Origin of the sequence: Pseudomonas sp. TAA207 (assembly GCF_001529285.1) — a bacterium.
GTDB lineage: Bacteria > Pseudomonadota > Gammaproteobacteria > Pseudomonadales > Pseudomonadaceae > Aquipseudomonas > Aquipseudomonas weihenstephanensis.
In genome coordinates this window covers 1-57671 of sequence record NZ_LLWJ01000060.1, presented here as the reverse complement: position 1 = coordinate 57671, position 57671 = coordinate 1, and the positions used below count along the sequence as shown (strand labels likewise).

At 56.2% G+C, this 57671-nt stretch carries 49 protein-coding genes and 2 tRNA genes (1 of these 51 running past the window's edge); 32 read left to right on the top strand and 19 right to left on the bottom strand.

Annotation, left to right across the window (positions count from 1 at the left end; all coding sequences use genetic code 11):
- Both carB and greA read left to right on the top strand, forming a co-directional pair.
- Nucleotides 1-2645 carry the 3' portion of a carbamoyl-phosphate synthase large subunit gene (gene carB, locus AP059_RS07230; protein ID WP_048366043.1) on the top strand. Its footprint begins 577 nt before the window's first position, so the window shows 2645 of its 3222 coding nt (coding positions 578-3222); its start codon lies off the left edge, out of view; it ends in the stop codon at nt 2643-2645.
- The gene (gene greA / locus AP059_RS07225) at nt 2642-3118 is read left to right on the top strand and encodes a transcription elongation factor GreA (RefSeq protein ID WP_048365997.1); all 477 of its coding nucleotides are present in this window, start codon (nt 2642-2644) and stop codon (nt 3116-3118) included. Before carB ends, greA begins: the two co-directional genes overlap by 4 nt.
- A 253-nt stretch (nt 3119-3371) precedes the next feature.
- Here the strand turns inward: greA and yhbY are convergent, their stop codons facing one another.
- A complete protein-coding gene (yhbY, locus tag AP059_RS07220) occupies nt 3372-3680 on the bottom strand; it encodes a ribosome assembly RNA-binding protein YhbY (RefSeq protein WP_048402595.1) in 309 nt (102 codons plus the stop codon).
- Nucleotides 3681-3787: 107 nt separating this feature from the next.
- Here yhbY and rlmE point away from each other — a divergent pair, with 107 nt between their 5' ends.
- The 16 genes from rlmE (at nt 3788) to AP059_RS07140 (ending at nt 19805) form a co-directional block, all read left to right on the top strand.
- Complete coding sequence (gene rlmE, locus AP059_RS07215) at nt 3788-4438, top strand: 23S rRNA (uridine(2552)-2'-O)-methyltransferase RlmE (RefSeq protein ID WP_048366000.1); 651 nt, start codon at nt 3788-3790, stop codon at nt 4436-4438.
- Nucleotides 4439-4630: 192 nt separating this feature from the next.
- Complete coding sequence (ftsH, locus tag AP059_RS07210; RefSeq protein WP_059762579.1) at nt 4631-6535, top strand: ATP-dependent zinc metalloprotease FtsH; 1905 nt, start codon at nt 4631-4633, stop codon at nt 6533-6535.
- 8 nt (nt 6536-6543) lie between these two features.
- Nucleotides 6544-7395 (top strand): dihydropteroate synthase, encoded by an 852-nt coding sequence (folP, locus tag AP059_RS07205; RefSeq protein ID WP_059762577.1) that lies wholly within the window; start codon nt 6544-6546, stop codon nt 7393-7395.
- Between the two features lie 16 nt (nt 7396-7411).
- Nucleotides 7412-8749 (top strand): phosphoglucosamine mutase, encoded by a 1338-nt coding sequence (gene glmM / locus AP059_RS07200; RefSeq protein ID WP_048366003.1) that lies wholly within the window; start codon nt 7412-7414, stop codon nt 8747-8749.
- 66 nt (nt 8750-8815) lie between these two features.
- The gene (gene tpiA / locus AP059_RS07195) at nt 8816-9571 is read left to right on the top strand and encodes a triose-phosphate isomerase (protein WP_059762574.1); all 756 of its coding nucleotides are present in this window, start codon (nt 8816-8818) and stop codon (nt 9569-9571) included.
- A gap of 4 nt (nt 9572-9575) precedes the next feature.
- Complete coding sequence (gene secG / locus AP059_RS07190; RefSeq protein ID WP_059762572.1) at nt 9576-9959, top strand: preprotein translocase subunit SecG; 384 nt, start codon at nt 9576-9578, stop codon at nt 9957-9959.
- 28 nt (nt 9960-9987) lie between these two features.
- Nucleotides 9988-10073, top strand: a tRNA-Leu gene (locus AP059_RS07185).
- Nucleotides 10074-10169: 96 nt separating this feature from the next.
- Nucleotides 10170-10246, top strand: a tRNA-Met gene (locus AP059_RS07180).
- Nucleotides 10247-10388: 142 nt separating this feature from the next.
- Nucleotides 10389-10847: a ribosome maturation factor RimP gene (gene rimP / locus AP059_RS07175; protein ID WP_048366006.1), complete on the top strand. Its 459-nt coding sequence runs from the start codon at nt 10389-10391 to the stop codon at nt 10845-10847.
- A gap of 47 nt (nt 10848-10894) precedes the next feature.
- Entirely contained in the window at nt 10895-12376 is a 1482-nt protein-coding gene (gene nusA / locus AP059_RS07170; protein WP_059762570.1) for a transcription termination factor NusA, read from the top strand.
- A 27-nt stretch (nt 12377-12403) separates the two neighbouring features.
- Nucleotides 12404-14905 carry a translation initiation factor IF-2 gene (infB, locus tag AP059_RS07165; protein ID WP_059762567.1) on the top strand — a complete coding sequence of 834 codons (2502 nt, stop codon included), beginning with the start codon at nt 12404-12406 and terminating at the stop codon, nt 14903-14905.
- Nucleotides 14906-15063: 158 nt separating this feature from the next.
- Nucleotides 15064-15465, top strand: coding sequence for a 30S ribosome-binding factor RbfA (rbfA, locus tag AP059_RS07160; RefSeq protein WP_047277524.1), 402 nt, complete (start codon nt 15064-15066; stop codon nt 15463-15465).
- Between the two features lie 3 nt (nt 15466-15468).
- Nucleotides 15469-16386 carry a tRNA pseudouridine(55) synthase TruB gene (truB, locus tag AP059_RS07155; protein WP_048366009.1) on the top strand — a complete coding sequence of 306 codons (918 nt, stop codon included), beginning with the start codon at nt 15469-15471 and terminating at the stop codon, nt 16384-16386.
- A gap of 164 nt (nt 16387-16550) precedes the next feature.
- On the top strand, nt 16551-16820 hold the full coding sequence (gene rpsO, locus AP059_RS07150; protein WP_048366010.1) for a 30S ribosomal protein S15: 270 nt from the start codon (nt 16551-16553) through the stop codon (nt 16818-16820).
- A 226-nt stretch (nt 16821-17046) separates the two neighbouring features.
- A complete protein-coding gene (gene pnp / locus AP059_RS07145; protein ID WP_048402589.1) occupies nt 17047-19152 on the top strand; it encodes a polyribonucleotide nucleotidyltransferase in 2106 nt (701 codons plus the stop codon).
- Between the two features lie 293 nt (nt 19153-19445).
- Nucleotides 19446-19805: a BON domain-containing protein gene (locus AP059_RS07140; RefSeq protein WP_059762565.1), complete on the top strand. Its 360-nt coding sequence runs from the start codon at nt 19446-19448 to the stop codon at nt 19803-19805.
- A 519-nt stretch (nt 19806-20324) separates the two neighbouring features.
- Here AP059_RS07140 and AP059_RS07135 read toward each other — a convergent pair.
- The 14 genes from AP059_RS07135 to dksA form a co-directional block, all read right to left on the bottom strand.
- Nucleotides 20325-23249, bottom strand: a complete 2925-nt coding sequence (locus AP059_RS07135) for a DUF748 domain-containing protein (RefSeq protein WP_059762563.1) — start codon at nt 23247-23249, stop codon at nt 20325-20327.
- Between the two features lie 111 nt (nt 23250-23360).
- A complete protein-coding gene (locus AP059_RS07130; RefSeq protein WP_059762561.1) occupies nt 23361-24374 on the bottom strand; it encodes a class I SAM-dependent rRNA methyltransferase in 1014 nt (337 codons plus the stop codon).
- 320 nt (nt 24375-24694) lie between these two features.
- A complete protein-coding gene (locus tag AP059_RS07125; protein ID WP_059762559.1) occupies nt 24695-25876 on the bottom strand; it encodes an acetyl-CoA C-acetyltransferase in 1182 nt (393 codons plus the stop codon).
- A gap of 141 nt (nt 25877-26017) precedes the next feature.
- Complete coding sequence (locus AP059_RS07120; protein ID WP_059762557.1) at nt 26018-26893, bottom strand: oxygenase MpaB family protein; 876 nt, start codon at nt 26891-26893, stop codon at nt 26018-26020.
- A gap of 47 nt (nt 26894-26940) precedes the next feature.
- A complete protein-coding gene (gene pgi / locus AP059_RS07115; RefSeq protein ID WP_059762554.1) occupies nt 26941-28605 on the bottom strand; it encodes a glucose-6-phosphate isomerase in 1665 nt (554 codons plus the stop codon).
- Between the two features lie 256 nt (nt 28606-28861).
- Nucleotides 28862-29722: a pantoate--beta-alanine ligase gene (gene panC / locus AP059_RS07110; protein ID WP_059762551.1), complete on the bottom strand. Its 861-nt coding sequence runs from the start codon at nt 29720-29722 to the stop codon at nt 28862-28864.
- On the bottom strand, nt 29719-30519 hold the full coding sequence (panB, locus tag AP059_RS07105) for a 3-methyl-2-oxobutanoate hydroxymethyltransferase (protein WP_059762549.1): 801 nt from the start codon (nt 30517-30519) through the stop codon (nt 29719-29721). Before panB ends, panC begins: the two co-directional genes overlap by 4 nt.
- Nucleotides 30520-30713: 194 nt before the next feature.
- Nucleotides 30714-31223, bottom strand: coding sequence for a 2-amino-4-hydroxy-6-hydroxymethyldihydropteridine diphosphokinase (folK, locus tag AP059_RS07100; protein WP_048366020.1), 510 nt, complete (start codon nt 31221-31223; stop codon nt 30714-30716).
- Between the two features lie 3 nt (nt 31224-31226).
- Nucleotides 31227-32621 (bottom strand): polynucleotide adenylyltransferase PcnB, encoded by a 1395-nt coding sequence (locus AP059_RS07095; RefSeq protein WP_048366021.1) that lies wholly within the window; start codon nt 32619-32621, stop codon nt 31227-31229.
- 731 nt (nt 32622-33352) lie between these two features.
- On the bottom strand, nt 33353-34786 hold the full coding sequence (locus AP059_RS07090) for a sigma-54-dependent transcriptional regulator (RefSeq protein ID WP_059762547.1): 1434 nt from the start codon (nt 34784-34786) through the stop codon (nt 33353-33355).
- A 22-nt stretch (nt 34787-34808) separates the two neighbouring features.
- The gene (locus AP059_RS07085) at nt 34809-37763 is read right to left on the bottom strand and encodes a sensor histidine kinase (protein WP_165599919.1); all 2955 of its coding nucleotides are present in this window, start codon (nt 37761-37763) and stop codon (nt 34809-34811) included.
- Entirely contained in the window at nt 37747-37923 is a 177-nt protein-coding gene (locus AP059_RS22260) for a hypothetical protein (RefSeq protein WP_047277492.1), read from the bottom strand. The genes AP059_RS07085 and AP059_RS22260 overlap by 17 nt, the downstream gene beginning before the upstream one ends.
- Before the next feature lie 78 nt (nt 37924-38001).
- On the bottom strand, nt 38002-38901 hold the full coding sequence (gene gluQRS, locus AP059_RS07075; RefSeq protein ID WP_059762542.1) for a tRNA glutamyl-Q(34) synthetase GluQRS: 900 nt from the start codon (nt 38899-38901) through the stop codon (nt 38002-38004).
- A 208-nt stretch (nt 38902-39109) separates the two neighbouring features.
- Entirely contained in the window at nt 39110-39550 is a 441-nt protein-coding gene (gene dksA / locus AP059_RS07070; RefSeq protein ID WP_003439669.1) for an RNA polymerase-binding protein DksA, read from the bottom strand.
- A gap of 322 nt (nt 39551-39872) precedes the next feature.
- Between dksA and AP059_RS07065 the strand changes: the two genes are divergently transcribed.
- Both AP059_RS07065 and sfsA read left to right on the top strand, forming a co-directional pair.
- Complete coding sequence (locus AP059_RS07065) at nt 39873-41045, top strand: pyridoxal phosphate-dependent aminotransferase (RefSeq protein WP_059762540.1); 1173 nt, start codon at nt 39873-39875, stop codon at nt 41043-41045.
- A complete protein-coding gene (gene sfsA, locus AP059_RS07060) occupies nt 41045-41752 on the top strand; it encodes a DNA/RNA nuclease SfsA (RefSeq protein ID WP_059762538.1) in 708 nt (235 codons plus the stop codon). The genes AP059_RS07065 and sfsA overlap by 1 nt, the downstream gene beginning before the upstream one ends.
- Here the strand turns inward: sfsA and AP059_RS07055 are convergent.
- Complete coding sequence (locus AP059_RS07055) at nt 41735-42073, bottom strand: Rieske (2Fe-2S) protein (RefSeq protein WP_059762536.1); 339 nt, start codon at nt 42071-42073, stop codon at nt 41735-41737. The genes sfsA and AP059_RS07055 overlap by 18 nt on opposite strands.
- A 176-nt stretch (nt 42074-42249) precedes the next feature.
- Here AP059_RS07055 and AP059_RS07050 point away from each other — a divergent pair, with 176 nt between their 5' ends.
- From AP059_RS07050 to AP059_RS07040, 3 genes are read left to right on the top strand one after another with little or no spacing between them, the layout of a single operon-like run.
- A complete protein-coding gene (locus AP059_RS07050) occupies nt 42250-43125 on the top strand; it encodes a heme/hemin ABC transporter substrate-binding protein (protein ID WP_059762534.1) in 876 nt (291 codons plus the stop codon).
- On the top strand, nt 43122-44159 hold the full coding sequence (locus tag AP059_RS07045) for a FecCD family ABC transporter permease (protein WP_059762532.1): 1038 nt from the start codon (nt 43122-43124) through the stop codon (nt 44157-44159). The genes AP059_RS07050 and AP059_RS07045 overlap by 4 nt, the downstream gene beginning before the upstream one ends.
- A 44-nt stretch (nt 44160-44203) precedes the next feature.
- On the top strand, nt 44204-44926 hold the full coding sequence (locus tag AP059_RS07040; protein WP_441295891.1) for a heme ABC transporter ATP-binding protein: 723 nt from the start codon (nt 44204-44206) through the stop codon (nt 44924-44926).
- 227 nt (nt 44927-45153) lie between these two features.
- On the opposite strand, the gene AP059_RS07035 is transcribed toward AP059_RS07040, so the two are convergent.
- The 3 genes from AP059_RS07035 to AP059_RS07025 all read right to left on the bottom strand — a co-directional run bounded on the left by AP059_RS07035 (nt 45154) and on the right by AP059_RS07025 (nt 47662).
- A complete protein-coding gene (locus AP059_RS07035; RefSeq protein WP_048366031.1) occupies nt 45154-45426 on the bottom strand; it encodes a TfoX/Sxy family protein in 273 nt (90 codons plus the stop codon).
- A 246-nt stretch (nt 45427-45672) separates the two neighbouring features.
- Entirely contained in the window at nt 45673-46014 is a 342-nt protein-coding gene (locus AP059_RS07030) for a pentapeptide repeat-containing protein (RefSeq protein WP_059762528.1), read from the bottom strand.
- A 91-nt stretch (nt 46015-46105) separates the two neighbouring features.
- Entirely contained in the window at nt 46106-47662 is a 1557-nt protein-coding gene (locus tag AP059_RS07025; RefSeq protein ID WP_059762670.1) for a bifunctional aminoglycoside phosphotransferase/ATP-binding protein, read from the bottom strand.
- 116 nt (nt 47663-47778) lie between these two features.
- Between AP059_RS07025 and mrcB the strand changes: the two genes are divergently transcribed.
- The 9 genes from mrcB (at nt 47779) to msrQ (ending at nt 57596) form a co-directional block, all read left to right on the top strand.
- The gene (gene mrcB / locus AP059_RS07020) at nt 47779-50106 is read left to right on the top strand and encodes a penicillin-binding protein 1B (protein WP_048402566.1); all 2328 of its coding nucleotides are present in this window, start codon (nt 47779-47781) and stop codon (nt 50104-50106) included.
- A 16-nt stretch (nt 50107-50122) separates the two neighbouring features.
- A complete protein-coding gene (locus AP059_RS07015) occupies nt 50123-50860 on the top strand; it encodes a tetratricopeptide repeat protein (RefSeq protein WP_059762526.1) in 738 nt (245 codons plus the stop codon).
- Entirely contained in the window at nt 50860-51189 is a 330-nt protein-coding gene (locus AP059_RS07010; protein ID WP_059762524.1) for a YqcC family protein, read from the top strand. The genes AP059_RS07015 and AP059_RS07010 overlap by 1 nt, the downstream gene beginning before the upstream one ends.
- 431 nt (nt 51190-51620) lie before the next feature.
- Nucleotides 51621-53345 carry an acetolactate synthase 3 large subunit gene (locus AP059_RS07005; RefSeq protein WP_048366045.1) on the top strand — a complete coding sequence of 575 codons (1725 nt, stop codon included), beginning with the start codon at nt 51621-51623 and terminating at the stop codon, nt 53343-53345.
- A gap of 2 nt (nt 53346-53347) precedes the next feature.
- Complete coding sequence (ilvN, locus tag AP059_RS07000; protein ID WP_048366036.1) at nt 53348-53839, top strand: acetolactate synthase small subunit; 492 nt, start codon at nt 53348-53350, stop codon at nt 53837-53839.
- A 48-nt stretch (nt 53840-53887) separates the two neighbouring features.
- On the top strand, nt 53888-54904 hold the full coding sequence (gene ilvC, locus AP059_RS06995) for a ketol-acid reductoisomerase (RefSeq protein ID WP_048366037.1): 1017 nt from the start codon (nt 53888-53890) through the stop codon (nt 54902-54904).
- Between the two features lie 143 nt (nt 54905-55047).
- Nucleotides 55048-55905 carry a CDP-diacylglycerol--serine O-phosphatidyltransferase gene (gene pssA / locus AP059_RS06990; RefSeq protein WP_048366038.1) on the top strand — a complete coding sequence of 286 codons (858 nt, stop codon included), beginning with the start codon at nt 55048-55050 and terminating at the stop codon, nt 55903-55905.
- 63 nt (nt 55906-55968) lie between these two features.
- Nucleotides 55969-56982 carry a protein-methionine-sulfoxide reductase catalytic subunit MsrP gene (gene msrP, locus AP059_RS06985; protein ID WP_059762522.1) on the top strand — a complete coding sequence of 338 codons (1014 nt, stop codon included), beginning with the start codon at nt 55969-55971 and terminating at the stop codon, nt 56980-56982.
- The gene (gene msrQ / locus AP059_RS06980) at nt 56982-57596 is read left to right on the top strand and encodes a protein-methionine-sulfoxide reductase heme-binding subunit MsrQ (protein ID WP_059762520.1); all 615 of its coding nucleotides are present in this window, start codon (nt 56982-56984) and stop codon (nt 57594-57596) included. The genes msrP and msrQ overlap by 1 nt, the downstream gene beginning before the upstream one ends.
- Nucleotides 57597-57671 lie beyond the last annotated feature (75 nt).

Here is a 57671-nt window from a genome sequence, read left to right as displayed (position 1 = left end):
CGCGCGGTCTGGATCTGTCGCCTACCAAAGAGCTGCTGATCGACGAGTCCCTGATCGGCTGGAAAGAGTACGAGATGGAGGTGGTCCGCGATAAGAAGGACAACTGCATCATCGTGTGCTCAATCGAAAACTTCGACCCGATGGGTGTGCATACCGGTGACTCGATCACCGTTGCTCCGGCACAAACCCTGACGGACAAGGAATACCAGATCATGCGTAACGCCTCCTTGGCGGTACTGCGTGAGATTGGCGTTGAAACCGGCGGCTCCAACGTTCAGTTCGGCATCTGCCCGGACACCGGTCGCATGGTCGTGATCGAGATGAACCCGCGCGTTTCTCGCTCTTCGGCGCTGGCATCGAAAGCGACCGGCTTCCCGATTGCCCGCATCGCTGCCAAATTGGCCATCGGCTACACCCTGGATGAACTGCAAAACGAAATCACGGGCGGCGCAACGCCTGCGTCCTTCGAGCCGTCCATCGATTATGTTGTAACCAAGTTGCCGCGCTTTGCGTTTGAAAAATTCGCCAAGGCTGACGCGCGTTTGACCACGCAGATGAAATCTGTGGGTGAAGTCATGGCTATTGGCCGGACTTTCCAGGAATCCCTGCAAAAAGCCCTTCGTGGTCTGGAAGTGGGTGTCAGCGGTCTTGATCCCAAGCTGGACCTGAGCAACCCGGAAAGCATGGCCGTGCTCAAGCGCGAGCTGACAGTGCCGGGCGCAGAGCGTATCTGGTACGTAGCTGACGCGTTCCGCGCCGGCATGACCGTTGAAGATATCTTCGGCATGAACATGATTGACCCTTGGTTCCTGGTACAGATCGAAGATCTGATCAAGGACGAAGAAAAAATCAAAACCATGGCTCTGTCCTCGATCAATCGCGACGCCATGTACCGCTTTAAGCGCAAGGGCTTCTCCGATGCACGTCTGGCCGTATTGCTGGGCGTGACCGAGAAGAACCTGCGTCGCCACCGTCACAAGCTCGAAGTGTTCCCGGTCTACAAGCGCGTTGACACCTGCGCGGCCGAGTTCGCGACAGACACGGCCTACATGTACTCCACCTACGAGGAAGAGTGCGAAGCCAACCCTTCGGATCGTGACAAGATCATGATCCTGGGTGGTGGCCCGAACCGTATCGGCCAGGGTATCGAGTTCGACTATTGCTGCGTTCACGCGGCTCTGGCGCTGCGTGCCGACGGTTACGAGACCATCATGGTCAACTGCAACCCGGAAACCGTTTCCACCGACTACGACACTTCGGATCGCTTGTACTTCGAATCCGTGACCCTGGAAGACGTGTTGGAAATCGTGCGTGTCGAGAAGCCAAAAGGCGTCATCGTTCAGTACGGCGGCCAGACCCCGCTGAAACTGGCACGCGCTCTGGAAGAAGCAGGTGTGCCGATTATCGGTACCAGCCCTGACGCTATCGACCGTGCAGAAGACCGTGAGCGCTTCCAGCAAATGGTTGAACGCCTGAACCTGCGTCAGCCGCCTAACGCCACGGTGCGCAGCGAAGACGAAGCTATTCGTGCTGCTGGCAAGATCGGTTACCCGCTGGTTGTTCGTCCTTCCTACGTGTTGGGCGGTCGTGCGATGGAAATCGTCTACGAAGAAGAAGAGCTCAAGCGCTACCTGCGTGACGCGGTGAAAGTGTCCAACGATAGCCCGGTGTTGCTCGATCACTTCCTTAACTGCGCCATCGAAATGGACGTAGATGCTGTCTGCGACGGCACTGATGTGGTGATCGGCGCGATCATGCAGCACATTGAGCAGGCAGGTGTTCACTCGGGTGACTCCGCGTGCTCGCTGCCGCCGTACTCGCTGCCGCTGCACATCCAGGACGAGATGCGCGAGCAGGTCAAGAAGATGGCGCTGGAATTGGGTGTTGTTGGCCTGATGAACGTGCAGTTGGCCTTGCAGGGCGAAGACATCTACGTCATCGAGGTGAACCCTCGTGCTTCGCGTACTGTTCCTTTCGTATCCAAATGCATCGGCGTTTCCCTGGCAATGATCGCTGCACGCGTCATGGCCGGTAAAACCCTGAAGGAAATTGGTTTCACTAAAGAGATCATTCCTAACTTCTACAGCGTGAAAGAGGCGGTGTTCCCGTTCGCCAAATTCCCGGGTGTCGATCCGATCCTTGGCCCTGAGATGAAGTCCACCGGTGAAGTGATGGGTGTGGGGGATACCTTTGGCGAAGCGTTTGCCAAAGCTCAGATGGGTGCAAGCGAAGTATTGCCAACGGGCGGTACTGCATTCATCAGCGTGCGTGACGATGACAAGCCTCTCGTGGCTGGCGTTGCGCGCGATCTGATTGATCTGGGCTTCGAGATCGTTTCCACGGTTGGCACTGCCAAGTTCATCGAGGCAGCGGGTTTGAAAGTGCGCCGCGTGAACAAAGTGACCGAAGGTCGTCCTCACGTTGTCGATATGATCAAGAATGACGAGGTCACTCTGATCATCAACACGACTGAAGGTCGCCAGTCGATTGCTGACTCTTACTCCATTCGTCGTAACGCTTTGCAGCATAAGATTTACTGCACCACGACCATTGCTGCTGGCGAAGCAATCTGTGAAGCGCTTAAATTCGGTCCTGAAAAAACCGTACGTCGTTTGCAGGATCTACACGCAGGATTGAAGGCATGACCAAGTACCCAATGACAGTCCAGGGTGCAAAAGCCCTGGAAGAAGAGCACGCACACCTGACCAAGGTTGTCCGACCAAAGTTGAGCCAGGATATCGGCACAGCGCGTGAGTTGGGCGACCTTAAGGAAAACGCTGAATACCATGCAGCCCGTGAGCAGCAAGGTATGGTTGAAGCGCGTATCCGTGACATCGAAGGTCGCATGCAGAATGCCGTGATCATCGATGTGACAACGATTCCTCATACCGGGAAAGTCATTTTCGGTACGACGGTCGAGATCGCCAACGTTGAAACTGACGAAAGCGTTACCTATCAGATCGTTGGCGAAGATGAAGCGGACTTCAAACTCGGAAAAATCTCAGTGGGTTCGCCCCTGGCTCGCGCCTTGATTGCCAAGGAAGAGGGTGATGTCGTGGCGGTGAAAACACCGGGCGGCGTCATTGAGTACGAAATTGTTAAAGTCAGTCACATCTGAGTCAAAGCGCCCGCTTCGTGCGGGCGCACTGCTTTTTGCCGCTGACCCGGCCAGGTCGGGTTGGCAGCTTGCACGTGCTGTATACAGATTTTTACCGGCGCTGGCGGCAAAAGGGTTGGCGCTGTTTTTGATCGATGAAGTGCGCGGTACGGATTGTACGCGGCGGGTAGCCTGAGCGGCTTGCGGGTAGTTTTAGCTATTGATCAGCAAGAGTATCAGGGCGCGCCAGGCGCACCCTTGACCCTTGTCGGCATCACTTGAAACGGTGGATGTTCGACAGTTGCTTGTTTACATTGACGTTTCTGCGGTACAGAAGCGCCATTTTGCCGATAACCTGTACCAATTCCGCTTTGCCGCTTTTGCACAGTTCTGCAACGGCTGCCAGGCGAGATTCGCGATCCAGGATGTTGACTTTGATTTTAATCAACTCGTGATCGCCCAATGCGCGTTCGAGTTCGGCTAAAACACCTTCAGTCAAACCATTGTCAGCCACAGTCAATACTGGTTTCAGATGGTGGCCAATGGATTTGTACTGTTTCTTCTGCTCTTGAGTGAGCGGCATAATCTGACCCCTGTGTCTGATCTTGTAAAAAGCGGCGGCCAGTTTACCCGAGCGAGTCCCAGACCGCCCAGTTAATCACGACCCGTTTAAATTTTTTGAGGTGGCCCGTGGCCCGTTCCAAAACTAGCCTGAATTGGCTGAAAGAACATTTCAACGATCCATACGTCAAGATGGCGCAGAAAGATGGGTATCGCTCGCGTGCCAGTTACAAATTGCTGGAGATTCAGGAGCGTGATCGTCTGATCCGCCCGGGCATGACTGTAATTGACTTGGGCGCTGCTCCCGGTGGTTGGTCGCAGGTGACCAGTCGTCTGATTGGCGGGCAGGGTCGTTTGATCGCATCTGACATCCTGGAAATGGACAGCATTCCTGATGTGACCTTCATTCAGGGGGATTTTACTCAGGATGACGTTTTGGCTCAGATCCTTGAGGCGGTCGGAAATACACAGGTAGACCTTGTGATTTCCGATATGGCCCCCAATATGAGTGGGTTAGCAGCTGTCGATATGCCGCGTGCAATGTTCTTGTGCGAATTAGCGCTGGATCTTGCCGGTCGCGTCCTACGTCCGGGTGGTGATTTCCTGATCAAGGTTTTCCAGGGCGAAGGCTTCGATCAGTACCACAAAGACATTCGTAAGCTGTTTGACAAGGTGCAGATGCGCAAGCCTTCTTCGTCTCGCGACAGGTCCCGTGAACAGTATTTGCTGGGCCGGGGCTTCCGCGGTATTGATGGTTCTGCCAGTGATGAGCGTCTCTGACCAGGGCGATAGTTTTTTTTGTATCGCTTTACAGATCTGGCATAACGAATATTGTGTAGTCAAAGTTTCACAAAGGGTTACAGACGGAGCCTGCAAGGGTTGTAGGCAATGTAGTAAGTTATGCCGGTGAATATCATGCGAAGCACGCTTTCAGTAGCGGAGCTTGCTTCAGAGGGTAGCTAATTGAACGATATGGCAAAGAATCTGATCCTGTGGTTGATCATCGCGGCGGTACTTGTGACCGTGATGAACAACTTCTCGAGTCCCAACGAGCCGCAAACCCTCAACTATTCCGACTTCATCCAGCAAGTTAAGGATGGCAAAGTCGAGCGCGTAGCGGTTGATGGCTACGTGATCACCGGCAAGCGCAGTGATGGCGATACGTTCAAAACCATTCGTCCGGCGATTCAGGACAACGGTTTGATCGGCGATCTGGTGGATAACCACGTCACCGTTGAAGGCAAACTGCCTGAGCAACAAAGCATCTGGACCCAGTTGCTAGTTGCAAGCTTCCCGATTCTGGTGATTATTGCGGTCTTCATGTTCTTCATGCGCCAGATGCAGGGCGGTGCCGGTGGTAAAGGCGGCCCGATGAGCTTTGGCAAGAGCAAGGCGCGTCTGCTGTCAGAAGATCAGGTCAAGACGACCCTGGCTGACGTAGCGGGCTGTGACGAAGCCAAGGAAGAAGTGGGCGAGCTGGTTGAGTTCTTGCGGGATCCGGGCAAGTTCCAGCGCCTGGGTGGTCGCATTCCACGCGGCGTGCTGATGGTTGGCCCGCCAGGTACCGGTAAAACCCTGATCGCCAAGGCGATTGCGGGTGAAGCCAAGGTGCCGTTCTTCACGATTTCCGGTTCCGACTTTGTGGAAATGTTCGTGGGCGTCGGTGCAAGCCGTGTTCGTGACATGTTTGAACAAGCCAAGAAACACGCCCCTTGCATCATCTTTATCGATGAAATCGATGCTGTCGGCCGTCACCGTGGTAACGGTATGGGCGGCGGTCATGATGAGCGCGAGCAGACCCTTAACCAGTTGTTGGTTGAGATGGATGGCTTTGAGATGAACGATGGCATCATTGTGATTGCCGCCACCAACCGTCCTGACGTGCTTGACCCTGCGCTGCTGCGTCCGGGTCGTTTTGACCGTCAGGTCGTGGTTGGCTTGCCGGACATTCGTGGTCGCGAGCAAATCCTCAAGGTACACATGCGTAAAGTGCCCATGGGTGATGACGTCCAGCCGGGCGTTATTGCACGCGGTACTCCGGGCTTCTCCGGTGCCGACCTGGCTAACCTGGTGAACGAAGCTTCCCTGTTCGCAGCACGTACCGGTAAGCGTGTTGTTGAAATGAAAGAGTTCGAGCTGGCCAAGGACAAGATCATGATGGGCGCCGAGCGCAAATCGATGGTCATGTCGGATAAAGAAAAGCGCAACACGGCTTATCACGAAGCGGGTCACGCAATTGTTGGTCGCGTAGTGCCTGAGCACGATCCGGTCTACAAGGTGTCGATCATTCCTCGCGGCCGAGCTTTGGGCGTGACTATGTTCTTGCCTGAAGAGGATCGTTACAGTCTGTCCAAACGTGCGTTGATCAGTCAGATCTGTTCGCTGTATGGCGGCCGTATTGCTGAAGAAATGACCTTGGGCTTTGACGGCGTTACCACGGGTGCGTCCAACGACATCATGCGAGCGAGCCAGATTGCCCGCAACATGGTGACCAAGTGGGGCTTGTCCGAGAAGCTCGGCCCGCTGATGTATGCCGAAGACGAAGAGTCTTATCTTGGGCGTGGCGGTGGTCAGGGGGCAAATGTTTCAGGTGAGACGGCCAAGCTGATCGACTCTGAGGTGCGCAGCATCATTGACCAGTGCTACGGCACGGCTAAGCAGATACTGACCGACAACCGTGACAAGCTTGAAGCTATGGCGGATGCCCTGATGAAGTACGAAACGATCGATGCTGATCAGATCGACGACATCATGGCGGGTCGCCCTCCGCGCGAACCGCGTGATTGGGGCGATGGTTCGGGAACGCCGACAGCGCCGAGTCTGGACAAGACCGATCGCCCGGAAACACCTATCGGCGGCCCGGCAGCTGATCACTAAGGCTTGAAATGACTTCTGTTCAGTCCTCAACCCGGTTGCCTTGCGGCAACCGGGTTCTTGATTTTTCCCGCACGCATGTGATGGGTATTCTCAATGTAACCCCTGACTCGTTCTCTGATGGCGGTCGCTTTGCTCGCCTCGATGAAGCGTTGCGCCATGCGCAGGCGATGGTCGAGGCGGGAGCTACGTTGATTGATGTCGGTGGTGAGTCAACCCGGCCCGGCGCGCGCCACGTGAGTGCGCAAGAAGAGTTGGAGCGGGTTGCGCCGATAGTCGAGCGTATCAATCGTGAACTTGATGTCATCATTTCGGTCGATACCTCAACCCCCATTGTTATGACGGAGTCGGCCCGTTTAGGCGCTGGCCTGATCAACGATGTGCGTTCACTTCGCCGTGAAGGTGCCTTGCAGGCTGCTGCGGCGACGGGTTTGCCCGTTTGTCTGATGCATATGTCGGGCGAGCCTGGCGATATGCAGGATGACCCGCAGTATCAGGATGTGTTGGCTGAGGTACGTGCGTTTCTCGTGGATCGAATGCGGATGTGTGCAGCGCAAGGCATAGCGCCTGAGCGCATTATTCTCGACCCCGGTTTTGGCTTTGCTAAAACCTTGCAGCATAATTTGAGTTTGTTTAAGCATATGGACGCCTTGCATCTGTTAGGGCGGCCATTGCTCGTGGGTGTTTCGCGAAAAAGCATGATCGGGCAGGCTTTGAACCGGCCTGTGACTGAGCGATTGCCTGGCAGTCTGGCTCTGGCGGCACTGGCTGTGACCAAGGGTGCGCATATCTTGCGTGTTCACGATGTTGCCGAGACAGTTGATGTAGTACGGATGATTGCCGCGGTAGAGTCCGCCGACTAAGCATGATGGAGCACTTATGACGAAGAAGTATTTTGGCACCGACGGTATTCGCGGTCGGGTCGGCGTTTACCCAATCACCCCTGACTTTATGCTCAAGTTGGGCTGGGCTGCGGGAATGGCGTTTCGCAGCATGGGTGCTTGCCGGATATTGGTGGGTAAGGACACGCGCATCTCTGGCTACATGTTTGAATCTGCACTTGAGGCCGGGTTATCTGCGGCGGGCGCAGATGTGATGTTGCTGGGGCCTATGCCGACGCCAGCTATTGCGTACCTCACGCGTACGTTCCACGCCGAGGCTGGCATTGTGATCAGTGCTTCGCACAATCCTCATGACGATAATGGGATCAAGTTTTTTTCGGGGGAGGGCACCAAACTCCCTGATGAAGTTGAGCTGATGATTGAGGAGTTGCTGGAGGCGCCGATGACGGTGGTCGATTCCGGCAAGTTGGGTAAGGTGTCGCGCATCAACGATGCTTCCGGCCGCTATATCGAATTTTGCAAAAGCAGCGTTCCTACGAGCACCAACTTCAATGGTCTCAAGATCGTTATCGACTGCGCACACGGCGCCACTTACAAGGTTGCGCCGAGTGTGTTCAAGGAGCTGGGCGCCGAAGTTACAGTGCTTTCAGCTCAGCCTAATGGGTTGAACATCAACGAGAACTGCGGCTCGACCCATATGGGGCAGTTGCAGGCTGCGGTATTGGCGGAACATGCGGACCTGGGTATTGCCTTTGATGGCGATGGTGATCGGGTGCTGATGGTCGATCACACTGGCGCGATTGTTGATGGTGATGAGTTGCTGTTCATCATCGCGCGCGACCTGCACGAGCGCGGCAAATTGCAAGGCGGTGTGGTCGGTACACTAATGAGCAATCTCGGGCTTGAGTTGGCGTTGGCCGACTTGGGTATTGCGTTCGTGCGCGCCAATGTAGGCGACCGTTACGTCATCGCAGCCTTGCAAGAGCGTGACTGGCAAGTTGGCGGCGAAAACTCCGGTCATATTGTGTGTTTCCAGCACACCACCACAGGCGATGCCATCATTGCGGCACTTCAAGTGCTGCTTTCGTTGCGTCGACGTGAAGAGAGCCTGGCTCAGTCGCGTCAGGCGCTGCGCAAGTGTCCTCAAGTCCTGCTCAATGTGCGTTTTTCAGGGGGTGTTAACCCTGTTGAGCATCCGGCCATTAAAGAGGCTTGTGCGCGTGTGACCGAAGCTATGCAGGGCCGTGGTCGCGTGCTTTTGCGCAAGTCAGGGACTGAGCCGCTCGTGCGTGTCATGGTCGAAGGTGATGACGAAGTCATGGTTCGTGGCTATGCACAAGAACTGGCAAAACTGGTAAGTGAAGTTTGTGCCTGAATTCGGCTTGCCAGCGCGGATGTGGTTGGGTAACATCTGCGCCCACTTTGACCGACGAGGTAAAGCATGCGTCGCATGATGGTAGCTGGTAACTGGAAGATGCACGGTACCCGCGCCAGCGTCGCTAAGCTGATCGACGGTCTGCGTGGTCTGGCCTTGCCAGGCGATGTTGATGTTGCAGTATTTCCGCCGGATTTGTTCATTGATCGCGTGATCAATGGCCTTGAAGGTGCGGCGATTTCGGTCGGTGCTCAGGATGCTGCAGTGGAGTCGGTGCAGGGTGCTCTGACAGGTGAGGTTTCGCCTTATCAGTTGGTAGATGCAGGCTGCAAATTGGTGTTGGTTGGGCATTCCGAGCGTCGCCTGATTTTGGGTGAGCAGGACGAAACGCTCAATCGCAAGTTTGCGGCGGCTCAGGCTGCGGGTCTGATGCCAGTGTTGTGCATAGGGGAGACCCTGGAGCAGCGCGAGGCGGGGCAAACGCTAGAAGTTGTAAAGGCTCAGCTGGATGCGGTCATTAATGCATTTGGTATTGATGCTTTTGCAAAGGCGGTGATTGCATATGAGCCAGTCTGGGCAATCGGAACTGGGCTTACAGCTTCTCCGCAGCAAGCGCAAGATGTGCATGCGGCCATTCGCGCACAGCTGGCGCAGCAGAATTCTGAAGTGGCACAAGGTGTGCGGCTTCTATACGGCGGCAGCGTGAAGGCGGCCAATGCGGTCGAACTGTTCAGCATGCCGGATATCGATGGGGGGCTCATTGGTGGGGCTTCCCTGAATGCAGATGAGTTCGGTGCGATCTGTCGCGCCGCGGGAAACTGAGAAAATGCTGGAAACAGTCGTAGTCGTTTTTCATCTGTTGGGTGCATTGGGCGTAATTGCTCTGGTATTGCTGCAACAGGGTAAAGGTGCGGATGCTGGAGCATCTTTCGGAGCAGGTGCTTCAAATACTGTGTTCGGAAGCCAAGGTTCCTCTACCTTTCTTAGTAAGTTTACTGCTATACTTGCCGCAGGTTTTTTCATAACCAGCTTGGGGTTAGGTTACTTTGCTAAAGAGAAGGCTCAAGAGCTGACTCAGGTAGGTTTGCCAGATCCAGCGGTGTTGGAAGTTCCAGTGCAAAAACCGGCTTCAGATGATGTGCCGGTGCTTCAAGAGCAAAAGTCGGCTACTCCAGCGACTGACGTGCCTCCAGCTCAAGAGCAAAAGTAAAACGGGTTTCATGATGTAACGTAGTATTGCCGAGGTGGTGGAATTGGTAGACACGCAACCTTGAGGTGGTTGTGCCCATAGGGTGTAGGGGTTCGAGTCCCCTTCTCGGTACCAATTATCAGGAATGCCCGCAATAGCGGGCTTTCTTGTATGTGGAAGGTTGGATTGACCCTGAAAAGGATCGACCGTATACTTCCGCTCCAGCTTTGTCGCGGGATGGAGCAGTCTGGTAGCTCGTCGGGCTCATAACCCGAAGGTCGTCGGTTCAAATCCGGCTCCCGCAACCAGTTTTAGCGGAGCCCCTAATTCAGGGGCTTTTTGTTAACTGGACACTTTATAGCGTCGGTATTCAACGACGTTTCAGAGATGGGCGCTTCGCCCATTTTTTCATTTTGCACAGCATGCACAAACATGCACTAGGGGGTTCAGGTGTCGAGCAAGCTAGAACAGTTGCAGGACTTGTTGGCCCCGGTGGTCGTGGCCCTTGGCTATGAATGCTGGGGTATTGAATTTTCGGCTCAAGGCCGCCATTCAATGTTGCGTGTGTATATCGACAAGGAAGGCGGCGTATTGGTGGACGATTGTGCCATCGTGAGTCGCCAGGTAAGTGGCGTGCTGGATGTTGAAGATCCTATCGCGGCTGAATATACCCTTGAGGTTTCCTCTCCTGGCATGGAGCGCCCGCTGTTCACTCTTGAACAGTTTGCCCAGTATGTCGGTGAGCAAGTGAAGATCAAGCTGCGCTCCCCATTTGAAGGGCGACGCAACTTTCAGGGCCTTCTGCGCGGCGTAGAGGAGCAGGACATCGTGGTGCAAGTGGACGACCATGAGTTCTTGTTGCCGATCGATATGATCGACAAGGCCAACATTATTCCCAGTTTTGACTGAGACGCGGATCCCGCGGATCCAATGGCTTGCGAAAGGCGAGGCGTACGATGAGCAAAGAAGTACTGCTGGTTGTTGAGTCGGTGTCCAATGAAAAGGGCGTACCGGCAAACGTTATTTTTGAAGCGCTGGAGCTGGCTCTGGCCACCGCGACTAAAAAGCGTTTTGAAGACGAAGTCGAACTGCGTGTGGAAATCAATCGCCACACCGGTAACTATGAGACTTTCCGTCGCTGGACTGTGGTCGAAGACGAAGATCTGGATGATCCAGCATACGAGTTGGCTGTAGACCAGGCCCAGGCGAAACAGCCAGGCGCTGTAGCTGGCGATATTATCGAAGAGAAAATCGATTCTATCGAATTCGGTCGGATTGCTGCACAAACGGCCAAACAGGTCATTGTGCAAAAGGTCCGCGAAGCCGAGCGCGCTCAAGTCGTTGATGCCTATCGCGAGCGTCTGGGCGAGATTATTTCAGGTACCGTTAAGAAAGTTACACGTGACAACGTGATCGTTGATCTGGGTAATAACGCAGAAGCGTTGTTGGCTCGTGAAGACATCATTGCGCGTGAGACTTTCCGCGTGGGTGTACGTCTGCGTGCACTGCTGAAAGAAATTCGCACTGAGAACCGCGGTCCACAGCTGATTCTGTCGCGTACTGCGCCTGAGATGCTGATCGAATTGTTCCGTATTGAAGTGCCTGAAATTTCTGAGGGCCTGATCGAAGTGATGGCGGCCTCCCGCGATCCAGGATCACGCGCTAAAATAGCCGTTCGCTCTAAAGACAAACGCATCGATCCGCAAGGTGCTTGCATTGGTATGCGCGGTTCGCGCGTTCAGGCAGTATCGGGCGAGTTGGGCGGAGAGCGAGTGGATATCGTCCTTTGGGATGACAACCCGGCGCAGTTTGTGATCAACGCAATGTCGCCAGCAGAAGTGGCGGCAATTATCGTCGACGAAGATGCCCATGCAATGGACATCGCCGTTGGCGCAGACAATCTGGCCCAGGCGATTGGTCGCGGCGGTCAGAACGTACGTTTGGCCAGCCAGTTGACCGGCTGGACCTTGAACGTGATGACCGAATCGGACATCCAGGCTAAGCAGCAAGCAGAAACCGGCGATATCCTGCGCAACTTCATCGAAGAGCTGGAAGTTGATGAAGACCTGGCGCAGGTTCTGGTAGATGAAGGCTTTACTAGCCTGGAAGAGATTGCCTACGTACCGGTGGAGGAAATGCTCAACATCGATGGCTTTGACGAAGATACCGTCAACGAGCTTCGCGCTCGGGCCAAGGATCGACTGTTGACTAAAGCCATCGCTACTGAGGAAAAGCTGGCAGACGCCCATCCGGCCGAAGACCTGCTCTCGCTTGAGGGTATGGACAAGGATTTGGCGATGGAACTGGCGGTGCGCGGCGTAATTACCCGCGAAGACCTGGCCGAGCAGTCTATTGACGACCTGCTCGACATCGACGGCATTGACGATGATCGTGCCGGCAAGTTGATCATGGCCGCCCGAGCCCATTGGTTCGAGTAATTAGGCGCGGCCTGAGGAGAGAAATGCATGACGCAAGTCACGGTGAAACAACTGGCCGATGAGGTCAAAACACCGGTTGAGCGCCTGTTGCAGCAGATGCGTGAGGCAGGTCTGCCGCACAACGCCGCCGAGCAGAATGTGACCGACAGTGAGAAGCAAGCTCTGCTGACTCACTTGAAAAGCAGCCACAAGGCTAAAGTGGAAGAACCGCGCAAGATCACTTTGCAGCGTAAAACCACCAGTACCCTGCGTGTTGCTGGCAGCAAAAGCATTAGCGTTGAAGTACGCAAGAAGAAAGTCTTCGTACAGCAAAGCCCGGAAGAAATTGAAGCCGAGCGCAAACGTGAGATGGATGAACGTCGTGCAGTAGAAAATGCCGCACGTCAAAAGGCTGAAGAAGAGTCCAAGCGTCGCGCCGAAGAAGACGCGCGCCGTCAGCCTGCATCTACTCCTGCTGCTGCTCCAGCTGTTGCCGCGCCTGCACCTGTGCAAGCCGCAGCACCAGCCGCACCGGCTCCAGCAGTTGATGCACGCAAGCGTGACGAACAGCGTCGCCCGGACAAGCCACGTGCTGACGATAACAATCGTCGCGGTAGTGGTGACGGCGATCGCAAAAACGCTCCGCATCGTGCCTCGGTTAAAGAAAAAGCACCGACTCCACGTGTTGCTCCGCGTACTTCCGACGAAGAAAGCGACAGCTTCCGTCGCGGTGGTCGTGGCAAGGGCAAGCTGAAGAAGCGCAACGCACACGGTTTCCAGAGCCCAACCGGCCCTGTAGTACGTGATGTACAGATTGGCGAGACCATCACTGTTGGCGATTTGGCTGCACAGATGTCGGTCAAGGCTGCCGAAGTTATCAAGTTCATGTTCAAGCTGGGTACTCCAGCGACTATCAACCAGGTACTTGATCAGGAAACTGCTCAACTGGTTGCTGAAGAACTGGGCCACAAAGTAACTCTGGTCAGCGACAACGCCCTGGAAGATTCCCTGGCCGAGTCCCTGAAGTTTGAAGGCGAGTCGTTCTCCCGTGCACCGGTTGTGACCGTAATGGGCCACGTTGACCACGGTAAAACGTCCCTGCTCGACTATATTCGTCGTGCCAAGGTAGCGGCGGGTGAAGCGGGTGGTATTACTCAGCACATCGGTGCGTACCACGTCGAAACCGAACGCGGCATGGTCACTTTCCTCGATACCCCGGGTCACGCTGCGTTTACCGCAATGCGTGCACGTGGTGCCAAGGCGACTGACATCGTGATTCTGGTTGTGGCTGCAGACGACGGCGTAATGCCGCAAACCATCGAAGCTGTTCAGCATGCGAAAGCAGCTGGCGTGCCGCTGGTTGTTGCAGTGAACAAAATCGACAAGCCAGGTGCTGATCTCGATCGCATCCGCAGCGAACTGTCCGTTCACGGCGTGACCTCGGAAGAGTGGGGTGGTGACACTCCGTTTGTTTCGGTCTCGGCGAAAATGGGTACCGGCGTTGACGATTTGCTCGAAGCCGTATTGCTGCAAGCTGAAGTTCTGGAACTCAAGGCAACTCCATCGGCTCCTGGCCGTGGCGTAGTGGTTGAGTCCCGTCTGGACAAAGGCCGTGGTCCGGTTGCAACTGTTCTGGTTCAGGACGGTACACTGCGCCAGGGCGACATGGTTCTGGTCGGTTCCAACTACGGCCGTATCCGCGCCATGCTCGATGAGAACGGCAAGCCTATCAAGGAAGCCGGTCCATCCATCCCTGTCGAGATTCTCGGCCTGGACGGTACGCCAGACGCTGGCGACGAGATGAGCGTAATGACTGACGAGAAGAAGGCGCGTGAAGTTGCCCTGTTCCGTCAAGGCAAGTTCCGCGAAGTGAAGCTGGCGCGTGCTCACGCAGGCAAGCTGGAAAACATCTTCGAGAACATGGGCCAGGAAGAGAAGAAGACGCTTAATATCGTCCTCAAATCTGACGTTCGTGGTTCGTTGGAAGCTTTGCAGGGCGCTCTGAGCGGCCTGGGTAACGATGAAGTGCAAGTGCGCGTAGTAGGCGGCGGCGTCGGTGGTATCACCGAAAGCGACGCTAACCTGGCACTCGCCTCCAACGCTGTATTGTTCGGCTTTAACGTGCGTGCTGATGCTGGCGCTCGCAAAATTGTCGAGCAAGAAGGTCTGGACATGCGTTATTACAACGTCATCTACGACATCATCGAAGACGTCAAGAAGGCCCTCACCGGCATGCTTGGCAGCGACGTCCGGGAAAATATCCTGGGTATCGCCGAAGTTCGCGACGTATTCCGTTCGCCGAAGTTTGGTGCGATCGCAGGTTGCATGGTGCTTGAAGGTGTTGTTCACCGTAACCGTCCAATCCGCGTACTGCGTGAAGACATCGTTATCTTCGAAGGCGAGCTGGAATCCTTGCGCCGCTTCAAAGATGACGCTGCCGAAGTACGTGCCGGCATGGAATGCGGTATCGGCGTCAAGAGCTACAACGACGTTAAAGTCGGTGACAAGATCGAAGTGTTCGAGAAGGTCCAGGTTGCTCGCAGCCTCTAAATCGCGAGCTTCAAGAGCCAGGACGAAAAGCGGCATGCCAATGCCAGCGGCTCGTCCCGGACTCTAAACGCAACGCCCGGTCCGGCTCCTGCCTGGCCGGGCGTTTGCCGCTTTCAGAACACATGGGTTTCCCATGGGTGAGTAACAGGTAACAAGACATGGCAAAAGAATACAGCCGTACCCAACGTATCGGCGATCAGATGCAGCGTGAGCTGGCACAACTGATCCGTCGTGAAGTCAAAGACCCGCGCGTAGGCCTGGTCACTATTACTGCTGTTGAAGTCAGCCGTGACGTTGGTCACGCCAAAATCTTCATCACTGTGATGGGCCAGGACAACGCTGAAGATATCGCTCAAACGATCAAGGTTCTGAACTCGGCTGCCGGTTTCTTGCGCATGCAACTTGCACGCGAAATGAAGCTGCGTAGCGTTCCACAGCTGCACTTCCACTACGACGAAAGCGTTGTCCGTGGCGCGCACCTGTCTGCTTTGATCGAGCGTGCGGTGGCTGAAGACAATCAGCACCCTGATGCGACGGCTCCTGAAGACACCAAGGAGTAACCGGTGGCTCAGGTCAAGCGTATCCGTCGTAACGTCAGCGGTATCATCCTGCTCGACAAACCGCTTGGGTTCACCTCCAACGCGGCCTTGCAGAAAGTCCGCTGGCTGCTCAATGCCGAAAAGGCCGGGCACACAGGTAGCCTCGATCCTTTGGCCAGCGGCGTATTGCCGTTGTGCTTTGGCGAAGCCACCAAGTTTTCGCAATACCTGCTCGATTCCGACAAGGGTTATGAAACCTTGATGCAATTGGGTAAGACCACCACCACTGCGGATGCGGAAGGCGATGTTTTGCTGACCCGCCCCGTGACCGTTGGTCGCTCCGATATCGAAGCTGTTTTACCCAAGTTTCGTGGGCAAATCAGTCAGATACCCCCGATGTACTCTGCCCTCAAGCGCGATGGTCAGCCGCTTTACAAGCTGGCCCGTGCAGGCGAAGTGGTGGAGCGTGAACCGCGTTCTGTTACTATTACCCGCCTCGAATTACTGGCCAGCGAAGGCGACACCGCGCGTCTGGCTGTCGACTGCACCAAAGGCACCTATATCCGCACCCTCGTGGAAGATATCGGTGAGCAATTGGGGTGCGGGGCTTATGTTGCAGAGTTGCGCCGCACGCATGCCGGACCTTTCAGTCTGGCCCAGACGGTGACGCTGGAAGAGTTGGAAGCTGTGCATGCAGAAGGTGGCAATGAAGCTGTTGACCGCTTCCTGATGCCCTCCGACAGCGGCTTGCTGGATTGGCCATTGCTGCACTTTTCGGAAGCCAGCGCATTCTACTGGCTCAACGGCCAGCCGGTACGTGCTCCCGATGCACCCAAGTTCGGCATGGTGCGGGTACAAGATCACAACGGTCGCTTTATCGGTATCGGTGAAGTGAGCGAAGACGGGCGCATAGCGCCGCGTCGACTGATTCGGTCAGAATGACCGGAGCAGGACGGGCCGGGATTTCATTGTTGCGGGCCGAACTGAAACGAGGGTGGCTGTTATTAGGCACGGTCACATCTCATTTTTAAATACGAGGATTTGTCCTCGGCCTATTGGATCTGTCTTGCGCGCAAGCAGAGCCCCTTTATGAAAGGAAATGCCTCATGGCACTGACAATCGAACACAAAGCAGAAATCGTAAAAGACTACCAGCAAGCGCCAGGTGATACAGGTTCTCCAGAAGTGCAAGTTGCACTGCTGACCTTCAACATCAACACCTTGCAGGGTCACTTCAAAGAAAACAAAAAGGACCACCACTCCCGTCGTGGTCTGATCCGTATGGTAAACCAGCGTCGTAAGCTGCTGGACTACCTCAAAGGCAAGAACGTTGAGCGTTACAAAGCGCTGATCGCTCGCCTGGGTCTGCGTCGCTAATAGCGATGTTGCTAGAGGCTGGTTGTCTGTTGTGTGTCTGTGGGGTTCCTACAGGCTTGCGGCAGGCTTCCAGCCTCAAGTTTTATCTGGACTAGCCGGATCTTTACGAAAGCTTGCCCTGCTGGCCGTTTTCGTAAGCATCTTGAGTCGGGCCAATGCCCGACATTGCCCAAGCATTTCGCAAGAAACCCGTTCCCCAAGAGCCACAAAGAGAAGGTAGGACACCGTGAACCCGGTTATCAAAAAATTCCAGTTCGGTCAGTCGACCGTAACCCTCGAGACAGGCCGTATCGCCCGTCAAGCTTCCGGCGCTGTATTGGTCACTGTTGACGATGACGTCAGCGTATTGGTGACTGTCGTCGGCTCCAAGCAAGCTGATCCAGGCAAGGGCTTTTTCCCTCTGTCGGTTCACTACCAGGAAAAAACCTACGCCGCGGGTAAAATCCCGGGCGGTTTCTTCAAGCGTGAAGGTCGTCCTTCCGAGAAAGAAACCCTGACTTCGCGACTGATCGACCGTCCGATCCGTCCGCTGTTCCCTGAAGGCTTCATGAACGAAGTGCAGGTTGTCTGCACCGTGCTGTCCACCAGCAAGAAAACCGATCCGGACGTCGCTGCGATGATCGGTACTTCGGCTGCGCTGGCTATCTCCGGTATCCCTTTCGATGGTCCAATCGGCGCCGCTCGCGTTGCTTACCACGAGAGCACTGGCTACTTGCTGAACCCGACTTACGAGCAACTGGCTGCTTCTAGCCTGGACATGGTTGTTGCCGGTACGTCCGAAGCCGTATTGATGGTTGAATCGGAAGCTAAAGAGCTGACCGAAGACCAAATGTTGGGCGCCGTACTGTTCGCCCACGACGAATTCCAGGTTGTTATCCAGGCTGTTAAAGAGCTGGCTGCCGAAGCTGCAAAACCAACGTGGGACTGGGCTGCTGCCCCAGAAGCTACCGCACTGTTGGGCGCTATCCGTGCCGAATTCGGCGAAGCGATCTCCCAGGCTTACACCATCACCGTCAAGGCTGATCGTTACGCGCGTCTGGGCGAGCTGAAAGACCAGGTGGTTGCCAAGTTGTCCGGTGAAGAAGGCCAGCCTTCTGCCAGCGAAGTGAAAGCGGCGTTCGGCGAAATCGAATACCGCACCGTTCGCGAAAACATCGTTAACGGCAAGCCGCGTATCGATGGTCGTGACACCAAAACTGTTCGCCCTTTGAACATTGAAGTTGGCGTTCTGCCTAAAACCCACGGTTCGGCTCTGTTCACCCGTGGCGAAACTCAGGCTCTGGTTGTTGCAACTCTGGGTACTGCCCGTGATGCACAGCTGCTGGACACCCTGGAAGGCGAGAAAAAAGACCCGTTCATGCTGCACTACAACTTCCCTCCGTTCTCGGTAGGTGAGTGTGGTCGTATGGGTGGCGCAGGTCGTCGCGAAATCGGTCACGGCCGTCTGGCGCGTCGTTCGGTTCAGGCCATGCTGCCTGCTGCCGACGTGTTCCCGTACACCATCCGTGTCGTATCGGAAATCACTGAGTCCAACGGTTCCAGCTCGATGGCATCGGTGTGCGGTGCTTCCCTGGCATTGATGGACGCTGGCGTGCCAATGAAGGCACCTGTTGCCGGTATCGCGATGGGTCTGGTTAAAGAGGGCGAGAAGTTCGCCGTTCTGACCGACATCCTGGGTGACGAAGACCACCTGGGTGACATGGACTTCAAAGTAGCGGGTACCGCGAAAGGTGTTACTGCGCTGCAGATGGACATCAAGATCAAAGGCATCACCGAAGAAATCATGGAGATCGCACTGGGCCAGGCCCTGGACGCTCGCCTGAACATCTTGGGTCAGATGAACCAGATCATTGCTGTCTCGCGCAACGAGTTGTCGGCTAATGCACCGACGATGATCGCGATGAAAATCGACACCGACAAAATCCGTGATGTTATCGGTAAAGGTGGCGCGACTATCCGTGCAATCTGTGAAGAAACCAAAGCTTCGATCGACATCGAAGACGACGGTTCGATCAAGATCTTCGGCGAAACCAAAGAAGCAGCAGAAGCGGCGCGCCAGCGCGTTCTGGGTATCACCGCTGAAGCTGAAATCGGCAAAATCTACATCGGTAAGGTTGAGCGTATCGTCGACTTCGGCGCATTCGTTAACATCCTGCCTGGTAAAGACGGCCTGGTTCACATCTCCATGCTGAGCGATGCTCGCGTTGAGAAAGTGACTGACATTCTGAAAGAAGGTCAGGAAGTGGAAGTGTTGGTGCTGGACGTGGATAACCGCGGCCGCATCAAACTGTCCATCAAGGACGTCGCAGCAGCCAAGGCTTCGGAAGCTTAATCGCCTCTAAAACCTGTGTTTTAAAAAAGGATCCTTCGGGATCCTTTTTTTATGTGTGAAGAAAAGATCGGCAACATCACGGGCCAAAGGCCATGACGAAAATACCGCAACTTGCATGTAGCTGGCAGGGCAAGTCATGCAATCTGCACGAGTAAGAAAAAATCGAGTTCTTCTAAGTATCTGTTTTATAAGGGTTTATTGTTTTTATAAAGTTGGCACAAGCCCTGCAATATTACACATAACCCTGCTGCCAGATGACGGCGCAGATTCTAAAGAAGACAGGAGTTACTCGTATGAAGAAGTTCGCTATCGCTGCTGCAACTGCAACTGCCACCGCGCTGACCCTGACCATGGCCAATGCCGCATTTGCTGCTCAGTCGACTACCCAAGCCCCAATGGTCGTCGCTGCTGGCGAAATGACTAAAGCTAAAGAAGCTACTTCTGATACTTGGATCACGACCAAAGTTAAATCTGACCTGCTGACCGAAAAAGGCATTCCAGGTACTGACATCAAAGTAGAAACCAACAAAGGTGTTGTTTCTCTGTCCTCCACTGTTGCAGTGACTGAGGCACAGAAAACCACCGCAGTGAACATTGCCAAGAAAGTTAAAGGCGTGAAAGCCGTTGCTGCTGATGGTCTGAAAGCTGAGTAATAACCCTTTCTCGTAGAACCGGGGGAAAGCCGGATCAGGTGCTTGAAGCTGCGCACCTGAAGCTTTCGAAATAGGTTCATGCGACGGCCACACGGATGTGGCCATTACAGCCCTCGGCGCTTGCGTCGGGGGCTGTTCTATTTGGGCGAAGGATGGGCCTTCCAAATTCAATAGTGGCGGTCGAGGCACAAGGCTGCGATCTGGCGCGAACCGGGCCTCGTTGAATGGTACGACGGCGGCTCTGCTGCGGATCAGCGTCTCGTATTTCTCGTAGGCTCCTACGGGTTATGTCTGTACGCATTGTCACAGCTGTCGAGGCTTGAAGCTGCGGCGTACGTCGTAGGTCGAAAGGGAAGGAGATTGCGCTGGCTGCACAACCTCACGTCGCGCGTGAGCGATGGGACGTTTTTACTCAGTGGCTACACCGGTGAGGAGCAGGCTTGCTGCGAGCGGCATCTGACCACCGCAGTATTTCAATCGCGAGCAAGCACGCTCCTGTATATCTTCACCGCCGCTTAATTACTCACTGTCCAGGTGCAACGGTGAAATCACCCGGCCATCACTTTCAGCTTCGCCCAAGGTTGCGTCCACAAAGTACACGCGCTCATCTGCCAATTGGCCTTTGTCCACCAAGAAGTCCTTGATGCTACTGGCGCGGTCTTGCCCTAGTTGGCGCAACAGCACTTCGCTTTTGCTCCAGAATTCGATCAATGCGTCACTCATCTTTTTCGCACGTTCGTCACGGCTCAATTTAGCCCACTCAGCTGGCGGCTGCTGTTTCAGGCGGGTGCGGTAGATACCTTCAAGCAATGGGCCTTTTTCATCATCCGGCACTTTCAGTAATGAAGCCTGTGCTGGCACTTTGTCGCCTCGGCGTTGCAGGATTTTGTAGTAGTTGTATTGGTATTCGCGTTCCAGGCGTTCTTGTGCAATGAGCGGGCCGTCGCTGCTTTGTGCGGCGGTGCCTTCGATCTCAAGGCGCAGTGCCGGGCGTTCTTTGAGCGCCGCAGCCAATGTGGTCAGCGCTTTTTGCGCGTCAGGGCTCAGCTCGCTTGAACCTGGTGCGAAGGCCACGGTACCCAGGTCTTCAGCGCCACCGCCGCTGATCAGCCCGCCAATGAACTTGAAGGGGGCCTGAGCGGCGCGCAGCACTAGGTTGCGCAGAGTTTGCCAAACAATTGGCATCACGCTGAATTGCGGGTTATTCAAATCGCCCGTGACGGGCAGCTCGATGGAGATTTTGCCGTCGGTGTCCTTGAGCAAAGCAATCGCGAGTTTGATCGGCAGATCCACGGCATCCGGGCTGTCGACCTTTTCGCCCAGTTGCAATTGCTCGACCACCAGTTTGTTCTCGGCCTTGAGCTGCCCCTTGGTGATCAAGTAGTGCAGGTCCAGATTCAGGCGACCCTTGCGGATGCGGTAGCCCGCAAATTTGCCCGAGTAAGGCGTCAGGGTTGTCAGCTCGACGCGCTTGAAACTGGTGGCAATATCCAGGCTGGCCATGGGGTCGAAAGGGTTGACGCTGCCTTTGATCGTCACGGGTGCATACCGGTCGACTTTACCTGCGATGTTGACGCTCGCCGGTTTGGCTTGTCGGCTGTCGATGGTGCCGATCTGTCCGTTGAGTTGCTGAATGGCAGTGGCGAAGTTGGGCGTGAGGCTGAAGTCTGCGAAGTTGGCCGACCCGTCATTGATCGCGATGCCTCCCACATGAATGCCCAATGGTTTTTCTTTGCTGGTGGCGGGTTTGGTCGCCTTTTTGGCGCCTGTGTCGGCGGGTTGCGGGATCAGCAGGTCATCAATGTTAGTGGTGCGATCATCGTTGATCATGAAGCGCACGTACGGTTGCGCCAGGTTGACTTTGGCAATCGACAGGCTGTCACCGTGCTGATAATTCAAGTTCTCCAGTACCACACGTTGCCACTTGAGAAAATCGCGGTTTTTGAGGGTGTCGAGTGTGTGCAGTTGGTCGACCTGTGCCTTGCCCTCCACGCTGAAAGCGAGTGGCTCGACGCTTTTCAGGTTGACTGCCAGATCGCTGCCCAGCATACCGCTGCGCAGTTCCAGGCGAATAAAGGGGTCGATGTAAGCCTGCGCCACGCGCAGGTCGATGTCTTGGGTGGTGACGTTGAGCTTGGCACTGATCGGGCTTAGATTGATCTCGCCGCTGGCAGTGAGCTTGCCTTGCTTGCCAATCCCGGTGTCGAGTTTCAGGTTGAAAGGTGACTGATTGAGGCTGTCGAAGTTTTTCAGGTCCAGGTTCAACGGGCCAATGTCCAGCGCGACCGGGGTTTTTGGTTCTTTATCTGCCAAATGCACGCGGTAATCGCGTAGCTGCACATCCTTGAGCAATACTTGCCACGGTTTGCTGGGGGCGACAGGTGCCGGTTTTGGGGCTTCAACGGTGACTGGCCCATCGGCTTTGGATGAGGTTTTGGTCGGTTGGCCGGCAAACAATTTTTGCCAGTCAAGTTGGCCGTCAGCTTCGCGCGTGGCCCAAGTCTCAAGATTTTTGCTGTTGATTTTACCGACCACCACTTGCTGCTTGGCCAGGTCTACGCGGGTATCACTGACGTCCAGGCGCTCAAGCCGCGCCAGCGGCCGACCGTCCGGTGCATTGATTTTGAACGGGGCGATACTGGTCGAGGCGTTGCTCAGGACCATTTCGGTTTCTTTGGACAGATTCAGTGTGTAGTCGGTCCTGAAGTTCAGCACCCCGTCTTCCAGTACCAGCGGCAGGGCGTCTCGCACATAGGGCCACCAGACTTTCATCTTGCCGTCAGTCACTTTGAGCGTGCCTTCGGATGCAATGGGCACCAGGCTCAAGGTGCCGGTCCAGTCAATGCGGCCGCCTTCTGGCCCGGCCGCCACTAAGGTCATGTCAGCGTTGTCATCGGGCAGCGTGCTGAGGTTTTTCAGTTCCAGATCCAATGAGTCATACAAAAACTCGATCGGTTCGCTTGGGCGCAAGTCAGCAAAATGCAGGTAGCCGCCCGCCAGCCCGATGCGGTCGATACGCAGGGGGAAGGGGTTGCTGTCAGGTGTCTGGGGCGCAGGTTTGCTGGCAGGTAACGTGAACAATTGGGTCAGGTTCAGCGTGCCGTCCTTGCTGAACAACAGCTGCGTCTTGGGTTTGTCCAGTTGCACGTCTGCCAGGTGCAAGGCTTTTGTCCACAGGCTGTCGGCTTGCACGTTGGTGTACAGGCGCTCGAAGCCTACTTGCTCCTTGCCCGGCTCACCGACCTTGAACCCCCACAGTGTCAGCTCCAGACTGAACGGGTTGAACTCCAGTCGGTCGAGCCTGGCGGGCACGGTGGCGTAGTTGGCCAACTGCTGGTTGATGATGCGTAAGCCAATGCCGGGCAGGATCAAAAAACCCAGCAAGCTATAAAGTGCGAGGGCAGTCAGCACGGCGCCAATGGCGCGAATCAATCCTTTGGGCATGTGAGGCGTCGTCTATAGCAGTCGGGAGTGCCTTGGAGTATGGCACGCGATTCTGGTTCCGAGACGATCGCCTTATTTTTAGTAGGACTTTTTGCGTGCGAGATTAGGCGCTTAGAACTGTAGGATCAGCGTCTTTAGTGGCGGCTGCTGGTCCATTGACGGAAAGTCGCTGGCCGGATTCAGCACTTGCCAGTCCCGGACAGGGCGGCCGGCTTTCTCAGCACAGCGAAGGACTTGCTCGCGCCAGTCGTCCATGCTGACTTTCGCCAGATTATTGCAACAGATCAGCACGCCATCCGGCGCGGTGGCCAATACCGCGGGTTTGAGCAGGCTTTGATAGTCGCGCAACAGGTCTACCGTGCCGAAAGCACTCTTGGCCCACGCGGGAGGGTCCAGCAGCACCAGGTCGTATTCACGCTGATCCATGCGCGGGTAAGCGGGCAGCTTGTGGCGACGCTGGATAATCGGCAATCCCGCCAGTTGGCGAATGGCAGCGAAATAGTCCGATTGCACAAACTTCATCGTGGGCAATTCGGGATTTAGCAGCCCGTTTTCGCGTCCGACCGCCAAGTTGCCTTCAGCAAAGTCCAGATTGCAGACCTCGCTTGCGCCGCCTGCCGCAGCGCTTAAGCCAACGCCACAGGTGTAGGCGAACAAGTTAAGCACGCGCTTGCCGGCGCTGTGCTGTTTGACCCAGCCGCGCGCGTTGCGCAGGTCGAGAAACAGCAGAGGGTCTTGCCCCGCGTGACGGCCGCGCACACGGTACTTCAGGCCCCATTCGTGGCCGATCATGTCTGCCAATGCGGCGTCTTCGGCGCGGTAGACGGTGTCTTCGCGATCAATACGTGAATTGCCCTGAGAGCGGTCGTTGTAGACCAGCAGCAGTTCCAGGCCCAAGTGCCGATTGATTGCTTCATGCAATTGCAGCAAATCATCGCGCTCAAGGCGCTGGTGAAAGCTTTGCACCAGCAGTTGCGGGCCGTAGCGGTCGATAGTCAGACCGCCAGCGCCTTCCTGGCTGCCGTGGAAAAGGCGATAACAGTCAGTGCTTTGAGCGTGCAGCTCGGCCAGCAAGTCGTGACGGTTATCGAGGGCGGCGCGCAGCGCCTGATTCAAGGAAGACATGCGTTGCGCCTTGGGGGACAGATAGGGCGCGCGAGTTTAACAGAATCGCGTGAAGGTTTAGGGGTGCGCACAGCCTCATCGGGCTGGCTACGCTGTTCGTATAGACGCTATCGAGGCGTAAAAGGATGGACTGTTGGTGTGTGTAACAGTTGCCGGAGGCGACGTCCGAGGGCGAAGCCGTCGACCTGCCTTAGAAAATGGTATTGCGGGTACATCGCGCACATGGAATTTACGACGGTTTTGCCGCCGGACGCAGCCTCGCATCACCCGTCAGCGCTACGGGCTATACATGAGCGAGGCTTTACGCCCTGAGGTGGCCGTTATTCGCGTTCGAGCGCCAGAGCTACACCCTGTCCACCGCCGATGCACAAAGTGGCGAGGCCTTTTTTAGCGTCACGCTTGAGCATTTCGTGGAGCAGGGTGACCAGAATCCTACAGCCCGACGCGCCAATCGGATGACCAATGGCAATTGCCCCCCCGTTGACGTTGACCTTGTTCGCGTCCCAATCCAGCGCTTTGCCGACCGACAAGGCTTGCGCCGCGAAGGCTTCGTTGGCCTCGATCAGGTCCAGTTGCGCCAGCGTCCAGCCTGCTTTAGTCAGGCAGCGTTGAGTCGCGCTCACGGGACCAATGCCCATGATGGCCGGGTCTACACCGGCGTTGGCGTAGGCCGCGATTTTAGCCAGTACCGGTAAACCCAGCTCACGGGCTTTGGTCGCACTCATCAGCATGACGGCGGCTGCACCATCATTGAGTGAGGAGGCATTACCTGCTGTGACAGATCCGTCTTTTTTGAACGCAGGTTTAAGCTTGGCCAGCGATTCGGCCGTCGTGCCCGCGCGCGGTTGTTCGTCTGTGGCAAACGCGATCGGATCACCTTTGCGTTGCGGGATCAAAATCGGCGTGATTTCGTCCACAAAACGCCCGGTCTCAATGGCTTCGATGGCTTTGCGCTGCGAGGCGGCGGCAAAGGCATCCTGGTCTTCGCGACTGATGCCGTACTTATCCACAAGGTTCTCTGCGGTGATGCCCATGTGGTAATCATTGAATGCATCCCACAGGCCATCGCTGATCATGGTGTCGACGATTTGGCTATGGCCCATGCGCAGGCCGGTTCGGGCGCCGGGCACGATGTAGTTGGACAGGCTCATGTTTTCCTGGCCGCCTGCGATGATCACGTCAGCGTCGCCACAACGGATGGCCTGGGCAGCCAAATGCAGCGCTTTGAGCCCGGAGCCGCAGACTTTGTTGAGCGTCATTGCTGGCACGGCAAATGGCAGGCCGGCCTTGATGGCTGCCTGGCGTGCCGGGTTTTGACCTGCACCCGCGGTGAGGACTTGCCCCATGATGACTTCATCGACCTGTGCACCCTCCAGACCGGTTTTTTCGAGCAGTTGGCGAATGACCGCGGCGCCCAAGTCGACAGCGGGTACATGGGCCAGTGAGCCTTGAAAGCTGCCGACGGCAGTGCGGGTAGCGGCAACGATGACAACGTCTTGCATAGCGGGAGTCCTGATTATTATTGGAGAGGCCGCGTCAGACGCAGCGGTAGGAATCAAGCGCCATGGTGGCATACAAACAGCGGCATCGTCTCGTCACGGCTGGCGCACAGAGATGAGCGTCCTTGTGTGATGGCACGGCGGTTACCCACCGTACCGGCCCATGCGTCGCTGCGCCCTTTGTACCGAGCCATTGCGCACTGCCCAGCGCAGAACCGGCGCAGTGCTGTTGACTGTGGCGCGGATCAGCGTGCGTGTCGGCGGACGTTGATGTAGCCCCAACTGATCACTGGCCCAGTCGGGCAGCAAGTCGATGCCGGCTTGCATCATCAACGCGGCAAATGGTTTGGCCAGCAAACTGGGGGCCGGGGCGTTGAGCAACAGGCGAATCACTTCATGGCTGCGCTCATCACACAGCAACTGCGGGCGTATGGCTTGCAGGTAGTCTGCGATGTGCTGGCGTGAGCGGGGCACGTCTGTAGCGCCCAGGCGTTCAGCGACCACGGCAATTTCGTCGTAGTAACGGTCTTGATCGGCTGGGGACAAATCCGGATTGCGATAGCGCAAATGAGCGGCAAGGAAGTTACTGACTTCCGCCACATGCACCCACGTCAGTAATTGCGGGTCACTGGCAGCATAGGGCCGGCCGTCAAGTCCGGTGCCGGTCACTTGCAGGTGAATGCGGCGTACTTTGTCGATCAGCCAGTCGGCATCGCCTGAGGAGCCAAAAGTGGTGCCAGAGATGAACTGGCCAGTGCGACGCAATCGCCCCAGCATGTCGAGTCTGAAATTGGAGTGATCCCACACCCCGGCCAGTGCCAGAGGGTGCAAGGCTTGCAGCATCAGGGCGCTGATGCCGCCGATCAGCATGCTGGTGAAATCACCGTGTACTTGCCAGCTGATGGAGTCGGGGCCGAACAGGCCGGGGTCGCCCTTGGGGTTTTCGAGGTCGAGCTGGCCGAGCGAAAGGCCGGTCAGACTCATGATTTGGCGTTCGATGGGGCGGCGGATAAATTCCATGGCGTCTCGGTGCCGCCAGCCAGTCGTGAAGACTGGCTGGCGCTCAATCAACCGCGATGGCGACCGCGGAAGTAGTTGATCAGGCCTTGCGTTGACGCATCATCGGCAGGCTCTTCGAGGCTGCCGGTGAGGCGATAGTAAACGCCTTTGCCCAGTTCTTTGCCCAACTCTACGCCCCACTGGTCGAAGGCGTTGATGCCCCAGATCACGCTTTGCACGAACACTTTGTGCTCATACAGCGCCACCAGCGCGCCAAGGCGACGCGGGCTGATGCGTTCAACCACCAAGGTGTTGCTTGGACGGTTGCCCGGAATCACTTTATGCGGCGCGAGCTTTTGCACGGCGTCTTCGGGCATGCCCTGTTCGCGCAATTCGGCTTCGGCTTCGGCGCGGGTTTTGCCCAGCATCAGGGCCTGGCTTTGCGACAGGCAGTTGGCATAGAGCCACTGATGGTGGTCGGCGACCGGGTTGAAGCTGACAATCGGCACGATAAAATCGGCCGGAATCAATTGGGTGCCTTGGTGCAGCAGCTGGTGATACGCATGCTGGCCATTGCAGCCCACGCCCCCCCAAATCACCGGGCCGGTGTCGGTGGACACGGGGGTGCCGTCCTGACGCACGCTTTTGCCGTTGGATTCCATGTCCAGCTGCTGCAAGTGTTTGGTGATGTTGCGCAGGTAGTGGTCGTACGGCAGGATCGCGTGGCTTTGCGCGCCCCAGAAGTTGCCGTACCAAACGCCAAGCGCTGCCATCAACACCGGCATGTTCTGTTCGAACGGGGCGGTCTGGAAGTGTTGGTCCATGCTGTAGGCGCCGGACAACAGTTCTTTGAAGTTGGACATGCCGATCGCCAGGGCAATTGGCAAGCCGATGGCCGACCACAGCGAATAACGCCCACCCACCCAGTCCCACATCGGGAAGATGTTTTCTTCGCGAATACCAAACGCGACCGCGGCCTCGTTGTTGCTCGACACGGCGATGAAGTGGCGATGCAGTTCAGCTTCCGAACCGCCTTGCGCCAAGTACCACGCGCGGGACGCTTGGGCATTTTTGAGGGTTTCGAGGGTGTTGAACGATTTCGACGACACGATGAACAGCGTGGTTTCGGCGCGCAGCTTGTGCGACAGCTCGTGGAATTCACTGCCGTCGATGTTCGCCAGGTAATGACAGCGAACGCCTTTTTGCGCGTAGGACAACAGCGCTTCGGACACCAGCTCAGGGCCAAGGAACGAGCCGCCGATGCCAATGTTCACGATGTCGGTAATCGGTTTGTCGGTGTAACCGCGCCACAGGCCTTCGTGAATGCGACCGACCAGCTCGGTCATCTTGTTCAGGACTTTGTGCACCTCGGGCATGATGTCCGCACCGTTGACCGACAGCTTGTCGGCTACTGGGCGGCGCAGCGCGGTGTGCAAGGCCGGACGGCCTTCGGAGGCATTGACGATCTCCCCCGAGAATAACGATTTGATCGCGCCCTGAAGATCGACTTCGTTGGCCAGATCGACCAGCAACGAACGGGTTTGGTCAGTGATCAGGTTTTTTGAATAGTCCAAAAACAGCCCGCAGCTGCTCAGGGTGAAATCTTCAAAACGTTTTGGGTTGCTGTTAAACGCATCGCGCATGCTGAAGTTTTGCATGCTGGCGCGGTGTTGCTTCAACGCTTGCCAAGCGGGCAGAGCGGTAACGTCGTGAGGAGTGCGGTAGTACGCCATCGCTGCGGATATCCTTTTTTGCTTGAACTGCCTGTTGGACACTGAAAACCCCGAAACCTCCTGATTAACCTCGGGAGGCATCGGTTGACCTGCAAATGCACATCGGACACAAGCAGGGCGATCACATTAACCCTAGTGCCTGCATCTGTCTTGGCTTTGTCTGACGCCGGGCTGTAACTTTTGTCACGACCGTGTGATGCCCGGTGAATCGTTTCAGTGTTTCTTTATCGGGTGCGGCTGACGCGCCAGCTATCAATCAGAGCGTGTTGTCCAGGTTCAGGTGGATGTTGTCGATCAAGCGCGTAGTGCCCAAATAGGCCGCGACCAGAATGACCAGATCCCGGTCACTGGTTTGCGCGGGCAGCAACGTCGTTGCGTGGCGAACTTCCAGATAATCCACTCGCAACCCGATGGCTTCAAGGTGGGCCGCCTGTTGGGTCACCCGCGTGGCGTAGTCGCGTTCACCGGCTTTGATGGCGTCTGCCATTTCGCGCAGGTGGCGATACAGGGCAGGCGCCAAGGCACGCTGCTCTTCATTCAGGTAGCCATTGCGCGAGGACAAGGCCAAACCGTCTTCGGCGCGTACAGTCGGTTCGCCGATGATTTGGACGGGCATGTTCAGGTCGAGCACCATGGCGCGAATAACGGCCAATTGCTGGTAGTCCTTCTGACCAAAGATCGCCAGATCGGGCTGAACCATGTTGAACAGTTTGTTGACGACCGTGGTGACGCCATCGAAATGCCCAGGGCGACGGCTGCCGCAGAGCTCATTGCTCAATTGAGCCGCAGTGACGCGGGTTAGCCCCGTCATCCCGTGGGGGTACATTTCATCCACCGTTGGAGCAAACAGCAGGTTACAGCCTGCTTGCAGGAGTGTTTCCTGATCGGCAGCGAGGGTGCGCGGGTAGGTGTCGAGGTCTTCGTTGGCCCCAAATTGCAGAGGGTTGACGAAAATGCTCGCGACCACGAAATCGGCCTGCTGCGCCGCCTTGCTGACCAGCGCGGCATGGCCGCTGTGCAAGTTACCCATAGTCGGTACCAGGCCGATTTGTTTGCCTTCGCTACGTGCGCGGGCGATGGCTGCGCGCAACTCGCGAACGGTTTTTACTGTGTTCATGCAGAGAATCCGTGTTCGGTGCCAGGAAAGCTGACGGCTTTGACTTCAGTCACGTAGGCGCTGAGAGCCGATTGAATGTCAGGTTGGCCGGCCATGAAGTTCTTCACGAATTTTGGCACGCGGCCAGTCAAGGACAAGCCAAGCATGTCATGCAGCACCAACACTTGACCGTCGGTATCACTGCCGGCGCCGATGCCGATCACAGGGATTTTCACCGCGTGGGTGATTTCTTTCGCCAGTTCGCTTGGCACGCATTCGAGCAGCAACATGGCGGCACCGGCTTGTTCCAGTGCAATCGCATCTGCACGCATCTGGCGTGCCTGGTTTTCGTTACGGCCTTGTACCTTGTAACCGCCCAATACGTTTACCGTTTGTGGCGTCAGGCCCATGTGCGCGCACACAGGAATGCCGCGCTCAGTCAGCAGGCGGATGGATTCGGCCAGCCAGACGGCACCTTCGACCTTGACCATGTGCGCGCCCGCCCTCATAAGTTGTGCGCTGTTGTTCAGCGTTTGCTCAAGGGTGGCGTTCGCCATAAAAGGCAGGTCGGCGAGTATCAGGGCGTCCTGATTGCCGCGTTTAACGCACGCCACGTGATACGCCATGTCATCGTTGGAAACAGGCAGGGTGCTGTCATGCCCTTGCAAGACCATGCCCAGGGAGTCGCCCACCAGTAACACTTCTACACCGGCCTGGTTGCAGGCATGTGCGAAGGTGGCGTCATAGCACGTCAGCATGGTGATTTTTTCACCTTTTTGCTTAAGGCTTTGCAGGGTGGTCAGGGTAATAGCTGGCATGAAAAGGATCCTCGTCAGGCAGTGCGATAACCACTGCGAGCAACGCGCGTGATTCATCGTTATAAGCAGGCACACCTTTATAGAGGTGCTAAACGGCCTGCTTTTCACATTGCGCCACCGGGTAGGTGGCAGCGGGATGCCTATAGTCGTGACGAGGACACGGGAAGTCAATTAGAGGTGTTACCGCCGATGTGTTACCGCGCTAATTGATTCGATTCAGCTAAGCCGGGCAGGCGCTCAAGACCGACAAAGGGGCAGTCTTTGAGAAGTTGTTCAAGGCTGCGGCCATCGGCCAGTTTGAGCGAAGCGGGCGCCAGCTCGGCCAAGGGGTACAGCACGAAAGGACGGGCGTGCATGTGGTAATGCGGGACCTTGAGCCGAGGCTCGTCGATCAGCTGATTGCCGAACAGCAGGATGTCGAGGTCCAGCGTGCGCGGCCCCCAGCGCTCAAGTCGCTCACGGCCTTGGTCGTTTTCGATGGCTTGCAAAGCATCGAGCAGCTCAAGGGGGGCCATGTGAGTCTCGATGGTTGCCACTGCGTTGGTGTAACGCGGTTGGCCTGGCAGCAGGGAGTCGCTTTGATAGAACGCTGAGACCCCGACAAACACCGAGTTGGGCAGTTGCGCAATCGCCTCTACCGCGTTGCGCAATTGCTCGGCCGGGTCAGCCAGATTACTGCCCATTCCAATGTAGATGCGTTCCATCACTTACTCGTCGGCGCCAGCGCTGCGTTTGCGCTTGTTAGCGCCTGTACGGCGGCGTTTACGCGGTGCAGGGCCGGTGCCATCGTCCTTGGCGTTGCTCAGGTCGCGAATCATGTCGCGGCGGCCACTGTCGTTGGCATCCTGATAGTCGGTCCACCATTCGCCCAGGCCGTTGGTCTGCTCGCCAGCGCTTTCACGCAACAGCAAAAAGTCGTAACCGGCACGGAAGCGCGGATTGTCGAGCAGCATGTCGGCACGTTTGCCGCTGCGACGCGGCAGACGCTCTTGCATGTCCCAAATTTCGCGAATCGGCATTGTGAAGCGCTTGGGAATTGCAATGCGCTGGCACTGTTCGGCGATCAGTTCGTGCGCGGCTTCTTGCATGGCAGGAATAGGCGGCATGCCTTGGTCTTGCAGGCGCAAAATACGGGCGGGCAGAGCAGGCCACAACAGGGCTGCAAACAGGAACGCCGGGGTCACCGGTTTACCCTGCTTGATTCGCAGATCTGTGTTGCGCAACGCTTCGCTGATCAAGGTGTGGGTGTAGGTCGGGTTGTGCTCCAAAGCTTCGGCACTGGCCGGGAACAAGGGATCGAACAACTCAAGGTCGACCAGCATCTCGAAGGTGTCGCAGGCGTTACCGGAGAGGAAGAGCTTGAGCACTTCTTCGAACAGGCGAGCCGACGGGATTTCGCGCAGCATGGGGGCCAGCTCGCGGATCGGCGCGGCGGTGTGTTTTTCAATCCCGAAGTTCAGCTTGGCGGCAAACCGTACCGCCCGCAGCATGCGCACCGGGTCTTCCTGGTAACGCTGTTGCGGATCGCCAATGAGGCGCAGCAGGCGATTGCGGATGTCGTGTACACCATTGGCGTAATCGAGAATGCGCTCGCTGACCGGGTCGTAATACAGGGCATTGATCGTGAAGTCGCGACGTTGGGCGTCTTCTTCGAGGGTGCCGTAGACGTTGTCGCGCAAAATACGCCCGCTTTCGTTACGCGAGGACTGGTTGCTGTCTTCCTCTTCGTCGTTTTGCGGATGATTGGCACGGAAGGTCGCCACCTCGATGATTTCGCGCCCAAAGTGGATGTGCACCAACTTGAAGCGACGACCGATGATTCGCGCATTGCGAAATTCGGCACGCACTTGTTCTGGCGTAGCGCTGGTGGCCACGTCAAAGTCTTTGGGTGTGATGTTGAGCAGCATGTCGCGTACGCAACCGCCGACCAGATAAGCCTGGTAACCGGCGTTTTGCAGGCGTTCGACAATGTTGACCGCGTAGCGGCTGAACTGGGCACGTTGCAGCGAATGTTGGCTGCTGTTGAGCACTTCAGGGGTGCTGCGCAGTTGTTGCGTACGACGCTTGGGAGAACGGAATGACTGGAACAGCTTCTTCAGCATGGGATGCACTGTTTGAAGGAATGTTCGGCCAAAACGAAGAATGACCGCATGATGGGCGGGGATTCTAGCATTTAGTCAGGGGATGGTGTAGGACGCGTAGCCTGTCGATTGCCTCTAGTGGCCTTGGTCGTTACGAGAGTACCGGGCCAGACGGGCTGTAAATTTTTCTGAATGTCAGGAACCACAAGGGGAGCCGAAGCTCCCCCAGAATTAGTTGCGTGCTCTATTTTTATTATTGGTTGCGGGCTTTTTGTTTTTGTTAATTGCCCTGGTTACCCAAGTTTTACCTGTGTAACCCTCCCAATCGGGAGATAAGAGCAAACGGATTGCTTTGGTCGCTGTGTTGATGTGATCAGTGATCCAACTAGTTCAGGCTCTGCTTTAAGTGCAGTTTTTGTTGTTCTCTGCCTAGTCGTGGGGCAAGCCCCAATGACAACACCTCTCCAAAAGAATCAGTTAGCTGCGCCTCCGCCGTGTTGTTCTTGTTATGCGTGAGCCGATACGTCTTATTTTTATTGTGTGTTGCTGTGATTCTTATTGTTCTTGTACGAATACATATAGCAGGGGTCGTGCCAACTTTTGTCCGGCCCAGCAAAATAAGGGTCTTTCTGGGTTTTCATGTTTTTTAGCGCAAAAAAAAGCCGGGCCTTCGTTACCGTAAGACCCGGCTTTTGTTACGTGTTTAGCGTGCGGTAACAGTTTTTTCACCGTCGGCCGTGTTACCTGTCACGTTACCCTTCGCTGGTGACACCGGTTTTTCTGCGTGGAATACCCAGGCGCTGGCGCCGTTCCCACAAGCATTTACGACTCACGCCCAGTTTTCGCGCCAGTTCGGTCTCCGTCATGTGGTCCTGATGCTCAAGCACAAAGTGCTGGAAGTAGTCTTCCAGCGACAGGTCTTCAGTCGGGTCATGGCTGGTGTTACCGCTACTGATGCCCTGTTGTGGGCCCAGGCCGATAAAGTCGTCGTCTTGCAGATCGCTCAACTCGATGTCGATGCCCAGCAGTTCGGCTGAAATTTCCGGGCTTTCGCACAGAATCACAGCACGCTCTACGGCGTTTTCTAGTTCTCGTACGTTGCCTGGCCACGTGTAATGTCGAATGGCTTGTTCGGCATCGGGAGCAAACTTCAAGTCGGTGCGCCCCACTCGGGCACTTTGACGGGCGAGGAAGGCATGGGCGATTTCGTTTACGTCCGCGCCACGTTCACGCAATGCCGGCAACTTGAGGGCAATGACGTGCAGGCGGTAGTACAAGTCTTCACGGAACTGGCCAATTTTGGCCAGGCTCTTGAGGTCTCGGTGGGTGGCTGCGATCAGGCGCACATCGACCTTTTGCGATTGCACCGAACCCACACGGCGAATTTCGCCCTCTTGTAACACCCGCAGCAGACGGGCTTGTGCTTCCAGTGGCAGCTCACCGATTTCATCAAGGAACAAAGTGCCGCCATCGGCCGCTTCAACCAAGCCTGCACGGCCTGCGCTGGCGCCGGTGAAGGCCCCTTTTTCGTGGCCGAACAACTCAGATTCAATCAACGACTCAGGAATCGCCGCACAGTTAACCGAGATCATCGGCGCTTTGGCGCGCTTGGAGAGGTTATGCAGCGCGCGGGCTACCAGTTCTTTACCGGTACCGGACTCACCCTGGATCAGGACATTGGAGTCGGTGGGCGCCACTTTGCGGATCTTGCTGTACAGATCCTGCATAGGCGGGCATGAACCGATGATGCCGATTTCGCCATTACAGTTATCGCTCGCGCTTTTATCGGCGCCCGACGCTTTGGCTGGGCGCTCGGCAGGCTGGCTTTGAGCGTTTTGGCGATCACGCAAAATACGTGCGACGGCTTGCAGCATCTCATCGTGATCAAACGGTTTGGCGATGTAGTCGACGGCGCCCATTTTCATCGAGTCAACCGCTGAGCGCAGGCTGGCATAGCTGGTCATGATCAGCACCGGTTTGCCTTCGCCCAGCTTGATCAACTCGGTGCCAGGTGCCCCTGGCAAGCGCAGATCGCTGACAATCAGGTCGAACGAGGGAATGCTGAAACGCTCTTGAGCTTCCTGCACCGAGCCTGCTTCGCTGACCTGGTACTGATTACGCTCCAACAAACGGCGCAACGCGGAGCGGATGATTGTTTCGTCTTCGACGATCAAAATATGCGGCATTGATTCAGTTCTCTCGACGGTCTCAGTTCACAGCGGACGTCGCTTCGACATGGCGCGGTAGTGTCACCCGGATACGGGTTCCGCGCTGGCTTTGAATGTCAGCCGGGCTGTCGATGGTGATTTGTCCATAATGCTCTTCAACGATGGAATAGACCAGTGCAAGGCCCAGACCGGTGCCTTCCCCAGGGTCTTTGGTGGTGAAGAACGGTTCGAACAGGCGGTCCATGATGTTCTTCGGGATGCCCGTGCCCTCGTCCTCTACGATCAGGTCGACGGTGTGTTCGCTGGCTTCGCTTTTGACCCGTACGGCGCTGCCGGCAGGGCAGGCGTCGCGGGCGTTGGACAGCAAGTTGATCAGCACTTGCGCCAGGCGCTGCGGATCACCTTCGACCCAGTGGTCGGGATCGCACAAGTTATAAAACTGCACTTCAAAATTGCGCCGGTTCAAGGCCAGTAGACCGATGGCATCCTGAGCCACCTCTGCCAGACAAACGGGCTCGTCCGTGTGCTGATGGCTGCCCGCGTGAGCGAAACTCATCAAGGACTGCACAATGCGTGAGATACGTTTGGTTTGCTCAAGGATCTGGCCGCTGATTTCGGTCAGCTCGCTGTCATCTTCGCGCTCTTCACGCAGATTCTGCGCCAGGCAGGCGATCCCGGTGACAGGGTTGCCGATTTCATGGGCAACCCCTGCCGCCAGACGGCCGATGCTTGCCAGTCGCTCCGAATGCACGAGTTTGTCTTCGAGCATTTGGGTTTCAGTGAGGTCTTCGACGAGCAGTACCAAGCCACTGTTGCCGGGCGCCAACGGTTCGTCGATGGCGGCCTTGTGCAGGTTTAGCCAGCGGGTTTGACCGTCCAGGGCCAGGTGTTGTTTGTGCAAGTGCTCATCGGGCAGCTCAATAAAACCTTGCAACAGCTGGCGCCAGGGATCACCCAGCGTATTAAGGCGCGAACCCACCACGCGCTGAGCCGGGATGCCGGTCAGCTCTTCCATGGCTTTGTTCCACATCAGGATCTCTTGGTCCTTGGCCAGCGAGCACACGCCCATCGGCAACTCTTGCAGTGTTTGGCGATGGTAACGACGTAAGGCGTCGAGTTCGGCCGCCAGACCGGTCAAGCGTGAGTGGTAGTCCTCTAGCCGACTTTCAATGAAGTGTATGTCTTCGGTGACGTAGTTTTCGCCGCCTGACTTGTAGGGCAAGAAGGTTTCGACCATATCCTGAGCGACGCTGGGCCCCATCAACCCGGAGAGGTTGGCTTCGATACGGTCGCGCAAGCGGCGCAAGGCATACGGGCGGCGTTCGTCGAAGGGTAGATAAAGGTCGCGCAACGCTTGCTCGACTTCTTTTTGCGCGGCCTTGGCTCCCAATGGCTTGGCCAGTTGGGTGGCGAACTCTTGCGGCGAGGCGGCATGCAGTTCACGTCGCTGCGGGCGGCGCACGTTATCTACCGCACAGGCTTCAGCGGCGCTGGCTTCTTCTGGGCTGGCGTTGGTGAACAACGAAATCAAGGTGAACATCAGTACGTTGGCGGCCAGTGACGCAATGGCAGCCATGTGCCAACTGGTGTCGTCCAGCACGTAGATCATGTCCAGCCACGGAATGTAGAAGCCCTGAAAGTTGCCAATCAGCGGAAGCAGCATGCTGATCATCCAGACCGCGATACCTGCGAGCAGTCCGGCGATAAAGCCGCGACGGTTGGCGGTTGGCCAGTACAAGACAGAGAGTACGCCCGGCAGAAATTGCAGGGTGGCGACAAACGCGACGATGCCAAGGTTGGCCAGGTCTTGTTCGGCGCCCAGCAACAAGTAAAAGCCATAGCCGGCCATGATGATGGCGACGATCAGGGCGCGGCGCGTCCATTTCAGCCAGCGGTAGATGTTGCCTTCAGCCGGTGGCTGATAAAGCGGCAGCACCAAGTGATTCAAGGCCATGCCCGAGAGAGCCAGCGTGGTCACAATAATCAGCCCGCTGGAAGCGGATAAGCCGCCGATATAAGCCAGCAAGGCCAGCGATTTACTGTTGGCAGCAATGCCAATGCCCAGGGTGAAATATTCGGGGTTGGTGGTCGCGCCCAGCTTTAGTCCGGCCCACAAAATGAGCGGCACTGCGAGGCTCATCAGCAGCAGGAACAACGGCAGGCCCCAGCTGGCGCTGACCAGCGCCCTGGGGTTGAGGTTTTCGGTGAAGGTCATGTGATACATGTGCGGCATCACAATGGCCGAGGCAAAAAACACCAACAGCAGAGTGCGCCACGGGCCTTCTTGCAGAGGGGTATGCAAAGAGGCCAGTGCGGTCTGATTTTGTTGCAGCCACACCTCAAGTTGTTGCGGGCCATCAAATACGCCGTATAGCGCATAGAGGCCCACCCCGCCGATGGCGAGCAGTTTGATGACGGACTCAAACGCGATGGCGAAGACCAGCCCTTCGTGTTTCTCGCGCGTCGCGATGTGCCGGGAACCGAAGAAAATAGTGAACAGCGTGATCATGGCGCAGAAGCTGAGTGCGACACGGTGTTGCACGGGTTCGCGGGTGAGGATGCTGATGGAGTCTGCCACGGCCTGGATTTGCAGGGCTAACAGCGGTAGCACGCCAATCAGCATAAAGATGGTGGTGAGCGCGCCGGCCCATGTGCTGCGAAAGCGGAAAGCAAACAAGTCGGCGAGTGAGGACAGTTGGTACGTGCGAGTGATTTTCAGAATGGGGTAAAGCAGTACAGGCGCTAGAAGAAAAGCCCCTGAAACGCCGAGGTAACTGGAGAGGAATCCGTAACCGTATTCGTAAGCCAGCCCCACCGTGCCATAAAACGCCCAGGCACTGGCATAGACACCCAGTGACAGGGTGTAGGTCAGCGGGTGACGAATAATGGCGCGCGGGATCATCCCGCGCTCGCTGATCCAGGCCACACCGAACAGCACCAGCAGGTACGCGGCGCTGACGAGCACCATCTGGGTCAGGCTAAAGCTCATCGGCATCTTTTTGGCTCTGAAGAATAAAGGTCACCACGATCAGAATCAGCCAGAGCAGGTAGGGCCGATACCAGGCACCTGTCGCATTGATCCACCAATCCATGATGGCAGGGGAAAACAGGTAGATCCCGACCACCAGCAACAGGACCAATCGATAGATATACATCCTGGCCTCACTTTTACGGGCCGCATGCCCAAAAACGTGCGGCGATGGTAACGGATGGCTGGCAACCTGCAAGAGGTGTCAGCGTAATTGCGCTTCTTGCAAGGTGAGCGCGCGCGGGATCAGCCCGGCGTCCCAGTGCGCTACGCCCCACTCAAGAACCTCACGCGGGCTTGCGTGCGCAAGGCTGTCGTCAGTGGGCTGGCCCAGCGCGCGCAGGGCACGTAACAGCAGCGGCGTGGCTTGCTCGGGCGTCAGGGGGGGCGAGCGGTAGGACTTGCCCAGTTTGTGGCCGTCGGGTTGCACGATCAGCGGCACGTGCAGGTAGCGCGGTTGTGACAATCCCAGCAGCTCTTGCAGGTAAAGCTGGCGCGGTGTTGAGTCCAGCAAGTCGGCGCCGCGCACGATATCGGTAACACCTTGGGTGCCATCATCGAGTACCACCGCTAACTGGTAGGCATACAGCCCGTCGCGGCGGCGAATGATGAAGTCGCCGACCTCGCGTCCTACATGTTGGCCATACCTGCCTTGCACGCGATCGGTGAAGGCGTAGTGCAGTTCAGGCACCCGCAAGCGGATGGCTGCGTTTTCCATCGGGTGGCCGGCGTTCCGGCAAAAGCCGGGATAGATACCGTTGTAGCCCTCGAGTTGTTTACGCGAGCAGGTGCAGGCATAGGCCAGGCCTTGGCTGAACAATTTATCCACAACCTGGGCGTAAGCCTCGTGACGTTCGCTTTGGCGTATCAACGTCCCATCCCATTCAAAGCCATAGCGCTCAAGGGCCTGCAGAATGGCGGTTTGGGCGCCGGGCATTTCACGCGGGGGATCTAGGTCTTCCATGCGCAGCAACCAGCGGCCACCCACTGAGCGGGCGTCAAGATAAGAGGCGAGGGCAGCGACCAGTGAGCCAAAGTGCAAATGGCCACTGGGGGTTGGGGCGAAGCGCCCGATGTAAGAGGGGTTTGAGCAAGGAGCGGTCATTGCATAATTCCGTAGCAACTGCCGAAGGCTGCGTCAGAGTGCGAAGCGATGGTGGACCCAGCGTGCAAGAGTGGTCTGCCGTAGCGCAGAGCCTGACGTTACGACGACAGCGTCATCGTACCCAACCTTTGGCTGTTGCCACGGTACGCGGTCATATCGCAAAAACAAAAATGGGGCGTTCGCACGCCCCATTTGGTCAAGCCAGCGGTTATTTGCCGACTTGTTTTTCCTTGATTTCAGCCAAGGTTTTGCAGTCTACGCACATGTCAGCAGTCGGGCGTGCTTCGAGTCGGCGAATACCGATCTCAACGCCACAGGACTCGCACCAGCCGTATTCTTCGTCTTCGATCAATTGCAGCGTCTTGTCGATTTTCTTGATCAGCTTGCGCTCGCGATCGCGGGCACGCAGTTCCAGGCTGAATTCTTCTTCCTGGCTAGCGCGGTCGGCCGGGTCAGGAAAGTTTGCCGCTTCGTCTTTCATATGATCAACGGTGCGGTCGACTTCCTGCATCAAGTCCTGTTTCCACTTTTGCAGAATCTTGGTGAAGTGCTTGCGCATGGGCTCGCCCATGTACTCTTCACCCTTCTTTTCAACGTAGGGTTCGAAGCCGCTAAGTTGACTATTCTGTTGCTTTGCTTGTGTGGGCATGAAATGGACCGCCTCTCATTCTTCTAATCCATTGCGCAGGATTGCAACATCACCGACACCTGCCGGCCCTGCGGCTGCAAGCGGGCGAACTTACCAGATCAAATCGGGCCGCGCTACTCCCTGTTGTCTGGCCTGTGGCCGATGATTGTGTACAACGCCTGTGGTGCTTGAGATTAATGGCTGAATATTAATTTTAGTCGAGCTGTGACCGGGGCTTGCGCCGTTTGGTTCTACTCGCGCTGGTGTTAAGACTGTATTTAGCTCTCCCTTGAGCACGGCCTTGGGTAGAATCGGGCTTTTGCTTACCCAGGAAGGCAGGCTCATGGCTCAGTCTTACAGTGCGCGAAGCCGCGCAATCGAACCGTTCCACGTGATGGCATTATTGGCCCGAGCCAATGAGTTGCAAGCGGCGGGGCACGATGTAATTCACCTGGAGATCGGTGAGCCTGACTTCACCACCGCCGAGCCCATCATTGCGGCAGGGCAAGCGGCGTTGGCGGCGGGTAAAACCCGCTACACCGCGGCCCGCGGCCTGCCAGAGCTGCGCCAAGCCATCTCGGGGTTTTATCAACAACGCTACGGGCTGGATATTGACCCGGAGCGAATTCTGATTACTCCAGGTGGATCAGGCGCACTGCTTTTAGCCAGCAGCCTACTGGTAGATCCGGGAAAGCACTGGCTACTTGCTGATCCTGGCTACCCCTGTAACAGACATTTCCTGCGTCTGGTTGAAGGCGCTGCGCAATTGGTGCCCGTCGGTCCGGAGGTGCGCTATCAACTGACCGCCGACCACGTTGAGCGTTATTGGGATCAAGACAGCGTGGGTGCCTTGGTCGCATCGCCTGCCAACCCCACTGGCACCCTGTTGAGTCGTGAAGAGTTGACGTCGTTGTCAGCTGCGGTAAAGGCGCGTAACGGGCATTTGGTGGTCGATGAGATCTATCACGGCCTGACCTACGGGTGTGACGCACCGAGTGTGCTGGAGGTTGATGACAGCGCTTTTGTACTTAACAGTTTTTCCAAGTATTTCGGTATGACCGGCTGGCGCCTGGGATGGTTGGTGGCGCCACCGCAAGCCGTGGCAGATCTCGAAAAGCTGGCACAAAACCTCTACATCAGCGCGCCAAGCATGGCGCAATACGCCGCGTTGGCCTGCTTTGAGCCGCAGACGCTGGCCATTTTGGAGGAGCGACGCGCCGAGTTCGGCCGTCGTCGTGACTTCTTGCTGCCCGCATTGCGTGAGCTAGGGTTCGGAATCGCAGTAGAGCCCGAAGGCGCGTTTTACCTGTATGCCGACATCAGCGCATTTGGGGGCGATGCCTTCGTGTTTTGCCGACATTTCCTAGAAACGGAGCACGTAGCCTTCACGCCGGGCCTTGATTTTGGCCGTTTCCAGGCGGGGCATCATGTGCGCTTTGCCTACACCCAAAGCCTGCCACGCCTACAGCAAGCGGTTGAGCGCATTGCGCGTGGCTTACAGAGCTGGAAAGCCTGATGCTTTTTTCTCCAGCGTTGGAAGAAGGGCGTTTGATCAAGCGCTACAAGCGTTTCTTGGCCGACATCGAAACTGCCGACGGTGAGTTGATGACCATCCACTGCCCGAACACCGGCTCCATGCTTAATTGCATGGTCGAGGGTGGGCAGGTCTGGTTCAGTCGCTCCAATGACCCAAAGCGCAAGCTGCCGGGCACGTGGGAAATCAGCGAGACGCCACAAGGGCGGTTGGCGTGTGTGAACACCGGGCGCGCCAATCGCTTGATTGAAGAGGCGTTACTGGCCGATCAGATTAGCGAGCTCAAGGGTTTCACCGCGCTCAAACGTGAAGTGGCATACGGGCAGGAAAACAGCCGGATTGATTTTCGCCTGGAGTACCCCGACGGTTTTGCGTTTGTTGAAGTCAAAAGTGTGACCTTGGGGTTTGAGGACTCGCGTATCGCTGCCTTTCCGGATGCGGTCACACAACGGGGTGCCAAACACTTACGTGAACTTGCGAGTTTGGCGCGTGAAGGCGTGCGAGCCGTGCAACTGTATTGCGTCAATCTTACGGGGGTCGATGCGGTGCGGCCGGCGCAAGAAATTGACCCCGGTTACGCGGCCGCATTACGCGAAGCGGTCGCTGCTGGCGTGCAAGTGCTGGCTTACGGCGTGAGCCTTACTCCTGAAACGGTTGTGGTAGACCGCCGCTTAGCAGTCATCCTCTGACGCGTCATCGCTCATCCATATGCCTTGGCTGTCTTCACGACAGTCAATGGCTGTCAGAAATTGCCCGGCGCAAGGCCCGGCAACGCATTCGCCAGACTCAATCAAAAATAAGGCCGCGTGCGTCGCGCATTTAATCAGGCTGGCACTTTCATCAAGGAACTGATCGGGCTGCCATTCCAACCTGACGTGGCGGTGTGGACAGCGATTTTTATAGGCGTAGACCTGCCCTTCGCGACGGACGACAAACAAGTCCAGCTCAGGCGTGTCGACGCTGCGGCTGCAACCCTCGCTCAATTCGTGTGAGTGACATAACAACTTCATTGCAATCCTTAATAGCACCTGATGCTAGCGTTGAGGGCACAGGTTAGAGCGAGTTAAATGGTTGACGTGCAAATGCAAACAATTATCAAATGGCCCGCTGTACTTCGATGTGTTGTTTCAACGGTGCGGGATTTTCACGTATCCCGCTGAGTTCTCTTTTCAAGGAACGCCTCTGTATGCGCTTGAGTATCCGCCTGATTACGCTCTGTGCAGGCCTTTTGATCAGTCACCTCGGCTCAGCTGCCGAACTGCCACAACGCTGGGTCAGTGCCGGTGGCGCACTCTCGGAGTGGGTGAGCACATTGGGTGCGGAGTCTAAATTGGTTGGGGTCGATACCACTAGCCAACATCCTGCATCACTTAAATCGCTGCCCAGCATCGGTTATCAACGTCAGCTCTCGGCGGAGGGTATTTTGAGCCTTAGGCCGGATGTATTGATTGGCACCGAAGAGATGGGGGAGCCTGGAACGTTGTCGCAGATTCGTGGTGCCGGGGTGTCCGTTGAGATGTTCTCGGCACAGCCTGGGCTGAGTGCTTTGCAGTCTAACCTTGCGCGTTTGGGCCGTCTGTTGGGTGACGAGCCTCACGCAATGCAGGTGTTTGAGAGCTATCAGCAACAGATGGAGCAACAACAAGCTCAAGTCAAGCAACTACAGGCCAAGTACAAGGCCCCGGGTGTTTTGCTGTTGCTGGGGCATGCAGGCGGAAAACCCATGATTGCCGGGAAGGACACCGCAGCCGACTGGCTGTTGACGCAAGCCGGAGGTCATAACCTTGCGACCCACACCGGTTACAAACCTTTTTCAGTTGAGGCATTGGCGGGGCTCAATCCCGAGGTGCTGGTGTTTGCTGACCGCAGTTTGAGTGGGGACGCCGCGCGCGCAGCGCTCTTGAAAGAAAACCCGGTTTTGGCATCGATTCGCGCGGCTAAAACCGGGCGCATTTATGAAGTTGATCCGACGCTGCTGGTGGGGGGGCTGGGGCCACGTTTGCCGGACCGTCTCAAACAGCTTACGGTTGAGTTTTACCCTGCGGCCTCGGTTGCTCCATGAGGACGCTGGTAAAGCCCCGTCCTTTGTTTATAGGGTTGGGCATGTTGTGCCTACTGGCGACCTGGCTGTCGTTGGCACTGGGGCCAGTGAGCCTGCCGCTCTTTGACACTTTGCGCGCAGCATTGCGCTTGCTCGGTATGCCGATCCAGGGCGAAGGCCTGGAGCAGGCGGAGCTGATACTTGGGCAGATCCGTGTGCCGCGTACCTTATTGGGTTTGGCGGTGGGCGGTGTGCTGGCACTCTCGGGCGTTGCCATGCAGGGCTTGTTTCGAAACCCTTTGGCCGATCCAGGTTTGGTGGGCGTGTCCAGTGGCGCCGCGCTGGGTGCGGCTATCGCCATTGTTGGCGGCTCAGCCTTTGGCGGTTTGCCTGATGTCCTCGGGCCTTATGTGTTGTCGTTAAGCGCGTTTCTCGGCGGGTTGGGCGTCACGGCGCTGGTTTACCGTCTTGGGCGGCGTAATGGCCAGACGAATGTCGCGGTTATGTTGCTTGCCGGCATCGCCTTGACTGCCTTGGCCGGTTCCGCGGTGGGGCTTTTCACCTATCTGGCGGATGACGCGACCCTTCGCACGCTGACCTTCTGGAATTTGGGCAGTTTGAATGGCGCCAGTTACGCGCGACTGTGGCCGTTACTACTGGTCACTGCGGGCATTGCGCTCTGGTTGCCTCGCCGGGCAAGTGCATTGAATGCGCTGTTGCTGGGTGAGTCAGAGGCCAACCATTTGGGCATTGATGTTGAAGGGCTCAAGCGTGAACTGGTGTTTTGTACGGCTTTGGGTGTGGGGGCTGCTGTGGCAGCGGCCGGTATGATCGGTTTTATTGGTTTGGTGGTGCCGCATCTGGTGCGGCTCCTGGCGGGTCCAGATCACCGCGTGTTATTGCCTGCGTCTGTAATGGCGGGCGCCAGCTTATTGTTGTTCGCGGACCTGATTGCACGTTTGGCGCTGGCGCCCGCCGAATTGCCGATAGGCATTGTGACGGCTTTTCTGGGTGCACCATTCTTCCTCTATTTATTACTGCGAGGCCGTCACTGATGTTGCGAACGGAGAACTTGCACATTCGTCGCAACCAGAAAATGGTGCTGTCGGATGTCACGCTTGAGGTTCGCCCTGGGGAAGTGCTCGGCGTGCTGGGGCCTAATGGCGCAGGTAAGAGCACACTGTTGGCTGCTCTGTGCGGGGAGCTGGCGCCAACGCAGGGGCAGGTATGGCTTGATCATCAGGCTTTGAATCAGTGGAAAGGCCCCCAGCGCGCTCAGCGACTGGCCGTGTTGCCGCAAACTTCGACGCTGGACTTCGCGTTTCGAGTTGAAGAGGTGGTGGGCATGGGCCGTTTGCCCCACCAGACGGGACATGTTCACGATGCCGAAATCGTGCATGAGGCTCTGAAGGCCGCTGACGTAGAACATTTGGCCGGGCGCAGTTACCTGGCGTTATCGGGCGGGGAGCGTCAGCGGGTGCATCTGGCGCGTGTGTTAGCGCAGTTGTGGCCGGGGCAGGGCGGGCAAACCTTGTTGCTGGATGAACCCACGTCAATGCTGGACCCTTTGCACCAGCACACCACACTCAAAGCCATCCGCGCCTTTGCCGACCGCGGCGCGGCGGTGTTGATCATCTTGCATGACTTGAACCTGGCAGCGCGGTATTGCGATCGTTTGCTGCTGTTGGAGGACGGCCAACCGCGTGCTTTAGGCCGTCCGCGAGGCGTGTTGCAGCCAGAATTACTCAAAGCTGTGTTTGGCTTGGATGTGTTGGTTCAGCCGCACCCTGAGCTAGGGCACCCGTTGATTATTGCGCGCTGAAATAAGGCATCGGCGTTAAGGCTGTTACTGTTCGACAGGCAAAAAAAGACCCGGCAAGAGCCGGGTCAAATAACCGTGATTAGCCTGATGAGGAGATTTTCTGAGAGTCCGAACCAAGGGCCTTCCAGAAGATCGGCTGGTCTCGCGACCAGATGGCGTAATCATAACAATTCTCATTACGCTGTCAACACCTGTTTATCGACTTTCTTCGCGCGCCCTAAAAACTCTCAGGCTTTGCGCGTGGGCGACAAAACGTCCACCTGTTTATTCAAGGCTTCTTTGCGATCCACAGGAATGTCATTCCAGTGCACATCCAGCAAAGCGCCCTCAATCGCATAGAGCAGCACTTTAGATGCTCTAAACCCACGCGCTTTGACGGCGCGATAGGCATCGACTGCGCCCAGCCGTTTCAAATCTGAAGCGCTATGAATACCTACAGCGTGTAGCCATTGCGCCGACGTCTTTCCAAGATTTCTCAAGTTCTGGAGTTCATCATTCATCAAGCCTCCTTGCGACGGCACGCGCAGTGTTTACGGGACTAAGCCAGTCTTACAGGAGTGTAGCGCTCGGTAGGAAAACCGCAGTTCTTTAGTCGGTTTTGGAACAAGTAGGCATTTTGAAATGTGTTTTTTGGTTGTTGAGGACAACCAAAGAAGGGCTGGAAGCATTTAGTTAGAGCGGCTGAATGTCAGCGACAGGCAAGTCCACGCCGACGCAAAAAGCGTAGGACTCGATGTCGTATTTTCCTACTTTGTGCGGTAGCGCAACCGCGTGCCGAAGTTGACGGACATGAGAATCTCATCGGCGGTCAGTTCAACCGGGAAGTAAGCGCCGGAAATCTGCGCGTGGGCCAGGCTGGCGCCTTCAATGCAGGTTGTGCGTAGATCGAGTCCGCGCAAATCAGCAGAGCGGAAATAACCGTCCGTGAAATCGACCTCCTGAGCATTCAGTTCGCGCAGGTCGAGCCCTCGAAAGTCTCCACCGGACATGTCGATAGGGCCTTGTGGGCGCTCTTGGTTAAATCCGCGGATATCGTCCTTGTGCAACAAGGCGTAAAGCGCAGAATCAAGCAGTCGTGGGCGGCTCATGGTTGCGTCTCCTGTTGGATTTATGACGCCATTATAGTGCCACTATTGCGAGGCCGTGAAACCCTTGCGGTTTCGCGGCCTGGTTTAGCGATTAAAGGCCGGGTAAGCGTTGACGAATATCTGCGATCAATGTGTCCAGGCTTTTACTGTTGTGGGTTTCAACGTGCTTGCTGCGTAGCGCTTCATCTGCGCCGAGTGGCTCGCGGCTTGTCTGTTGCGCGCGTACCACCTCAAGGGTGGCGTCTGAGGGGTCCTTTGCTTCGGACTGGCGATGAGCTAGCCATCCTTCGATCACTGCATCGGGTGCCGTGCAGTCGAGGATCAAGCAAGGCACGCCCGTGGACTCGGCCACGCTGGCAGCAGCGTCACGCTGATCACGCTTGAGGTAGGTGGCATCAATGACCACCGGGAAACCCGCACGCAGCACGGTTTCGGCCAATTCGTGCAGCTTTTTGTAAGTGCTGACGCTTGCGTCGGCATTGTAGATCCCTTGGCCTACAGCATTTTCCGTCTTTTGCTCACCAAACAACTGCTTGCGGATGACATCAGAGCGCAATCGAATCGCACCCAAAGACTCAACCAGACGCATGGCAACCGAGCTTTTACCCACAGCCGAAACGCCGTGTGTGATGGCGAGGAAGCGGGAAGGAATAGTGCTGTAGCTTTCTGCCAGGTTGGCGTAGTTGCGGTACTGGCGCAGCGTGGCGGCGCGTTGCACCGGGCTGGCTTCGGCCGGCATGCTGAACAGACTGACTTTGGCGCGCACCAGGGCACGATAGGCTTTATAGAAGTTGAGCAGTTCAAGGCCCTGATAGTCGCCTGTCAGCTCCAGGTATTGGCTGACAAAACGGCGCGCCAGACATTTCAGGCCACGGTCTTCGAGGTCCATTGCCAGGAAGCCGACATCGCCGTAAACATCGGTGAAGCGGAAGGGTTCGTTGAACTCAATACAGTCGAAGATCACCACGTTGCCATCAATCAGGGTGGCGTTACCCAGGTGAATATCACCGTGACATTCGCGGATGAAGCCTTGGGCTTTGCGCTGCTCCAGCAAAGGCTTGAGGCGGGTAAAGCTGGCTTCAGCCCACGCTTGAAGCGCGTCCAGTTGCTGTAGGTCTGCTTTATCTGTCAGGAAAGGCCGAATTTGATCGAAGTTTTGGCGCACTGGCTCCATCACGGCTTCAGGCGTGCCTTGATAGTGCTCAAGTGGCACGTGAGGCGCATGCGTATGGAAGTGAGCAATTTGTTGCGCCATTTCGTCGATGTGACCGGCAGTCAGTTCGCCATTGGCCTGCAATGTGCTGAGCATTTGGCTCTGCGGGAATTGGCGCATTTTCAGCGCATATTCGATGACCGGACCATCGCCAGCCAATACGGGGGCTTCAGCTGTGCCCGTAATCGGCACAACGTCCAGGTACAAACCTTCAGTCAGACGCTGGTTCAAGCGCAGCTCTTCGTTGCAAAAGAACTGACGTTTGGCAAGGTCGGTGAAATCGAGAAAGCCAAAATTAACCGGTTTTTTCAGCTTGTAGGCGTAAGGGCCGGTGAGGATCACCCAGGAAATGTGCGTTTCGATGACCTGAAACCCATCAACTTCATGTGGGTATAGGTTCGGGTTCTGTAGCGCGGCGATCAGGTTCTGGCTCACGATTGATCCTTCAAGGCTGGGAAAATTCAATGGGCCATTATGGCTGTTGACAGCGGTACTGCAAACCGCCGGGCTGCGCATGATGAACATGAATAAAGTGCGTATAATCCGCCGCCATGACTCGTACCCGATCCCCTCGTTCCCGTTCCAAACGTCCTGCTCGCGGCGGCCTTCGCCCGTGGCTGGGCTGGGCGCTTAAGCTCAGTCTGGTCGGCCTGGTTGTGCTGGCAGGTTTTGCCGTTTACCTCGACGCTATCGTTCAGGAGAAATTCTCCGGTAAGCGCTGGACTATCCCGGCCAAGGTTTACGCCCGGCCTCTAGAGCTGTTCGTCGGCCAAAAGCTGAGCAAGAACGACTTCCTGACGGAACTCGATGCTTTGGGTTACCGGCGTGAAAACGCGGTCAGTGGCCCCGGCGCGGCGTCCGTGAATGGCAATACGGTTGACCTCAATACCCGCGGTTTTCAGTTTTATGAAGGCGCTGAGAAAGCGCAGCCGGTGCGTGTGCGTTTTTCTGGCGATTATGTGGCTGAGCTATCGGCGTCCAACGGCTCCAAATTGCCAGTGGTGCGCCTTGAACCCTTATTGATTGGCGGGCTTTATCCCAAGAACCTTGAAGACCGCATTCTGATCAACATTGATCAAGTGCCGCCGTTTCTGCTGGAAACGCTGGTGACGGTTGAAGATCGTGATTTTTACCATCACTTGGGCGTTTCGCCGAAGTCGATTGCCCGTGCAATTTGGGTCAACTCATCCTCCGGGCAAATGCGCCAGGGCGGCAGTACGCTCACTCAACAGTTGGTCAAAAACTTCTACCTGACCAATGAGCGCAGCCTGAGCCGCAAGCTGACCGAAGCGATGATGGCGTTACTGCTGGAGCTGCATTACGACAAGCGCGAGATCCTTGAGGCTTATCTCAATGAGGTTTTTGTCGGCCAGGACGGTCAGCGTGCGGTGCATGGTTTTGGTCTGGCCAGTCAGTTCTTCTTCAGTCAGCCATTGGCGGAACTCAAACTGCACCAAGTGGCGCTATTGGTGGGAATGGTCAAAGGGCCATCGGCTTATAACCCGCGTCGTTATCCGGAACGTGCGCTTGAACGACGTAATTTGGTACTCGACTTGCTGGAGCAGCAGGGCGTGGCAACCGCGGAGCAGGTGGCAGCGGCCAAGAAAATGCCTTTGGGTGTGACCAAACGCGGCAGTTTGGCCGACAGTTCTTTCCCGGGTTTTCTTGATTTGGTGAAGCGTCAGTTGCGTGAAGATTATCGCGACGAAGATTTGACCGAAGAGGGGCTGCGAATTTTCACCAGCTTTGACCCGATTCTGCAAATGAAGTCCGAAGCTGCCGTGGGCGAAACCTTCAAGCGTCTGGCTGGGCGCAAAGGTGCTGATGAAGTTGAAGCGGCCATGGTGGTGACCAACCCGGAGACCGGTGAAGTCCAGGCTTTGATTGGCAGTCGTGTGCCAGGTTACGCGGGCTTCAATCGTGCGCTGGATGCGGTACGTCCGATTGGCTCATTGATTAAGCCCGCCGTGTACTTGACGGCTCTTGAGCGCCCGAGTCAGTACACACTGACCAGTTGGTTGTCAGACGAACCATTGTCGATTAAAGGTGCGGACGGGCAAGTCTGGAAACCTCAGAACTATGACCGCCGCTCCCATGGCACGGTTTTCCTTTATCAGTCGATGATGAACTCCTACAACTTGGGCACTGTGCGTCTGGGTCAGGAAGTGGGGGTGCCGAATGTGCTCAAGACCCTGGCGCGGCTGGGTGTGGAGCGCGAGTTTCCGGCGTTCCCTTCCATGTTGTTAGGGGCTGGCGCACTCAGCCCGATGGAAGTGGCGACGATGTATCAGACCTTGGCCAACGGTGGCTTTAATACGCCGATGCGCGGGATTCGTAGTGTGTTGACGGCCGAAGGCGAACCGCTCAAGCGCTATCCGTTCCAGATCCAGCAGCGCTTTGATCCGGGCTCGATCTACCTGATTCAAAACGCCATGCAGCACGTGATGCGTGAAGGCACCGGGCGCTCGGTTTATAACGTATTGCCTAAAAGCCTCGCGTTGGCGGGTAAAACGGGCACCAGTAACGATTCGCGTGACAGCTGGTTTGCAGGGTTCAGTCAGGATGTGTTGGCCGTCGTTTGGCTGGGGCGTGATGACAACGGCAAAACACCGTTCACGGGTGCAACGGGTGCTTTGCAGGTATGGACCAGCTTTATGAACAAGGCCGATCCATTGCCGCTGGACATGCCGCAGCCGGATAACATCGTGCAAGCCTGGATTGATCCACATACCGGGCAGGGGTCTGATGCCAACTGCCCTGGAGCGGTGCAGATGCCGTATATTCGCGGCAGTGAACCGCCAGCGGGAGCCAGTTGCGCAGCGCAAACGCCTGCAACCGGTGACGCTGTGATGGATTGGGTCAAGGGCTGGTTGAATTAAGCAAAGAGGGTTTGACGTGAATAAGTGGTGGTTTCCGGCTGTAACAGCCCTGGCTTTGCTCAATGGTTGCGCCAGCGTGCCGCAGGGTTCAATCCCTGTGGTCGACTCAGGTGTGCCGGTGTCGAATAACGAACGTATTTCGGCCCAGCGCACGGCCGGGAATTACCCGCAAGCAGCTGCGCCACGTGCTGCGCAGTCTCAGGCAATTGCTCAGGACTCGGGTGTGGTCGTGATGATTCCGGGCGGTGGCGCGGCAGTATCGACCCCGATCAGCACCGAACCGTTTACGCCGGGGCCGATTACGCCCGGCCCTGCAGCGGCGCCAATCAGTACCGGCAGTTACACGCCGGGGGCGGCCTACAGCGCCCCGACACCGATTACGCCAAGTGGAATCCCGTCTAACAGCGGCGGGCTGGCGGCCGATGAGCAACTGGATGGCCCGGTGCTGGCGCTGCTTACAACGGCTCAACAGCAACAAGCCACGGGCGACTTGAATGGTGCCTCATCCAGTCTTGAGCGTGCGCAACGTGTCGCACCCCGTGAGCCGCAGGTGCTCTATCGACTGGCGCAAGTTCGTATGGCGCAAGGGGACGCGGCTCAGGCCGAGCAGTTTGCACGTCGCGGTTTGACATTCGCCAATGGCCGACCCGATTTGCAAGCCAGTCTGTGGGGGTTGATTGCCCAAGCGCGTGAGAAACAAGGTGATGCCGCTGGCGCTGCATTGGCTCGTCAAAAAGCCAAGGTAAGTCTGTGATGGATGCCCGCTTTCTTGATATCGCTGAACAGTTGTTGTTGATTGAGGGTGAGTTGCGCACACAGGGCTGGTGGGACGACGTACCTCCCAGCGCCGAAGCATTGAGCAGTGTCGAGCCGTTCTCAGTGGATAAGCTGGATTTTCATCAGTGGTTGCAGTGGGTTTTTCTGGTGAAGATGAAGCAGATTCTTGAGCACGATCTACCACTGCCCAATGCGTCGGGAATTCTTGAAATGGCCGAAATGGTGTATGCCGATCGGCCGCAAGAGAGCCTTGGTCTGCGTGACGCGCTGAAAAAATTCGACCAATTGATCGTCGACGCTCGTTAATTGCCTGACGGCCCGATTTTTCGGCAGTCGTGCGCATATTTCTATCGCTTTGCGCCATTCACGCGAGTTTTATCCCTCACCAAGCCCATTTATTTCATGTTCAGATGCGCGTAGTTGGAAAAAAGCGCAATTTTTACTTGACTTGGATGGGGTGAATGAGAAGAATCGAAAGTCCGCTGTAGAGGGACTGCCAGAAGCAGGCCCTCTCAGCAGATCATGAGGCGCACACCCGCGCCGACCTGTTACACCCGCAACGCGTTACCTCGCGCTGGGTGGGAAAACTCCGCAATATTTGGAGGGCTCCCAATACTTGCTCAGTCAGTGCTGACGTAGTCGGCGACCACCGTCGCTCATGCTCTGCTGAAAAGTAAACCTATTAAGACCCGTTCGTTTTTTGCGATCGGTATTCTGGCGTTTTAGAGGTGAACAACGTGGAGCTTTTATCTGGCGGTGAGATGCTGGTCCGCTTTTTGCGCGACGAAGGTGTCAAACATATCTACGGGTACCCTGGTGGTGCTCTCCTGCACGTCTACGACGCACTGTTCAAAGAACCGGAAGTGACTCACATCCTGGTTCGTCACGAGCAAGCGGCGACCCATATGGCTGACGGTTATGCCCGTGCCACCGGTAAAGCCGGTGTGGTACTGGTGACTTCCGGGCCGGGTGCTACCAATGCCATTACCGGTATTGCTACCGCCTATATGGATTCCATTCCGATGGTGATCATTTCCGGCCAGGTGCCTAGCACGATGGTCGGCACCGATGCGTTTCAGGAAACCGACATGATCGGTATTTCCCGGCCGATCGTGAAGCACAGCTTTATGATCAAGCATGCTTCGGAGATCCCGGAGGTCATGAAAAAGGCGTTCTATCTCGCGCAGTCCGGTCGCCCTGGTCCAGTGGTTGTCGATATCCCTAAAGACATGACCAACCCGGCTGAGAAGTTCGAATACGTTTTCCCGAAAAAAGCCAAGTTGCGCTCTTATAGTCCAGCGGTTCGTGGACACTCCGGGCAAATCCGTAAGGCCGCAGAAATGTTGCTGGCGGCCAAGCGCCCGGTTCTTTACGCAGGCGGTGGCGTTATCTTGGGCGGCGGTTCTGCACCGTTGACTGAGTTGGCGAAAATGCTCAACGTGCCCGTGACCAATACGTTGATGGGATTGGGCGCTTACCCTGGCACTGATCGTCAGTTCATTGGCATGTTGGGAATGCATGGCAGCTTTACGGCCAACATGACCATGCATAACGCAGATGTCATTTTGGCAGTGGGTGCGCGCTTCGATGATCGTGTCATCAACGGCCCTTCCAAGTTTTGCCCGAATGCCAAGATCATCCATGTCGATATCGACCCGGCATCCATCTCCAAAACCATCAAGGCGGATGTGCCGATCGTTGGCCCGGTTGAGAGTGTCATGACCGAAATGGTCGCGATTCTCAAGGAAATTGGCGAAAAGCCTAATGCCGAAGCGGTTGCTGCCTGGTGGAAGCAGATTGACGAGTGGCGTGGTGATCGCGGTCTGTTCCCGTATGAAAAGGGCGACGGCAGCAAGATCAAGCCTCAAGCCGTTATCGAAATGCTTTGTGAAGTGACCAAGGGCGATGCATATGTCACCTCTGATGTCGGGCAGCACCAGATGTTTGCCGCCCAATACTATCGCTTCAACAAGCCGAATCGCTGGATCAATTCCGGTGGTCTGGGAACGATGGGTTTTGGTTTCCCGGCAGCGATGGGTGTGAAGCTGAATTTTCCTGATGCCGATGTCGCGTGTGTGACAGGCGAAGGGAGCATTCAGATGAATATCCAGGAGTTGTCTACTTGTTTGCAGTACGACTTGCCCGTAAAGATCATCAGCCTGAATAACGGCGTGTTGGGGATGGTTCGCCAGTGGCAGGATATGAACTACGGCAGTCGTCATTCGCATTCCTACATGGAGTCGTTGCCTGATTTCGTCAAGCTGGCCGAAGCGTATGGTCATGTGGGAATTCGCATCACCGACCTGAAAGACCTGAAGCCGAAGATGGAAGAAGCCTTCGCCATGAAAGATCGCTTGGTGTTCCTGGATATTCAGGTGGATACCAGTGAGCACGTGTACCCGATGCAGATCAAAGATGGGTCCATGCGAGACATGTGGCTGAGCAAGACGGAGCGTACTTAATCATGCGGCACATTATTTCTTTGCTTCTTGAGAACGAACCGGGTGCTTTGTCTCGTGTTGTAGGGCTTTTTTCGCAACGTAACTACAACATTGAAAGCCTGACCGTGGCGCCGACTGAAGACCCGACCTTGTCGCGTCTGACGCTCACCACGGTGGGGCACGATGAAGTCATCGAGCAGATCACTAAAAACCTGAACAAGCTGATTGAAGTGGTCAAGTTGGTCGACCTGTCCGAGAGCGCTCACATTGAACGTGAGCTGATGTTGGTCAAAATCAAGGCCACGGGTGCTCAGCGTGCGGAGATCAAGCGGACGACGGACATATTTCGTGGCCAGATAGTTGATGTCAGCGCCAGTGTTTATACCGTTCAATTGACCGGTACAAGTGACAAGCTCGACAGTTTCATCCAGTCGATTGGAACCGCTTCGATCCTGGAAACAGTTCGCAGTGGCGTCACCGGGATAGCCCGTGGCGACAAAGTACTCAGCCTCTAAAACAAATAAGTGCTAATGGCCTGAATGGCCTGGATATAAGGGAAAATCATGAAAGTTTATTACGACAAAGACTGCGACCTTTCGATCATCCAGGGCAAAAAAGTAGCCATCATTGGTTACGGCTCCCAGGGTCACGCTCAAGCCTGCAACTTGAAAGATTCCGGCGTTGACGTGACTGTAGGTCTGCGTAAAGGTTCGGCCACTGTCGCTAAAGCTGAGGCTCACGGCCTGAAAGTGACTGACGTTGCAAGCGCTGTTGCTGCTGCTGACGTGGTCATGATTCTTACCCCGGACGAGTTCCAGTCGTCGCTGTACAAGAACGAAATCGAGCCGAACATCAAAAAAGGCGCCACACTGGCCTTCTCTCACGGTTTTGCGATCCATTACAACCAGGTTGTGCCGCGTGCTGACCTCGACGTAATCATGATTGCGCCGAAAGCTCCGGGCCACACCGTGCGTTCCGAGTTCGTGAAAGGCGGTGGTATTCCTGACCTGATCGCGATCTACCAGGACGCTTCGGGCAACGCCAAAAACGTTGCTCTGTCTTACGCGTCGGGCGTGGGCGGCGGCCGCACCGGTATCATCGAAACCACCTTCAAGGACGAAACTGAAACTGACTTGTTCGGTGAGCAGGCCGTTCTCTGCGGCGGTACCGTTGAGTTGGTCAAAGCAGGCTTTGAAACACTGGTTGAAGCCGGTTACGCGCCAGAAATGGCTTACTTCGAGTGCTTGCACGAATTGAAGTTGATCGTTGACCTCATGTACGAAGGCGGTATCGCCAACATGAACTACTCGATCTCCAACAACGCAGAGTACGGCGAGTACGTGACGGGGCCGGAGGTGATCAACGCTGAATCCCGCCAGGCAATGCGTAATGCGCTCAAGCGCATTCAGGATGGCGAGTACGCGAAGATGTTCATCAGTGAGGGTGCTACAGGCTACCCATCGATGACTGCCAAACGTCGTAACAACGCAGCTCACGGCATCGAAATCATCGGCGAGCAATTGCGCTCGATGATGCCTTGGATCGGTGCGAACAAAATCGTCGACAAAGCTAAAAACTAAGTTTTTGACGTAAAGAAAGACGCGGCCTCGGCCGCGTTTTTTCGTTTAAGGGGTGGCTTCTGGTATAAAGCATGATTGTTTGCGAACCCGCGATGGTCGCAAGCCTCTATCGAAACTTTCCATATCGTTGCAAGGTAATGTCCATGAGCGAACGTCCCGAAGAGCCAAAACAGGCCTCTGACGCCGATAGCCTGCTGCCTATCGATGAGCATGTCGAAGAAGGACATGACGCCGAAGGCCGTAAAGTCCGGCATCGTGGTATCTATCTGCTACCAAATCTTTTCACGACGGCAAACCTGTTTGCAGGTTTCTATTCCATCATCAACTCGATGAGTGCTCAAAGCGCCATGAGTGCAGGTGATGCGGCGAGTGCCAGCAAATACTTTGCCTTTGCCGCTATTGCGATCTTTGTCGCCATGGTGCTGGACGGGCTTGATGGCCGTGTAGCGCGCATGACCAATACCGAAAGTGCTTTCGGCGCTGAATACGACTCGCTGTCTGACATGGTTGCGTTTGGCGTGGCCCCTGCATTGCTCGCCTTTGGCTGGGCCTTGGGTGACATGGGGAAAGTCGGCTGGATGGTCGCCTTCATCTATGTAGCAGGTGCAGCACTGCGTTTGGCGCGTTTCAACACTCAGGTCGGAACCGCCGACAAGCGTTACTTTATTGGCCTGGCAAGCCCGGCTGCCGCAGGTGTGGTGGCCGGGATCGTATGGGCCTTCAGCGATTACGGCATTCAGGGCTCGAAAATGTCGTTCCTGGTTGCTTTGCTTGTCGCTGCTGCGGGCATGCTGATGGTCAGCAATATCAAGTACAACAGCTTTAAAGAGTTGGACCTGAAAGGTCGTGTACCGTTTGTAGCCATTCTGGCTGTAGTCCTGGTGTTCGCTGTGGTGTTCAGTGATCCGCCGCGTATTTTGCTGTTGGTATTCCTCGCTTATGCAGCGTCGGGTCCCGTTCAATATTTATTGCGTCTGCGCCGTAACAAAAACGCCGAGTGATGTAATTTCTCCCATACTCCGTAGTCTATTGGTGCATCAGTCCTCCAATGCTACGGAGTTGTCATGCTAATCAAGCTCCCAAAAGCGTCCGACAGTAAAGAGTCGGATATCACGCCTGAATCCTTCTATTTATCCCGTCGTTCATTGCTTGGCAGCTCGCTTGCCGGGTTGGCTGTGTCTGCGCTTCCATGCTGGGCAAAGGCTGAAGAGGCTGCTCGTTATGCTGATGTAGAGCCGGGTAAACCACCCGCTTGGTTCACCGAAAAATTGCCCCAGACCCAATGGCAGGCCGTTAACGTAAAGGGTGAAGCAATCACGCCTTTTAAAGATGCCACTCACTACAACAACTTTTACGAGTTTGGCACTGACAAAAGCGACCCGGCGCAAAACGCAGGTGCTTTGAAGACTCAGCCGTGGACTGTGGTTATAGACGGCGAGGTGGGTAAGCCGGGGCGCTATGCGCTGGAAGACTTTATGAAGCCTTACCAGTTGGAGGAGCGGATATATCGCCTGCGTTGCGTTGAGGCGTGGTCGATGGTGATTCCTTGGATGGGCTTCCCTTTATCGGCGTTGCTCAAGCAGGTGGAGCCTACGTCAAAAGCTAAATACATCCGTTTTGAAACATTGCAGGACCCTAAGGTCATGCCGGGGCAGCGTTCAGGTTTCGCATTGATTGACTGGCCCTATGTCGAGGGCTTGCGACTTGATGAGGCAATGAACCCATTGGCTATTTTGGCGGTGGGGATGTATGGACGGGAGTTGCCTAATCAGAACGGTGCCCCGTTACGGCTTGTGGTGCCTTGGAAATATGGCTTCAAAAGCGTGAAGTCCATTGTGCGAATCAGCCTGGTGGAGGATCAGCCCAAGACGACCTGGCAAAGCATTGCGGCAGATGAATACGGGTTCTATGCAAATGTGAACCCGCAAGTCGACCACCCGCGCTGGACTCAAGCGCGTGAGCGGCGTCTGCCTAGCAGTCTGTTTAGCCCGAATGTGCGCGAGACGCAGATGTTCAATGGGTATGGCGATGAGGTTGCCTCTTTATACAGTGGCCTTGATCTACGGAAGAACTATTAATGCGATTCGCGTATTGGCGTTCTGCTGTGTTTATAGCAGCAGCTATTTGGCCACTGTTATGGCTGTATGAGGCTTGGAGTCAGGCCTTGGGGCCTGATCCCGGAAAAGTATTAGTTGATCGGCAGGGGTTGGGGACGCTGATTTTATTGTTGATCACGCTGTGCATGACGCCTCTGCATAAAGTGACTGGGTGGGCGGGGTGGATTGTCGTACGGCGTCAGATCGGTTTGTGGTGCTTTGCTTACGTTGTTCTGCATCTGCTTGCGTATCTGGCGTTTGTGCTGGGGTTCGACTGGTCGCAGTTGGGTGTTGAGTTGCGCAAGCGCCCTTACATTATTGTGGGCAGTCTTGGTTTCTTGGGGTTGTTGGTGCTGGCTGTGACGTCGAACCGATACAGTCAGCGACGCTTGGGCGCCCGGTGGAAAAAGCTGCATCGCCTTGTCTACGGCGTTTTGGGGCTTGGATTACTGCATATGCTGTGGATAGTGAGGGCGGATCTCAAGGAGTGGTCTATCTATGCGGCCATTGGCGTTGTGTTGATTGTGCTGCGCGTGCCTGTTGTGGTGCGGCGTATTGCGCGTCTATATAAGAAGAAATCGATGCCCGCTAATTAAGTCAAAATTAACCCTTGACTCAGATTTAAAACACCCTATAATTCGCCCCACTTCCGGCGTAGTCGAAACGGAAAA

Bases quoted from the DNA above. Each gene is read 5' to 3' on its own strand.
- msrP (WP_059762522.1), top strand. From the start codon at position 55,969: ATGCTAATCAAGCTCCCAAAAGCGTCCGACAGTAAAGAGTCGGATATC.
- mrcB (WP_048402566.1), top strand. From the start codon at position 47,779: ATGACTCGTACCCGATCCCCTCGTTCCCGTTCCAAACGTCCTGCTCGC.
- gluQRS (WP_059762542.1), bottom strand. From the start codon at position 38,901: ATGACCGCTCCTTGCTCAAACCCCTCTTACATCGGGCGCTTCGCCCCA.
- AP059_RS07035 (WP_048366031.1), bottom strand. From the start codon at position 45,426: ATGAATGATGAACTCCAGAACTTGAGAAATCTTGGAAAGACGTCGGCG.
- AP059_RS07085 (WP_165599919.1), bottom strand. From the start codon at position 37,763: ATGCCGATGAGCTTTAGCCTGACCCAGATGGTGCTCGTCAGCGCCGCG.
- secG (WP_059762572.1), top strand. From the start codon at position 9,576: ATGCTGGAAACAGTCGTAGTCGTTTTTCATCTGTTGGGTGCATTGGGC.
- AP059_RS07050 (WP_059762534.1), top strand. From the start codon at position 42,250: ATGCGCTTGAGTATCCGCCTGATTACGCTCTGTGCAGGCCTTTTGATC.
- panB (WP_059762549.1), bottom strand. From the start codon at position 30,519: ATGCCAGCTATTACCCTGACCACCCTGCAAAGCCTTAAGCAAAAAGGT.
- AP059_RS07065 (WP_059762540.1), top strand. From the start codon at position 39,873: ATGGCTCAGTCTTACAGTGCGCGAAGCCGCGCAATCGAACCGTTCCAC.
- rpsO (WP_048366010.1), top strand. From the start codon at position 16,551: ATGGCACTGACAATCGAACACAAAGCAGAAATCGTAAAAGACTACCAG.
- nusA (WP_059762570.1), top strand. From the start codon at position 10,895: ATGAGCAAAGAAGTACTGCTGGTTGTTGAGTCGGTGTCCAATGAAAAG.
- ilvN (WP_048366036.1), top strand. From the start codon at position 53,348: ATGCGGCACATTATTTCTTTGCTTCTTGAGAACGAACCGGGTGCTTTG.
- pgi (WP_059762554.1), bottom strand. From the start codon at position 28,605: ATGGCGTACTACCGCACTCCTCACGACGTTACCGCTCTGCCCGCTTGG.
- sfsA (WP_059762538.1), top strand. From the start codon at position 41,045: ATGCTTTTTTCTCCAGCGTTGGAAGAAGGGCGTTTGATCAAGCGCTAC.
- glmM (WP_048366003.1), top strand. From the start codon at position 7,412: ATGACGAAGAAGTATTTTGGCACCGACGGTATTCGCGGTCGGGTCGGC.
- tpiA (WP_059762574.1), top strand. From the start codon at position 8,816: ATGCGTCGCATGATGGTAGCTGGTAACTGGAAGATGCACGGTACCCGC.
- ftsH (WP_059762579.1), top strand. From the start codon at position 4,631: ATGGCAAAGAATCTGATCCTGTGGTTGATCATCGCGGCGGTACTTGTG.
- msrQ (WP_059762520.1), top strand. From the start codon at position 56,982: ATGCGATTCGCGTATTGGCGTTCTGCTGTGTTTATAGCAGCAGCTATT.
- panC (WP_059762551.1), bottom strand. From the start codon at position 29,722: ATGAACACAGTAAAAACCGTTCGCGAGTTGCGCGCAGCCATCGCCCGC.
- ilvC (WP_048366037.1), top strand. From the start codon at position 53,888: ATGAAAGTTTATTACGACAAAGACTGCGACCTTTCGATCATCCAGGGC.
- AP059_RS07130 (WP_059762561.1), bottom strand. From the start codon at position 24,374: ATGTCTTCCTTGAATCAGGCGCTGCGCGCCGCCCTCGATAACCGTCAC.
- AP059_RS07055 (WP_059762536.1), bottom strand. From the start codon at position 42,073: ATGAAGTTGTTATGTCACTCACACGAATTGAGCGAGGGTTGCAGCCGC.
- yhbY (WP_048402595.1), bottom strand. From the start codon at position 3,680: ATGCCGCTCACTCAAGAGCAGAAGAAACAGTACAAATCCATTGGCCAC.
- pssA (WP_048366038.1), top strand. From the start codon at position 55,048: ATGAGCGAACGTCCCGAAGAGCCAAAACAGGCCTCTGACGCCGATAGC.
- greA (WP_048365997.1), top strand. From the start codon at position 2,642: ATGACCAAGTACCCAATGACAGTCCAGGGTGCAAAAGCCCTGGAAGAA.
- AP059_RS07120 (WP_059762557.1), bottom strand. From the start codon at position 26,893: ATGGAATTTATCCGCCGCCCCATCGAACGCCAAATCATGAGTCTGACC.
- AP059_RS22260 (WP_047277492.1), bottom strand. From the start codon at position 37,923: ATGTATATCTATCGATTGGTCCTGTTGCTGGTGGTCGGGATCTACCTG.
- folK (WP_048366020.1), bottom strand. From the start codon at position 31,223: ATGGAACGCATCTACATTGGAATGGGCAGTAATCTGGCTGACCCGGCC.
- AP059_RS07140 (WP_059762565.1), top strand. From the start codon at position 19,446: ATGAAGAAGTTCGCTATCGCTGCTGCAACTGCAACTGCCACCGCGCTG.
- AP059_RS07045 (WP_059762532.1), top strand. From the start codon at position 43,122: ATGAGGACGCTGGTAAAGCCCCGTCCTTTGTTTATAGGGTTGGGCATG.
- AP059_RS07125 (WP_059762559.1), bottom strand. From the start codon at position 25,876: ATGCAAGACGTTGTCATCGTTGCCGCTACCCGCACTGCCGTCGGCAGC.
- infB (WP_059762567.1), top strand. From the start codon at position 12,404: ATGACGCAAGTCACGGTGAAACAACTGGCCGATGAGGTCAAAACACCG.
- AP059_RS07030 (WP_059762528.1), bottom strand. From the start codon at position 46,014: ATGAGCCGCCCACGACTGCTTGATTCTGCGCTTTACGCCTTGTTGCAC.
- dksA (WP_003439669.1), bottom strand. From the start codon at position 39,550: ATGCCCACACAAGCAAAGCAACAGAATAGTCAACTTAGCGGCTTCGAA.
- AP059_RS07010 (WP_059762524.1), top strand. From the start codon at position 50,860: ATGGATGCCCGCTTTCTTGATATCGCTGAACAGTTGTTGTTGATTGAG.
- AP059_RS07090 (WP_059762547.1), bottom strand. From the start codon at position 34,786: ATGCCGCATATTTTGATCGTCGAAGACGAAACAATCATCCGCTCCGCG.
- AP059_RS07095 (WP_048366021.1), bottom strand. From the start codon at position 32,621: ATGCTGAAGAAGCTGTTCCAGTCATTCCGTTCTCCCAAGCGTCGTACG.
- rbfA (WP_047277524.1), top strand. From the start codon at position 15,064: ATGGCAAAAGAATACAGCCGTACCCAACGTATCGGCGATCAGATGCAG.
- AP059_RS07135 (WP_059762563.1), bottom strand. From the start codon at position 23,249: ATGCCCAAAGGATTGATTCGCGCCATTGGCGCCGTGCTGACTGCCCTC.
- folP (WP_059762577.1), top strand. From the start codon at position 6,544: ATGACTTCTGTTCAGTCCTCAACCCGGTTGCCTTGCGGCAACCGGGTT.